This is a genomic window from Streptomyces sp. NPDC057486 (assembly GCF_042802415.1).
Lineage (GTDB): Bacteria > Actinomycetota > Actinomycetes > Streptomycetales > Streptomycetaceae > Streptomyces > Streptomyces yanii.
The window spans coordinates 1-55,267 of the sequence record NZ_JBHVEE010000028.1 but is presented as its reverse complement, the minus strand read 5'-3'; the positions used below and the strand labels follow the sequence as shown (position 1 = coordinate 55,267).

Genomic DNA, 55,267 nt, shown 5'->3' with positions numbered 1-55,267 from the left:
CCTGCCCAACACGGGTCACCAGCCTTCCCCGCGGCCACGGGGAGCTCGTGCTCGCGTACCTGGCCGTGCGTGAGCAGGACACGCTCCACGTGGCTCCAGCAGGCCGCGCGGGTCACGGATGGTGCGGTCAAAGAGCGAGCACAGCCCGCCGATGTCGGTCTTCGACCCGCGCCGGCAGCGTTGCTGCAACCCGAACAGCAGCTGGGCGACGACCAGGCCCTCCAGGCCCCGGAAGCTGATCTCGGAGCCGCTGCACCCCGACGGCACGGTCCGCAGCCATAGCAACTCGTCGATGTCCGCGTCCTGTTCGACAATCCCGCGTAGCGGGCCTCGTAGTTGTCAGCGACAGTGGTGTCGGCGGGGCGACCCGCTCATCACCCAGGGCCGCTCCCCCGACGTCATGGCGACCCGGGTGGCGTCCCACCCCATCGGCAGGACCGGCGAGCTCGAAGAGATCGCCGACGCCGTCCTTTGGCTGTGCTCCCGGTCTCCAGTTTCGTCACTGGAACCGCTCTGCCCGTCGACGGCGGATTCACCGCTCACTGACCGCCCGGAGGCGATCCCACCACACCCGTGCGTTCCTTCCACCACGTCGGTCTCTCCGTCGCCGACCTCGACCGCCAATCTCGTTTCACCGCAGGCGTTGGGGTTCGTCGAGGAGTAGTGGACCGAAATACCCGAGGCCGACATCCGGATCGCGCTGCTCAGCGGCCCCGGCGGCGCCCGGATGCAGATCTTGACCAGCCGGGAAGCGCTTGGTGATGAACTTACTCCAGGTGCGGCCCGTGGAGCTGGTGGAAGGCGGTGTGTTCGATGGCCAGGAGAGCGGCGTCGTCGGTGGGTACCTCGCCGACATGGGCGAGCAGGTCGGCGTGGATGTGACGCAGCAGGGCATCGGGGCTGGAGGTGGGGAAGGAGGCGACGCGCTCGGCGAGCGGGTAGAAGGCTCCGGTCGGTGAGCGGGCTTCGATGACGCCGTCGGTGTAAAGCAGGAGGATGTCGCCGGTTTCGAAGGGGAACGGGTCGGTGCGGTGGCTTGAGGCGGGCAATGCGGCGGGCAGTGCGCACATGCCCAGCGGGGGTGCGGGGCGGCGCGAGTGCAGGGTCGTCACCTGGTGATCGTGTACCAGCAGGGGCGGTGGATGGCCGCAGTTGATCATCTGGGCCTGTGAGTCGTGGTCGGGAATGTCGAGTATGAGGGCGGTGATGAAGTGCTCTCCGGGGTCGTGCTTGGTATCGGCCACCTCCTCGACGTTCAGGCAGAAGCTCTCCTCGAGTGCCGCGGTGAGCTCGGGCAGCGTGGCGTACCGGTGAGCACCCTCACGGAATGCGCCCAGCACCACCGATGCCTCGCCGATGGCGGCCATGCCCTTGCCCCGGACATCACCGATGATCACTCGTGTGCCCGGGTGGGCGGCGCGGGCGATCGCAAACAGGTCGCCGCCGATCTGGGTCTCGTCCTCGGCGGCCAGATACAGCCAGGACACACGCAACGGCCCGATCCGGCGGGGAGGAGGCCGCAGCAGAGCTCGCTGTGCCGTCTCGGCCACCGATCGTGCCCGGCTCAGCTGACGGCCGCGCCGCTCCCGCACATAGCAGACGAAAACCACCAAGGCGGAGAGCACGGTCAGGGCGCTGATCTGCGAAATGTGGTTGGCCGTGGCCAGCCCGCCGTGCAGAACAGCGATGAATACCTGAGCGACCACAGCCAGAACGCCGATCGCCGCAGTCAGCCATGGGCCGACGAAGGAGGCAGCGAGTGCGGGCGCAACGACCAGAAACGGCCCCAGATGGACATCGGCCGGAGAGTGCAGGTCCACCACAGTGATCACGATGATCAGCGCGAGCGGTATGGCCACCATTCCACGGCCCGACGGCTGCTCAAGGAGGCGGTCCACCGAGGCGCGCTGGACACCCATACACCTCATTGTGTACCTCGCCCGAGGTGACGCATGTTCCCGGGCTGTTGGCTACGGATGAGGCCGGGGCGCGGGCCCCCACCTGTTACCGGTGTACTGCTTGACCACCCCTGCTCAGGGGTTCCCCAGACCTGCTCACCTTGGCTCCCCACCCACAGGCCGCTGACCTGCGAACGGACACCACACAGGAGGGGCCGCCCGATAGCCAGCCAGGATCGGCGCGAAACGGGGCGGGTCGTCCAGGGTGAGCGCGGCTCACCGCGGAGCGACGCCGCAGGCGCTCTTGACGAGCCGTCACCGGGTGTGAGTGGTTGAGGTGCCGGGGACTGACGGGCCGCACCGGCCCGGCCGCTTTCGGGCAGTCCCGGGCGTGTGACGCAGGGACCGCAGCACTCAGTTCAGTCTAGTCGTCGAGCATGTCGGTGTTGTACTGGTCGTGCCTGACCCGGAAGGCTTTCAACTCTTCGCGGCTGCGCTGTGAGTATTCCACCGCCTTCTCGAAGTACTCCTCCCTGGGAGCTCCCGGTGTGAAGAGCAGCAGCAGCGACACCGGGTCGTCGCTGTCGTTCTGGAAGGCGTGGAGCCCGCCGGCCGGTACGTAGAGGAAGTCTCCCTCGCCTCCTGTGACCCAGCGTTCGCCGTTGTAGAGCCGGACCTCGCCGGACAGGACGTAGCAGGACTCGGAGATCGTACGGTGGAAGTGTTCCGTGGCTCCCATGGTCTTCGGCCCCATGTCGATCTTGTACAGGCCGAACTCGCCGTTGGTGTTCTCCTGCTTGGCCACGTAGCTGATGGCGGCGCCGCTGAAGCCGGTGTCGGGCTGCGGGGATGCAGGTCGGAACAGTGCGCTGACCTGGCCCCTTTCGCCGAAATAGCGGGGCTCTGGGTAGGACATGGCGACTTCCTTTCGGGTCGGCGGTGGAGCACCGCACAGGAGGGGCCTGGGCAGGCGTCGTGCAGCACCCCGCTGAGCCGGCCCCGATCGAATCGACCACGCACCGGACCGCGGAGTCCGCCGGAGGCTGCGTGTTCCTTCAGCAGACCTTCTTTTTCTGAAGATCGCTCTGCTCTCGGCATGGCGCAGGGCGCCGACGTCGTCCCCGCCGCGGTCCGGAAGATGGGCGAGGGCAATCCCACCGGCCGGATCGCCGACCCCCGCGAGATGGGCAAGGCCGCAGCCTTCCTCTCCAGCAACGCGTCCACCTTCATCACCGGCATCGAGCTCTTCGCCGACGGCGGCATGGCACAGGTCTGAAGCCCCCCGCGGACCGGTTACGGCCCTTTCCGGCGCGGCGCGGTGCGGGCACGGCCTAGCTAGGGGCCCCACCGGCCGACCGCTCGCCCACCGCCACGCCCCCGGGCGTCTATCCGCGCCGGGGCGCGATAGCGGCCTGAGGCACGCACGAGTAGTCGCACGTTCCGGGGTGCCGCTTCCGCTTGGCGTGAGTAGCCACGCCGTCTCTCCCGCCTTCGGCCTACCCGGAGCGGCAACCATGCCCTCGGCGCCCGCGTTCTGAGGCGGACCCCACACCGCTCAGGTGCGGTCGCGGTGGTAGGCAGCGAGAAGGAAGAGCCAGATCTCACTGACGGTCGGGAAGCAGGCGATGGCGTGCCTGAGCCGTTTGAGCGGGACCTCGCCGGCGACCGCGACGGTCGCTGAGTGCAGCAGTTCGCTGACTCCCGGTCCGACGAAAGTCACCCCGAGCAGTACTTCCCGGTCGAGGTCGACCACCATCCGCGCGTGGCCCTGGTAGTTGTCGGCGTAGAGATCGGCGCCCTGCGCGACGTCGAAATCGAGGTCGACGACCTTGACGCGGTGGCCGGCCCGGGCCGCCTGCTCGGCGGTCAGGCCCACGGCGGCCGCCTCGGGATCGGTGAAGAAAACCTGAGGCACGGCGCACTGATCGGCGGTGGTGGCATGGTCTCCCCACGGGCCGTCTTCCACGGGCAGGCCCGCGGCGCGGGCGCCGATGGCGTCGCCGACGGTCCGCGCCTGATACTTGCCCTGGTGGGTGAGCAGAGCGCGGTGGTTGACGTCGCCGACGGCGTACAGCCATGCGCCGTCGACCCCGCGGACCAGGCACGTGGTGTCCACCTCCAGCCACGTGCCGGGGGTGAGGCCGACCGTGTCCAGGCCGATGTCGTCGGTGCCGGGGGTCCGGCCGGTGGCGACCATGACCTCGTCGGTCTGGAGTTCGCTGCCGTCGTCGAGGGTGAGGGTGACGGGGCCGGTTGGGTCCGGACGGCGCAGGGCGGTGACCTGGGTGCCGATCCGCACATCCACGCCCGCCTCGGTGAGGCCGCGTGCGACAAGCTCGCCCGCGAAGGGTTCCATGCGGGGGATCAGACCGCGGCGGGCAAGCAAGATGACCTGCGAGCCCAGGCCCTGCCAGAGGGTTGCCATCTCGATGCCGACCCCGCCGCCTCCGACGATGGCGAGCCGGGCGGGCACGGCACTGGAGTCGGTGCCCTGCCGGTTCGTCCAGGGCCGGGCCTCCTGAAGGCCCGGAATGTCGGGCAGCAGTGGTCGGCTGCCGGTGGCGATGGCCACCGCGTGCCGGGCGGTGAGGGTGAAGCGTGCGCCGTCGTCCCTGGTGACCGTGGTACGCCGGGGGCCGTCGATGCGGCCGTGGCCGCGGAAGAGGTCGGCGCCGATGGACTTCACCCACTCGGCCTGTCCGCTGTCGTCCCAGTCGCTGACGTAGTGGTCCCGCCGGGCGAAGACTCGGTCGGTGTCGAGCCTGCCGGTGACGGCCTGCCGGGCACCGTCCACCCGGCGGGCGTCGGCAACCGCGATGACTGGCCTCAACAGGGCCTTGCTGGGGACGCAAGCCCAGTAGGAGCATTCGCCTCCGACCAGCTCACGTTCCACCACGGCCACAGTGAGGCCGGCGGCGCGGGCGCGGTCGGCGACGTTCTGGCCGACCGGGCCCGCCCCCAGCACGACCACGTCGTAAGCACCGTCTTCCTGGTTCTCGCGTGCTTCGCTCATTGCTCCCTCGCGTCCGATCGGGGCTGACAAAACCACACCCCCCGGCTCATATAACCGCCCGGTGCGCGCACGACGTCATACCTTGGCCGTAGGAGTCACCGACAACGGCCATCCGTGCGCCCCTTGCGGCCGCACGCACACCGTCCGGCCCTCATGCCGCTCCCGGAAAGGTTCACCGGCTCGCGGCACCCGGCACGACACCTCGCCGCGTTGTCGCATCACCCGAGTCCAGCACGAGGGCGATCCTCCGCCTCGCGACGCACCGCACCGGACGCCACGAGCTTCCCGGCAAACCTTCCCAGCCACAGCACCAGACAGCGCCTCCCGCGAAGACCACGACTGATGCTCCTCTTACTCGTCAGGCGTTCTGAGGCACGAGGCGCAGGGTACTTTCGCTGCATATCGAGTTGGTCTTCGACGAGATCAAGACCCATCAACGCGGCCGACCGGTCCTCAGGGCTCAGAAACCGGACGCCGTGCGGAGTGCTGCGTGCGTGGCTGCACGACGCGCTGCGTCGCCACAGGGAGAATGTGTGGCGGCGGGGCGCGGTCCGCTGTCGGGGCAAGGACGCCGCGGATCAGTGTGAGTGCGGATGGTTGCCATCGTGACGGTGGTCATGGCCCTCGGGACGTTGCGCCAGGGCCTTCGTGCGTGCGGTGACCTCGTCCGCACACAGGGCGCGCAGGTCGACGAGCACGTCCTCCAGGGCACCCAGCCAGAGCAGATAGTAGTTGTAGGGCTCCTCCCGCGCCGACGCGCTCTCCCAGGCAGCGATCCGGTCGATCAACGCGGCCTGGAATTGCGGCCAGGTGAACGCGCCGGCTTCGTACAAACTGACGGCCATGCCGAAGGCACGGCTCTCCCACGGCTCGGCGAACACCAACTCACCGTTGGAGCGGGGCGGTGCGGCCGGGCCCTCGATGTCCAACGGCGCGTTCATGGGGCCTCGGCCTTCGCCACGCCCACCATCGCGTCCCTCGTCACCAGCGGCACGAGCTCTTCCTCGGACAGGTGAGCGGTGCCGGCCGGACGTTCGGGCAGCACCAGCCAGCGCACCTCGCTGGTGGAGTCGCGGACGGTGATCCGCACGTCGTCGGGGAGTTCGAGTCCCATCTCGGCCAGCACCGTACGCGGCTCCCTGACGATCCGCGCGCGGTAGGCGGGGTCCTTGTACCAGCTCGGCGGCAGGCCGAGCACCGGCCACGGGTAGCACGAGCACAGCGTGCAGACCACCACGTTGTGGGTGCTCGCGGTGTTCTCCACGACGACGATGTGCTCGCCCTGCTGCCCCGAGAAGCCCAGCTCCTTGATGGCGGCGGTGCCGTCTTCGAGCAGCCGCCGCCGGTACTCCGGGTCGGTCCACGCCTTGGCGACGACCTTGGCTCCGTTGAGCGGTCCCACGCCGGTCTCGTAGGTGGTGATGATTTCGTTCATCACCTTCGGGTCGATCAGGCCGCGCTCGGTGAGCAGTTGCTCGAGCGCCTCGGTGCGCAGGGCCGCGGGAAGCCTCTCGCCCGGTCCGCCGGTGGTGGTCATGCGGTTGTCTCCAGGTAGCTCTCGTACAGCTCTGCGGTGAGCGCGAAGGGTTCGGCGTCGGCGCCCCACAGCTCGTGCGAGTCGAACCGTACCGAGTAGACGTGCTGCGGATTCTCGCCCAGGAAGTGCGCGTTGGTGTCCGGCAGCACCGCGGCGGGCTGGATGAGCTCGACGATGCCGGTGTGGCCCCGCACGTAGCCCGGCAGTCGAGTGTGTCCGGGCGGCGACATGTCCTTGGCGCGCACACGCTCGCCGACGGCGAAGACCGGAGCGGCGTCCACGGTGCGCAGCGAACCCTCGGCGGCCGGTGCGTAGTCGGGCCGGGCGGGCTCCGGGACGGGCGGTTCCTCGACGTGTTCACCACGCAGGTTTAAGGCGCGGGCGTTGATCGCGCCCGGCGCCAGGACGGCGCTGTCGGTGAGCATCAGCTCCCCGGCGTTGAGCCAGCGCCCGTAGTAGCCGTCGTCCAGGTAGGCGGCTAGGTCCAGGCGCTCCAACGCGTGCCGGAAGGCGTCCGTGTTGATACCACCGCACGCAACGCGGCTGGAGAGGATCGCAAGCGCGAATGCCCGGCCCTGCCAGGGCTCCTCGAAAACAGGTTCATCGCGTCTCGGCGGATGGACGGGGCCCCATCCCGGGGTTCCCCCCATATCGGCAATACCATCCATCACACGATCCCTCATATGCCTGCAAGAGTGGACATATTCGCTCGAATAGTAGACGGGTGGTGCCCTCGGCGTCACAGCATCGGCCGCATGTGAACCCGCCGTCCGCTCCCCCACCCTGACGAGATGCGCAAGGCCCTGACTCGATGGTCCGGCGAGGCGGACCGCAAAGGGCACCAACGGGCATTCCGGCTCTGTTGATCTTTGACTTCGTCCCGTCCTGCACGTAATTTCCAGATATGCGATCGGTCGCCTAGAACTCGAAGAACCTCAATCTCATTTCGGAGAAGGTAATCATGAGCTCTCAAGGCCAGAAGGTTGCAGTCATCACCGGCGCGTCGCAGGGCATCGGCGCCGGTCTGGTCGATGCCTACCGACAACTCGGATATGCCGTCGTCGCCACCTCGCGCTCGATCGCCCCCGCCGACGACGCAAGTATCGTGACCGTGCAGGGCGACATCGCCGACTCCGCCACCGCCGATCGCGTGATCGCTGCGGGTATCGAACGATTCGGCCGTATCGACACCCTGGTCAACAACGCGGGACTCTTCGTCGCCAAGCCGTTCACCGACTACACCCAGGACGATTTCGCCTCAGCGACCGGCGTGAACCTGACCGGGTTCTTCCGTATTACCCAGCTGGCCATCCCGCACATGCTCGCCCAGGGCGGCGGCCACATCGTCAACATCACCACCAGCCTGGTCGACAACGCCGACTCCAACGTCCCCTCGGTGCTAGCTTCGCTGACCAAGGGCGGCCTGCAATCCGCCACCAAGTCCCTTGCCATCGAGTACGCCACCCGTGGCATCCGCACCAACGCCGTCTCCCCGGGGACCATCAAGACCCCCATGCACCCTGCGGAGACACACCAGGCTCTCGCCGTACTACACCCGGTCGGCCGGATGGGCGAGGTGAGCGACATCGTCGACGCGGTGATCTACCTGGAGAATGCCCCGTTCGTCACCGGCGAGATCCTCCACGTCGACGGCGGTATGAGCGCCGGCCACTGACGCCATGGGCAGCAGGGAGGTGTGGTGCGGGTGCGGGTGGTACCAATAGGTGCCGGCTCGCAGGGTGTTGGGGAACTGGAAGGAGTAGTGGAACGTCTGGCCTGGATCGATGCGGATGAAGATGTTGTCGGCGTTGCCGCTCGGTGACACGTGGAGTCCGTGGACATGCAGGTTGGTGACCTCGTTCAGCGTATTCTTCAGGTCCAGCTTGTCCCCCGGCCGGATCCGCAGCGTGGGCGGCATGTAACCACCGTTGTAGGTGAGAGCCCAGGACTTGTGGCCGCCCAGGTCCACCCGCCGTCTCTCCACAGCGATTTCCGCCCTCAGCAGCCCGTTGTGGCTGACCATCTGCGCCGGTTCCTTGAGCGGGGAACCTTCCTCGACCGAGGGCGCCGGCGACGACGACTGGGACGGGTCGCCGGCGCAGCCGCTCATCAGGGCGCCGATGGCCAGGATCAGGAGCACGGCAACATGGAACGGGATCGCATGACGCCTCCACTGACGGACATCCACATCACGCGTAGCTGACCACCGGCAAGCACCCGAGCGAAGCCGTGCGCGCGCCGACTGGACCGTACGAGCGACGAGCTACACCCCGATGCCACTGCCCGGCTCACGCACCTGCTCACCATCTCCTATGTGCCGCGCTCCCGGGCGTTCCACGCCGACGTGCTGGGCGGAACGGTGATGCTGGACGAGAATCCCTGCATCAGCCAGGTCACCAACGGCCGGATCATCCTGAACCCCGGCGGCGGCCCCACCGATGACAAGCCCCACGTCGTACTGCGCACACCGGACGACTCCCGCACCGCCTCCAGCTTCCTGAACGTGCGGGTGGCCGACATTCACCGCTTTTACGACGCGGCGGTCGTGAAGGGAGCAGAGTTCCTCACCCCGCCCGTCGACCGTCGCGCCGATTTGCGCTGCTACATGCGCGATCCGGGCGGCTATCGGCAACATCCACGGCGAGGCCGACACCTGGAACAACCTCGGACGCGTACTCCAGGAACTGCGGCACTTCGAGGAAGCCCTCGACGCCCAGCAACCCGCCCGCGAACTGTTCCAACACACCGACCACACCCGCAACGTGGCCGCCGCCTGGAACGTCTCGAGCGCTTCGAGGAGGCCGTCGCGGCCGGGCAGCGGGCTGCCGGGATGCTGGCCGCGGCAGAGGACTGGTTCCGTACCGGCCAGGCATGGAGCGAGCTGGCCACCACCCTCACCTCAGCCCATGCCGAAAGTCCGGGTTCATTGGACACCCGTGGCGCCTGTCGTTATTCGTTTGCCGACAGGCGGCGGAGCCCCTTCGCGTGGAGGAAGGGGCCGCTGCGGCTCTGTCGGACGGAGTCTCAGGCCGTGGAGCATCCAATGCCAGAGCAGCGGGTTCATCTTCGTGCTCCTGGGCCGCGATGGATGGTTGGCGTCAGTGGCCGGCAGGGGCGAGCGAGATCTGCTGCATGAGGCTGAGCAGGTCGGGAGCGACCCACTCCTCGGCGATCTTGTCGCCCTCCATGCGGTAGACCTCGATGCTGCGGAAGCTGACCTGCTTGCCGGTGGCCTCGAACTGCTGGAACGCGCCCTGGTGCCTCCCTTCGAAGTGGACCAGTACGGTCACCTTGTCCCCCGTCCCGAAGATGTCCAGGACGTTGATCTTGAGGTCGGGGAACGCCTCCTTCATCCCCTGGGCGCCCAGGAGCCAGGTCTCGCGCCCGACGAGGGGCTCGGGGGTGCTGGGAACGTTGGCGATGAAGTTCTCCGTGATCATCCCGGCGGCTGCGTCCAGGTCGCCGTTCTCCAGCGCCTGGTACAGGGAGCCCACGCCGACGTCCTCGTGCCCCTCGACCAGATCGCCTCCATCCGGCGCGAGACGCTGTTCACCCACGAGAAGAAGGACGGCGAACTCAACCTCGCCATCGGCTCACAGACCTCCCTCACCCTGCACCTGACCGAACCGGTCAACGCACCGAAGTTCCTCGGCGCACCCCATCACGTCACCGTGATCCGGATGCACGCAGACGACCCGAAAGCCCTCTACGACGCCATCACATGGGCACGCAAAGCCCTCCCGGCCTGAGACCGGCCGGGCCGCCCTCGCCCACGTCGGCGATGCTCCACAAGCTCGTCACCACCCTGGCCGACTACCTCTAGTCCTGGTCGCCCCCGTCGTCGTCCTCGTCCAGCTCCGGCGCCTCCGGGTCGCGCAGCGGACGCAGGGCGCAGGCTGCCGGGGTAGAAGCGGTGAAGCTGTAGCGGCCGAGCAGGTTCAGGTTCTTGTGCTTGAGCGGGGAGAGCCGGGCGATGTCCTCCTCGCGGATCTCGTGGCCCTCGGCCCGAAGCTGGGCGACGGCGGCATCGATGTACCGGTTAGTCCAGAGCACGATGGCGTTGAGGACCAGGCCGAGCGCGCCGAGCTGGTCCTCCATGCCGTCGCGGTACGCCTGGTGGATGGTGCCGCGCTTGCCGTGGCACACGTCCCGGGCCAGCTTGTGGCGGGAGTCCTCCACGGTGAGCTGCGGGTTCATCTGCCGACGGTAGGTGTCGTCGACCGGGTCGACCACCCGCAGCAGGTGCTCGGTCCCGGCGACCCGCCGATACTCTGCGAACGCTGCACCTAGCGGAGTCGGGCGCCCCTTGCGTCCGAACATGCGCAGCAGGTCGTAGCAATTCTTTGACTGTCCTGTTCGCGGCTCCTTACCGTCAAGACCCGCCCACCCGGAAGGACAGCCGCCGTGCACATCGCCATCCTCACCTTCGAGGGCTACAACGAGCTCGACTCCCTGATCGCGCTCGGTGTGCTCAACCGCATCAAGACCGACGACTGGCGCGTCACCATCGCCACCCCCAGTCCCAAGGTGACGTCGATGAACGGGGTGGTCATCGAGCAGATGTCCACTCTTGAGGAGGCGTGCGCCGCTGACGCCGTCATTGTCGGCAGTGGCATCGCCACCCGCGAGGTCGTCGAAGACCCGGCGATCATGAACATCCTGCGCAACCTGGACCCCTCGCGCCAGCTCATCGCGGCGCAGTGCTCCGGCGCGCTCGTGCTGGCCAAGCTCGGCCTGCTCGACGACATCCCCGCCTGCACCGACCTGACCACCAAGCCGTGGGTCATCGCCGCCGGCGTCGAGGTGCTCAACCAGCCCTTCTACGCCAAGGACAACATCGCCACCGCCGGCGGATGCCTGGCCTCGCACTACCTCGCCGCCTGGATCATCGCCCGCCTTGAGGGCAACGAGGCCGCCGACGGTGCACTGCACTATGTCGCCCCGGTCGGCGAGAAGGAGGAATACATCGAGCGCGCCTGGCGCAACATCACTCCCTACCTGCCCGCTCCCGCACGGGCGCTCGTCTGAACACCAGTCCCAAGCGGCGACCGGCCGGAAAGCTCCCTCGGCAGCCTGGCCGGCCGTTCGCGGCCCGACACCTACCGGACCCTTGGACAGGAAGGTCTCGAAGCGATGAACGACGCGGGGAAAGACGCGGCGCACGGCGGTGCACAACCGGCGCCGAGCGACCACCGACCGGGCATGAATCGCGACGAGGCAACGACTGCGATCGTCTCCAGCAGACTGGCCAAGGGCTTCACGTGGCAGCAGCTGGCTCACGCGATCGGCCGGCCTCTTAGTTCAGAGAAGGTCGGTGTAGAGCTTGGTCGTCAGCTGGCCGCCGCAGCCGCCGAGCAGCAGCTCACACCAGAACGTGTCGTCACCGCACCGCCGACGGAAGGCGTCCAGCTCGATCGCCTCCAGCGGCAGCGTCAGCGGCTCCCGCCGCATCCTTTCGGGCCAGCACGCCAGCGCATCGGTCAACCTCCGCGTCAAGTACGGCACCGGCGGCTTCCCAGTGTGGGGCGAAGGCCAGCTCCCGATAGCGTCGTACTCGTCCGCTGCCTGCCTGGCCGCCCGAGCACCGCCGTGTGCCATGGCCCGCCGCACCACCTCTGGCAACTCGGAACCAGCGAGGCCGTTCAGCGGCCGCCTGACGCGCAACGCCTCCAATTCGTCTAGGACGCGTCCGGGCGGGGTGCGCCGGACCCGCTCCAACTCCTCCTCGATGATCGGTGAGGGGCCGGTAGGAAACGGGCTGAGGAAGTCGGGCACGTATCCCTGCCCGCCGAGCGCTAGTTCCGACAACAACGGCAACCGGGCCCGACGTAGCGCGCACCGTGCGCGAGCAACCCATGGATCGGCATCGAGGGCCGGCTGTAGACCCCGGGGCAGCAGCGTCGCGACGACCTCGTGCAACGGCGAGACGGCGAAGCGGGTCGGCGCACGGCACCGTGAATCAGGTCCACTGCGTGCCGCCATATCTCCGGTGTACGCCCGCTCCCCTGGCCTTCCGCTCGCGGCAGATCAGCGCTCAATCTTCGGTGAGAACGCTCAGCCTTCGCTGCGACAGGTCACCGGTAGTGAGAGTGGAGCTGCCTCTATGCCTCCCAGCCGGGCATGGGCTCGGCCGACCACGGGAGGGTCTGGGCCGCCAGAGGGCAGGCATGGGCGCATCTGGCTGGCCCAGGTGCGCGGGTCCCGGTCCGGCGTAAGGATCGGTGTACGGGTGGTGGCCCAGATGTCTCTCCCAGCCGCGGCTGGACCGCCACCCGATGCTGCGCCATTCAGGTGACAGTGCTGTCGGCTACGGGGTCGGTGACGCGACCCGTCGGACAGGCCCTACCCTCCTTGCGGATCTTGCGCTTCCTTCCCACGCATGCAGACCAAGCCTTCGATGAAGAGCGGCTGCTCCGGAGGCTTGCCGCTAGACATGCCGGGGGCGTATGGGCGGTGTACGGTCGCAATACGGCGTAGGCGTGTGGACTTCACAGCCGACGGACAGGCCGGTGGCGACACACGCCCCAGGAGTGCCTATGTCTCAGCAAACAAACATCGCCGCACAGACTGCTTTCGCAGAGGCCGTCGTCACCGGCAACCTCGATGCCCTCGACGAGATCGTCGCACCCAATTCGATCGACCATGATCCCGCCCCAGGACAGGCGCCAGGCCCCGAAGGATTCAAGGCCATGTTCGGCGAGTTGCGAGCAGCCTTTCCCGACTTGCACGTCGAGGTGGAGCATCTGGTGGCTACCGACGACGAGTTGGCTTTCGCCTACACCATCACCGGGACGCAGCTGGGGCCGCTGATGGGGCAACCGGCGACCGGCAAGAACGTGAGCTACCGAGGCATGCAGATCAGCCGCTTCGACAGCGACGGCAAACTCGTCGAACGTTGGGGCAGCAGCGACGAACTCGGCATGTTGCATCAACTTGGCCTCGCTGAGGTGTGACCCCGTGAGCGGGCGGTGTGGTCGTGTCCGAGAGTGACGAGAATCGAACTCGCGCTCTCAGCTTGGGAATCACCGGGCCTTGTGCCCCCATCAGCGAGCTGACCAGCGGGAATGGGCGCCACGGGGAACCCCGGAGCTCGCCTTCGCGCCCGTAGTTGACCGTGGTTCCCCGACCTGTCGGGCACGGATCGGGCACGGACAGCTTCTGATCCGTGGCTCTAGGACTTGTCCGGCCGATGTCGAAGATGGGGCTAATACGGATGATCTCGCCTGATTCCGTCCGCATCCGGAACGATCAGCGTAACTGCATTTAGGCCATCGTCATCACGCCCGGGAAATGACCCGTAATAGACCTTCGACAAATTGCCCAACGTCTGTTCGTACACGTCAAGTTCCGCCGGACCCCCGATGAAATCGACTTCGATGGAAAATTGATCCACCCCGCGCACCCCAACGACACAGTCATGTTCTTCCGCCGCAATCCTGATGATGGACTCGCGTACGGATTCATCGTACCTATGCCACGCAATCCGACCGTCCAGGTAGACACTTACACAGCTACCCGGGAGAAATCTCCTGGTCAATTCCGAGAAATCCACGGAAATTCGACAACTGAACCAGTTGGTCCGACCGGCAGCCCTAGCCACTCTCTCCAGGGCGATCGCCTCATGTTCGGAACTGTCAATCAAATTTCCAATTACTTCATAATCCACTGCCGTCTCCTAGTGTCCCGCGTGAGAATCTCGGACAATTTCAGCGCGTGAACGTGATGCCCCGCCCGTTCTGGTGCGTCTGGTACGCATCGTGTGCGGATCGGTCCGGGTTACGTCGCCCGATCAGCGCCACATCTCCCATGGCGGAACCCCCTCTGCACTGAACGTACCTGCACGCCATGTCGGGCATCACGGCTTTAGGAGCGAGGTGGGGCGAGTTGGGGTCTGACCTGCAGGATGCCGACTTTGGCGTCTGCTGGCTGTGACCTCCGTCGGCAGCCGCAGTTCCCCGTGAGTCCCCGTCCGTTCTGGCGCGGTTGTGGCACGGGGAACTTCTACTAACCTCGCTGTTTCGCTTGGGGTGACGAGGTGACGCTGTGGGGTCGATCAAGGCGGCATTGGACGGTGGGCATGGTGGGGACCCGGCGCGGTGGTCGGGTTCTCCAAGGTCTTTCGTGTCGTAGGTGGCCGGGTCGGCCGGTCAGTTGGCGGGGCGGGGTAGGGCGGCCAGACGGTGGAAGGCGGCGGTGAGTTGGTGTCGCCAGGGCCAGGTTGCTGCGATCCGCAGGTGGAGGCGACGGCCGCCGCGGGTGAGACGGGCAGCGACGTGCAGGATCCGGTAGCGGAGTTTCTTGGGTTCGGCGGTAGCCAGCTCGCCGTCCAGCAGCAGGACGCGGGTCCAGGCCAGAAGGTCGATGGCCGCGAGGCTGAGTTCGAGCCGGGCGGCGTTGCTGCTGGCAGCACTCGCAACAGCGGTGCCGGCCTTCTCATCGCTCAGCGATTCGGTGTAGGCGAGTCGGCTGTACCCATCGACGGACGAGTGCAGGTAGGCGTATCCGGCTCGCTGGCCCTTCCGCTTCCGACGCTCGGCAGCCTTGGCTTGATCGCTCCCTCGGCCATGGGCTCGCCAACCGCCGCCGTCCGGGATCCGCCCGACCTTCTTCACGTCGATGTGGACCATGTGTCCGGGCCGGCGGGCCGTGATCCGCCGTGGCTCGCGGTTGGATTCTCCGTTCGGGTCGAGGAACCGGCGATGGTTCAGCCCGAGCGTGTGCAGGTACCTCCTCGAGACGGTGCGGCGGCTGATCTGCCAGCCGTCTCCTTGAAGCTCAAAGGCGATTCGGGAGGCGGACCACTTGTTCCTGCGTCGCAGGGCTTCGATCTGCGCCACGACGTCTGCGTTGATTGCGGTCGGCTGGCGGGATGGAGTCGAGGATCGGTCGAGCAATCCGAGGTCCCCGTGTTGGCGATAGCGGTTGACCCACTTCGAGGCGCACGCCCGGGAGATACCCATCTCGGCGGCGACATGCGCGATCGGCGGGGTGCGGCAGCGTTCGATCAGGCGACGGCGGCCTTCGACGGACAGTGGCGCATTGCGGTAAACCATCCGTGTCAGCTGGCGTCGGGGCGCATCGCGGCCGCGGTGTCCGTTGCGACGGTGAGCGGGTCGGTGAGTGGTCGGCCGAGGAGTTGGGCGAGGTCGGGGCTGGTGGTGCTGAGGAACCCGTGGCGGACACTGGTTGCGATCGAGGCGAGCATCGGCGGCTGGAACGGCAGTAGCGTGTCGTCAGCGAGGAGTCGGGCCCGGTACTTCCCGAGCCCAATGGTCCGGTGCGCGACTCCGAGGGATTCGGCGATGCCGACGGCGGTGATCGGTTCGCCGACCAGGTCATAGGTCTTGCCGGCGTGCGCGGTCGGATTGCTGGCCACGACGGCTGCGACGGCGGCCAGGTCCGCCCGCGCCACAGCGGCGAGCGCCCCGTCGCCGAACGCGGATTCCACGCCGTCGGCGGTCCAGGTCAGCAGCGCCCCGAAGAGTTCGGCATAGAGCCCGTTGCGCAGGACCGTCCATCCGAGTCCACTGGCCTTGATCAGCTGCTCGGTGGCCCGGTGCGCGAGGGCGAAGCCGAGATGGTCACCGTCGACGGTCAGGCTGGTGTACACCACGTGGCTCACGCCATCGCGCACCGCAGCGTCCAGAGCTGCCCGGTGCCGGGTAATGACCTGGTCGTCCTCGGCGTACCCCGCCGAGACGAGGACCAGCGTCGTAACACCGGTGAGGTCGAGGCTCGTGGGGTCGTCGAAGTCGAGTCGCCGCTGCCCTTCCGCAGGTGATCGAGTGCCGCCCAGGGCGGGCACGCGGCGTCCGGCCAGCTCCTGAAGCGTGAGAGAGGCGAGCTGTCCGTTCGCGCCAGTCACCATGATCATTTCGGTTCTGTCTCCTACCGTGGTTCTCTTCAGTAACTACGGTGAGATCTTCAACCAGCCGAGGCCGGCCCACAAGGAGGCAGTTTCGTGTCAGTGACGCACACCGAGGTAACCGCTGGACCCGCTGAACTCGAACCCTGCGGACAGCAGGACCACCCCGACTGCGGAATCCGCGACGTCCTCGACCGGGTCGGTGACAAATGGTCGGTCCTCGTCATCGTCGAGCTCGCCAACGGCCCGCGGCGCTTCCGGCAACTACAGCGCGCCATCGACGGGATCTCCCAGCGCATGCTGACCCTTACGGTGCGCCGGCTGGAGCGAGACGGCCTGGTCCTGCGGACCGTGTACCCGACCGTGCCGGCTCAGGTCGACTACCGGCTCACCGAGACGGGCGCGAGCCTGACCCACCTTGTCAAGGCGCTCGCCGACTGGTCACTGGAACACCGGGCCCATATCGCCCGCGCCCGTGAGACCTACGACAGCGAGCACCCCGGCAACGAGATCCGCTGATCAGCGAAACGTCATCAACCTCCTGACCCGCAACAACTAACCGTTCGCCAGCGACTACTCGATCAGGCAGCAGCCAAGCCCCGTGAAGCCTCCGCTGAATGAGGCGCGATGAGGTCACTGGGCGGCAGCCTGACCGGTCGAACCGGTCAGGCTGCTGCCTGGGCCACATCGAGCAATGCTCAAGACCTGTGGATCGGCCTCGGGTTGGGACGTGAAAGGGCGGTCTGAATCATCCACTCGCCGGCTCCGGTGCCGATTGACGTCGTTGGCTAATGGCAATAGCCTCTGGGCTATGGTTACTAAGAGGTCGCTGACGCCGGCTGCCGTGGTCGATGTGGCGCTCGGCATCGTGGACGAGCGCGGGCCGGACGGCCTCACGCTCGCCGCCGTGGCGCACGGCTGCGGGGTCGCCACGCCGTCGCTCTACAAGCACGTGGCGAGCCTCGGCGAACTGAAGACGCTCGTCGGAGTGCGGGTGCTGGAGGATATGACCGACCGGTTCACGACGACCGTCTTGGGCACCAGTGGCAACGAGGCGGTCACTGAGTTGATGCACGCCTACCGCGCGTACGTCGCCGCGCACCCGAAGCGGTACGCCGCGCTGCCGATGGACCCGCTGCACGACCCGATCCAGGAGGCGGCCGGCGCGAAGCTCGTCGGCGTCATGTACGCCACGCTGCGCGGCTACGGACTCGAGGGCTCGGCGGCCGTGCACGCGACCCGGCGCCTGCGGGTGCTCGTGCACGGCTTCGCGTCCATCGAATCCGCGGGCGGCTTCGGCCTGCCGGAAGACCTCGACGACACCTACGACCAGCTCATCCAGATGTATCTCGCCAGCCTGAGGAGCGAACCATGAGGATCCCGCTGTCCGTCGCAGGCATACTGTTCCTGCTCTACCCCGCCCTCCGCCCATGGGAGGACGAGTCCACCACCTCGGGTGCCGCCGCCGCCATGGGCTCCACCGCGTGGATCGTCGCGCACCTGTGCGCGATGATCGGGTTCATCCTGGTCGCGATTGCGCTGCTGCCGATCAACCGCGTGGCGGCGATCGTGTTCTGGATCGGCACCGGCCTGACGCTGCCGTACTACGGCGCCGAGGACTTCGGCCTGCATGCGATGGCCAACCAGTCGAACATCCTCGACCTGGCCGAGGACGTGCGCTACAACCCGTTCGCGATGACGATGTTCGGGCTCGGGCTGCTGACCATGGCAGCGGGCGCGATCCTCGTCGCAGCCCGGATGCGCACGGTGCCGGCGATCCTGTTCGCGGTCGGGTTCGGGCTGTTCCTGCCGCAGTTCTTCGGTCCGCCCGCGCTGCGGATCGCGCACGGCGTACTGCTCGCGGCCGCCTGCGTGTGGCTGGCCTGGGACGCGAAGCGGATCCAGCCCGCGCCGGTGCCGGCCTGACTTAAGGTCGTTGCTTCCTCCATCTGCGAACGATCCCACGCAGGTGGCGCTGCGAGTGCGGCGCGCGGCAGCGCACCGTGGCAGGGACTTTGAAGCTCGTGGACAGCGACGCCGACAGTCATCACGCGCTCCACCTCGCCATCCGCGACCAGGACCCCGACGCCGCGTACGCAGCAACGCTGAAGGTGATCTAGGAGGTCAGGAGGGTGATGGAAGGGTGAAGGGTGGACGTTCCGTCAATCGAACGGCAATGGCGCCCGGCGGCTGAAGAGCCGCACGTGTTCCGGTCCGAGTCCGGCGATGGACGTCACTCCGAGGAGCTGCATGGTCCGTTCCACTTCGGTGCGGAGGATGTGGGCCGCCCGGTCCACGCCGGCCTCGCCACCGGCCATGAGGCCGTAGAGATAGGCCCGTCCAAGGAGGACGAAGCGAGCGCCCGAGGCGATCGCCGCGACGACATCTGCCCCGGTACGCACACCGGAGTCGATCATCACTTCCGTGTCCGCCCCGACGTCGCGGACCACGCACGGAAGCAGATGCAGCGGCGGAGCCGTACGGTCCAGCTGACGGCCCCCGTGGTTGGACAGCACGATCCCGTCGGCCCCCGCATCGACGGCGCGGCGGGCGTCGGACAGCGTCTGGATCCCCTTGATCACCAGGGGCCCGTCCCACGCTGCACGCACCCAGGCGAGGTCCTCGAACGTCGTCGTGTTGTCGTTGAACCCGGACACCTGCAGCTCGGACCGCGGCCGGCCCGGTTCTTCGTAGGTGAAGGTGTACGGCTCTGTGGTGAGGAGATTCATCCACCACTCGACCCGGTAGGACGCGTCGAGGAATGTCTTGAGGGTGAGCTGCGGTGGATAGGACATCCCGGTCCGCAGGTCCCTCAGGCGATTGCCAGAGACCGGCACGTCCACCGTGACGATCAGCGCGTCGTAGCCGTGCGCCTTCGCCTCGGCGATCATCCGGAGTGAGAGTTCGCGGTCCTTCAGCAGGTATGTCTGGAACCAGCGCCGTGCGCCCGGCTCCGCCGCCGCCAGATCCGCGATGGAGGTGGTGCCCACGGACGAGAGCGCGTACGGGATGCCTGCGCGCGACGCCGCCCGCAGCACCGCACGCTCCCCCGCGGCGTGCATCATGCGGGTGCCGCCCGTCGGGCCGAAGCCGAACGGCAGCGCGCTGGGACCGCCCAGCACGGTGGTGGTCATGTCCACGGCTTGCACATCGCAGAGGATGCCGGGCCGGAATTCCAGCTCGCGGAACGCCTCCCGCGCCCGGTCCATGCTGATCTCCTCCTCAGCCCCGCCGTCCACGTAATGGAACGGCCCGGACGGGGTGCGCACCTTCGCGATGCGGCGCAGGTCCTCGATCGTGTGCGCGGCGGACAGCCGCCGCTGCACACGATCTAGACCCTTGCTCCCCCTCAGTGCCAGGAACGGCCTGAGGTCACCCGGCCGTGGAATGCGGCGGTCCAGCCGCGGGTACTCCGGCATCCGGTCAGGATCCTTCCTTGTCAGCGGGCGATGAAGAGGGCGTCGACAAGGGTGACCTCGCCGGTCCCTTCCCTGATGAAGGCCGGGTTGAGGTCGGCTTCGACGATGAGGTCGCCCAGCTCCGCGGCCAGCACGCTGAAGCGCACGATCACTTCGGCCAGCGGCCCGACGTCGGTCGGCTGGGCGAGCCTGCGGTACCCGGACAGCAGCCGGCCGAGGTGGGTCTGGGCGATCATGTCGAGGGCACCCTGCGGCGACACGGGCGCCAGGTCCACGGCCCGGTCGCCCACCAGCTCCGCCAGGGACCCGCCGGATCCGACAACAACCAGGGAGCCCAGCGGCTCCTCCCGCGTGAATCCGAGGATCCCTTCGATGCTGCCGGTGACGGCCGCCTGGACCTCATATCCGTCCACCTCGGCATGCGGGAGCGCCCGCATGCGTTCGCGGATCCCGCGGACCGCCGCACGCAGCGCATCTTCATCCTCGATGCCGACCACCACGCCGCCGACGTCCACGCGGTGCGGGACGTCCTTCGACGCGATCTTCACCACCACCGGGAACCCGAGGTCATGCGCGAACGTGACCGCCTCGTCCTCGTCCCGCGCCAACCGGGACCGGACGTACGGCAGGCCGTAGGCGGAGACGATCCGCTGGAGGAGCGAGTACGGGAGCGGCCCGTGATGCACGGCGATCTCCTCCCGAAGCTCCGCGAGCAGAGCGGCGGGAACCGTCGGCCCGGTGTCCTCAGCCGCGGACCGCGGCACCGTGCCCAGCGTGTTCGTTGCGGCCAGGGCGGGTTCCAGGCCACGCAGGATCGTCACGTTCGTGCCGGCCGTCAGTTCCGCGAGGAGCGGATGGACCGGGGACGCCGTGCTGGACACCAGCACCACGGGCTTCGCGGACAGCCTCGCACCGTCCACGATCTGCCGCATGTGCTCCAGATAGTCGTGCCGTGGGGTGAGCGGCAGCTTCTCCTGGGCGTCCTGCACGACGACGATGGCGTCGACGGCGGGGTCCTCACCGACCGCTTCGACCGCCAGCGCCGTCCGGCGGGCCTCCTCGTCGATGCTGGCGCCGATGTCGACGGGGTTCTCCCCGGTGGTCCCCGGAAGCGCGGCCCTGACGCGCTCCACGGTGGCCGGGGCGAAATCGGCGATCGTCGCGCCCACCTCGGTGGCGATGTCGCACGCGAGCGCGCTCTGCCCGCCCGAGATGGACATGACCGCGAGCCGGTTGCCGCCCACGGGCCGCGAGCCGAGGCCCGAGTACAGCTGCAGGGTGGTCACCAGTTCGTCGTAGTCGCGGACCAGCGGCACACCGAGCTGCCGGAAGAGGGCCCGGTACGCGTCGTACCCGGTGACCAGGGCGCCGGTGTGCGCCTGGGTCGCCCGGCCGCCGGCCGACGTGCGCCCGACCTTGACGGCCACGATCCGCTTGCCCGCGGCCTGCACCCGCCGCACCGCCGCCCGGAACTTCTCCGGCTCCTTCAGCGACTCGAGCACCAGGCCCACGGCCGCCGTCTCGTCGTCGTCCGCCAGCCAGGAGAGGTAGTCGGCGGCGGACAGGGAGAGCTCGTTCCCGCTGGAGATCACGCGGGAGAACCCGAGGTCCGAGGTGGTGGTCACCGAGATCGCAGCGGATCCGGACTGTGTCACGAGGGCGACGTTCCCGGTGTGGAAGTCGCCCCGGATGTGGGCGGTCCACAGTGGGGCGGCGTCGGCGGCGCTCAGCGTGCCGAGGCAATTGGGGCCGTTGACCACGATCTGCAGCTCCTCCAGGACCGACCGCAGCCCGGCGAGCTCCTCCTCGGAGAACCCGGCGGCCGGCAGCACGGCGGCGGGACAGCCGCGGGCCGCAAGCTCGCGGAGCACCCCCGCGGCGCGGGAGGCGCGCACACTGACCACCGCGACGTCGACGTCGTTGGGCAGCTGCGCGACAGTCGGCACCGCCGGATACCCCTCGAGCACGTCGGCGCGCGGATGCACGGGGATGACCATGCCCGCGAAGCCGAAGGTGCGGAGGTTCCGCAGCACCTGGTTGCCCAGGGTGTGACGCTCCGGCGAGGCGCCGATCACGGCGATGGTCTTCGGCCGCAGCAGCCCGGTGATGCCGCGGGTGATCTTCGCAGCGGCATCCTTCTCGAAATCCACGGTGGCGGTCATTCGGTCCCCAGCACCCGGCAGGCGTTGCTGTACAGCCACTTCTCTTTGACCGACTCCTTGAGGGGCAGCGCCAGGTATTCGTCGATGATGTCCTCCATGGACATGCCGAGCAGGCCCCAGGACAGCCCCACCATGACCTTGTCCTGGATCAGGGTGTTGCCGAATTGCATGAACTGCTCCCAGCCGGACCCGGGCTGGCCGAGGTACTTGGGCCGGTGCGCGGCGGTGTCGCAGAACAGGTTCGGGTGGCGACGCAGCAGGCCCACCATGTCGTTGATCCACGGCCAGCCGCTGAGGCCCGCGATGATGGTCAGCTCGGGGAAGTCCATGGCGATCGTGTCGAGGTGACGGGGGTGGGCCAGGTCGTAGGGCCGGTCGTTGGCGTAGGGCATGGAGGTGTAGATGCGCACCGGGATCCCTAGTTCCACGGCCTTCGCATACAGGGGGTAGTACCGGCGGTCGCTCGGCGAGACGACGTCGTACAGGGCCGCCACGGAGAGGCCGCCGATGCCCTCCTCGCGGACCAGCCGCTCGAGCTCGCGGACTGCCCGCATGCCGTCGTAGGGGCTCAGGTGGGCGAAGCCGATGAACCGGTTCGGGAACGCCTGGACCACTTCGGCGGTGACCGCGTTGGACGCCGCCGCCACCACGCTCTTGACCACGCCGGCCTGGTCCATGAGTTTCACCAGATCAGCGGCCCGTTCGGCCGGCGGGCGGGTGTCACTCACGGCGTTCACGGCCGGTGCGTCCGGGGTGTCCGAGCGAGTGAAGACGGTGTCGTAGTTGGACCAGCCGTACCCCTGCGGGTTCGGCAGGCGGTCCGGTCCGGCGGGGCCCCTCTGCCCGGTTCCCGGGTGCTCCCCGTCTCCACCGGGGAGCACGGTTTCAAGGTCGATGACACGCATGTGGGTTTTCCCTACTGGTTCGGTGGTGTTCAGGCGGCCGGTGCGGGTGCCGGCGCGGTGAAGACGATCTTGAGCTGGCCGGGTCTCGGGTTGACGGCTCGTTCGTAGGCGCCGTTGATGTCGTCCGGCCCGACGACGTCGGTGACGTAGGCGGAGGCCAGCCGCGGGTGCCGGGCGAGGTATTCGCCGGCTGCGGCGAGCCAGCGGCGGCGGTCTCGCGTGAGGCCGGAGCGCAGGGTGAGGTCCTTGGCGAGGAAGCGGTCCATGTTGAGCGGGTAGATCTGCTCGTCGGGGATGCCGAAGTAGTAGATCTGCCCGCCGTGAGCCACCGCCTCGACGGCGTCGTTGAGGGTGGCGGTCTGGTGCCCGATCGCCTCGACCACGATGTCCGGGCGCTCCTCCTCGGTGAGGGCGCGGGCCCACCGGTCGGCGGACGCCCACTCCATCTCATCGACCCCGAAGTCGGCGGCGGCGTCCCGGCGGTCCACCCGGTCCACGCCGATGACCCGCGCCGCTCCGGCGGTCTTGAGCACGTGGCTGAACAGGACCCCGATCGGTCCCTGGCCCATGACTGCGGCGGAGCGGCCCGTGACGGCGCCCAGCCGGTCCACCGCGGCGAGCACGCACGCGAGGGGCTGCAGCATGATGGCCTCCTCGGCCGCCAGGCTCCCGTCGAAACCCGTCAGGCCCTCGCCGCGGGTGACGACGTACTCGGCGATCGCGTCGTAGTTGGTCGCCCAGCCGACCACGGTCTCGCCGGGGCGCACGTCCTGGTGTTCGGAGGCGACCACCACTCCCACCACCTCGTGCCCGGGGAATCCCGCCGGGCCGGGGAGATGGGTGTGCTGTGGGGCGTCGATCTGTCGCATACCTCGGAAGAACTGAAGATCGCTCCCGCAGATCCCGCCCACAAGAGTCCGGAGCAGCACGTCACCGGGCCCGAGATCCGCCTGGTCGGGCTCCGGTGCGTCGTACGGCGCGAAGCGTTGCGGCGCCACCAAGCGCATCGCCCACATTCAGATCATCCCGTCCGGGCTGATCCGGATGTCAATGAGCAGTGGACCGCTCCGTTCGGCGATGGCGCTCTTGATGCCGTGCAGCTCGTGCAGGGTGGTGACGGTGACGCCGGTGCCGCCTAGCGCCGTCGCCACGCCTTCGAAGCCGGGCCAGTCGAAGAGGGTCAGGTCCCGGTTCTTCCCCAGGTCCCGGAACTGGACCTCCTCCGCGCCGTAGCAGCCGTCGTTGAGGACCACGCAGATCAGGTCCCTGCCGTAGCGGACGGCCGTGTTGAACTCGGTGAGCCCGGTCATCATGAAGCCACCGTCGCCGCAGATGAGCAGCGCGGGCCGCTCGGGACGGGCGAAGCTCGCACCGATGGCGGTTCCCATGCCGATGCCCACGGCACCGTAGCTGGCGCCGTAGATGTAGGAGCGGGCGTCGGGCGCGTGGACCCGACGGACGGTCTCCTCCATGAACCGCCCCACATCCACGGCGAGCGTGCGGTCCACAGGCACCGCTTCGTCGATGACGGACAGGGCGGTGCGGAGGTCGACGACGCCGTCGCCACTGCTGTCGCGGTATCCGTCGTTGCGGAGTCCGGCAAGGAGGCCGGCGGCCTCTTCGTGGAAGCGGGTGGGGGCGATCTCGGCGAGGTCGAGGAAGCCCACAATCGCCTGGGCCACGTCCGCGGCGTCACCGGCGATCACGGCGTCGACGTCCAGGTTCGCGCCGAGGCGGGCCGGGTCGGCGTCGCATTCGATGACGGCCTTGCCGCGGAAGAGCGCGCCGCGCTCGGTGGTGAGCTTGGACAGGCTCGCGCCGAGGGCGATGATGCAGTCCGCGCGGTCGATGACCGTGGAGCCTTCGGGGCTGGCGAGGCCGCCGCAGATGCCGATGGAGCGAGGGTCTCCGCGGAACAGTTCCTTGGCGCGGAGGGTGGTCGCGACGGGTGCGCCGATGCGGTCCGCGAGCGCGAGGATGCTGTCCCCGGCGCCGCTGAGCACCGCGCCGTGGCCGGCCAGGATGAGCGGTCGGCTGGCGGCGCTGATGATGCCGAGTGCCACGTCCATCTCATCCTCGTCGAGGACGGCGGGTGGCACCTCGGCCGCGCCTTCCGGTATGCGGTACAGGACGTCGTCGTGCTGGATCTCCACCGGGATATTGAGGACGATGGGGCGCCGCTCACGGCGCGCACGGTGGAGCGCGTTCGCGACGTCGTGGAGCACGGAGTGGCGGGATTCGACGGCGATGAAGCCGGCGCCGGTGGGCGCGATGTACTCCGCCTGTTCGATGTACTGCTTGTTCTCCGCGTCCCGGGTGTCGCCGGCGAGGAGGACCAGGGGCGTCCCGGCGCTGACGGCGTCGCGGAGGGCGGTGATGGTGTTGGTCAGACCTGGGCCCTGGGTGACGGTGGCGACGCCGACTCCCCCGCCGGCCTGGGCGTAGCCGTTCGCCATGGTGACGGCTCCGAATTCGTTCGCCGTGGCCACGTAGTTCAGGCCGAGCTCGTGGACGAAGTGGTCGATGATCAGGAGGTTCCCCTCCCCCATCAGCCCGAAGATCGTGTCCACGCCGTGGTCGGCGAAGGCCTTCGCCACGGCTGCGCTGAGTTTCACGCTGATGCCCTTCTCTCACTCATCGCGCGGGCCAGGAACGCCCTGGTGCGTTCTTCCTTGGGGTTGGACAGGACCTCGGACGCCGGGCCTTGTTCCACGACTTTCCCATCGCTCATGAACGTCACCGTGTCCGCGACGTCCTGGGCGAAGCCCATCTCATGGGTGACCACCACCATGGTCATGCCGTCCCGGGCCAGCTGTTTCATGACGGAGAGGACCTCGCCCACCAGTTCAGGGTCCAGGGCGGAGGTGGGCTCGTCGAAGAGCATCAGCTTGGGGTCCATGGCGAGGGCCCGGGCGATGGCGATGCGCTGCTTCTGGCCGCCGGAGAGCTGGGCCGGGTACGCCCACACCTTGTCGCTGAGGCCCACCCGTTCCAGCAGCTCGTAGGCGCGGGCCTTCGCCTGCGCCGCCGGGACTTTCCGGACGCCGCGGGGCGCTTCGATGATGTTCTCCAGGACGTTCTTGTGCGGGAACAGGTTGAAGTTCTGGAACACCATGCCGATCTGCTCGCGATTGCGGCAGACCTCGGCGTCGCGGAGTTCGTGGAGGCGCCCGTCCACCTCCCGGTAGCCGACGATCTTGCCATCCACATAGATGCGGCCGGCGTTGATCTTCTCCAGGTGGTTGATACAGCGCAGGAAGGTGGTCTTGCCGGAGCCGGAGGGTCCGATGATCACGGAGACCTCGCCGCGCTGCACTTCGAAATCGACGCCGCGGATGATCTCCAGGGGGCCGTACCGCTTGTAGACGCCGGCGGCTTTGACCATGGGGCCGTCGTGGCGCTCTGTGGAGGGGGCTGTGGCAGTGTGCGTGCGGAACATCATGGGGCCCTCTCTCAGGCCTTCGGCGGGAGCCGGTGCATGCCGGGGTGGAAGTCGCCGAGCATCCGGCGGAGCCGCTGGAGCGGGGTGAGGGGTTGATTCCGCACGGAGCCGCGCGAGTAGCGGCGTTCCACGTAGTACTGACCCACGGTCAGGATGGACGTGACCACCAGATACCAGAGGCTCGCGACGATCAGCAGCGGGATGGTGTCGTAGGTGGAGGCGTAGATCAGCTGGACGGAGTGCAGGAGTTCGACGACAGTGATGACGCTGGCCAGGGAGGACATCTTGAGCATGCCGATGGTCTGGCTGCCGGTGGGCGGGATGATGACCTTCATGGCCTGGGGCAGGATGATGCGGAACATGGCGCGACGGCGCGTCATGCCCAGGGACTGGGCGGCTTCCTCCTGGCCTTCGTCCACGGAGAGGATGCCGGCCCGGACGATCTCGCACATGTACGCGGCCTCGTGGAGGCCCAGGCCGAGCAGGGCCGCCAGGAACGGGGTGATGAAGGTGTTGGCGTCCAGGGAGACGAAGACCGGGCCGAACGGGATACCGATGGCGATCTGCGGGAACATGTAGCTGAGGTTGTACCAGAACAGGAGCTGGACCAGCACGGGGGTTCCGCGGAAAAACCAGATGTAGAGGGCGCTGGCGCCGGAGAGCATCACGTTGCTGGAGAGGCGCATGACGGCGAGGATGACACCGCCGATGATGCCGATGGCCATGGCGGCCACGGTGAGCTCCAGGGTCATGAGCAGGCCGTTGAAGATGTTCGGGGACAGGAAGTACTGGCCCACCACCTCCCAGCCGAAGCGGGTCTGCATCAGATCGCCGCGCTGGATCTTCTCGAATCCCAGCGTGTACACGCCCCAGGCGGCGATGAGGGTGAGCACCACCACCGCCACCCACCGCCCGGGGCGGGGAACCGGGACCGGCTTCTCATCGATGAAGGTGGGCCCGGCGACAGGCCGGGTCTTCTCCTGGGGATCCATCATGGTCCCGGCTCCTTCCGGCATCTTCTACTCCTGTTCAGTCAGCGTGAGTCAGCTGCGTTGGTCCCGGATCAGCTGGCGGATCCCGTGTCGTTGATGGCCGGCTGCTTGATCATGATGGGTGAGACGCCCCAGTCGTCGAAGATCTTGGCGTAGGAGCCGTCGGCCATCATCTCCTCCAGGGCCTTCTGGATGGCCTTGTCCAGGCCGGAGCCCTTCGGAACGGCGATGCTGCTGGGGATGTTGGCGGCGATGGTGGAGCCGGTGAGCTTGAACTGGCCATTGGTCTGCTTGATCAGGTAGTTGATGGTCTCCTGGCTGTCGAAGCCGACGTCGGCGCGGCCGCTGCCGACGGCGAGGGTCTCTTCGCTGCCGTTGCCGAAGGTGAGGACCTTGACGGCGGGTTTGCCGTCGGCTGTGCACTTCTTGGACTGGTCCTCCAGCATGGTCTGCAGAGTGGTGCCGAGCTGGACTGCGACGCCGGCACCGCAGAGGCTGTCCAGCCCGTCGTAGCTCTTGGAGGACTTGTTGCTGGTGAAGAGGGTGGAGCCGATCTTGGCGTAGGAGACGAAGTCGGCCTTCTCCAGGCGTTCCTTTTTGGCGTACATGCCGGCCTGGCCCACGTCGATCCGGCCGGAGGCGAGGCCGGGGATGATGGTGTCGAAGCCGGCGTTCTCCAGTTCCAGGGTGATGCCGAGCTTCTGGCCGATGCCCTTGATGAGGTCCGCCTGGTAGCCCAGGATCGTCTTGCCGTCCTTGTCGATGTACTCGCCGGGAGGGGTGGAGGCGTCCAGGCCGATCACCAGCTTGCCCTTGTCCTTGTACTTCTGCGGGAGCAACTCGGCGGCCTTGCCGGCCTTGGAGGGATCGGCGGGTGAGATGTTGCCGTTGGCGGAGGCGCCGGCGGTGGAACCACCCGAGGCGGCGCCGGAGGCGGAGGGGCTGCTGGTGGCGCTGGAGCCGCAGGCGCTCAGCGTGAGTGCGACGGCGATCCCGGCGGCGCCGCGTACGGCGGCTCGCAGCCTGGTCGGGTGAACGGGTGGGGTGTCCTGGGTCTTGAACAGCATGCGATGAACTCCTTCGGTCGCGCACGTGGCTGAGAGGTGACGGTGTGGTGGTGTGAGGCCGCGGCTGGCGACGGGTCTGACGAGGTCCACCGAGGATCCGATTTCTCATCGCTTGATCACCTGGGCGGAGATCGGATTGTCCATGAGGCCAGGCTCGGCGCGACTGGCGTTCGCTTGGCGCAGCCAATTGGCCTGCAACTACGTATGAGCGCTGCCGGTGCTGAACACACCCATGCAGTTCGGACCGACGACGCGCATGCCCAGTTCGTTGCACCGGGCGACCATGTCCTGCTGGATCCTGGCACCGTCGTCGCTCATCTCGGCGAAGCCCGCCGTGAACACGATGCCGACCTTGACCCCCGCGGCCGCGGCCTCGGTCATGGCGCCTGCGGCGTCGCCTGCATTCCGACGGCGCCGAAGACGAGATCGGGCACCTCGGGAAGGTCCTTCACCGAGGGGTAGATCGGCTCGCCGGCGACCGTGCCGCCGTTGCGCCCCACGGCGTACACGCGGCCTTCGAAGCCGTATCCGCGTACCTTGTCGAAGAACTCGTTCCCACTCCGCGTCGATGTTGCGGAGACACCAATGATCGCGATGCTTTTCGGGGCGAAGAGTGCCCTGAGGTAGTGGTCCACCTGGATTCCTCCTGTCCTCACTGACTCACGTGGCTGACCTGGTTCTTCAGTCGCGGCCTGCGTCCGCGGGAAGTTGGAGCGACTGCGGTTCGAGGTACTCGGCCATGCCGTGCACGCCGAGTTCGCGGCCGTAGCCGGAGTGCTTGAACCCTCCGAAGGGGGCGGCGGGGTTGAAGGAGCCGCCGTTGACGTCGACCTGTCCGGTGCGGATGCGCCGGGCGACCCGTACGGCGTGGTCCGTGTCGTGTGCCCAGACCGACCCACCGAGTCCGTACCGTGTGCCGTTCGCGATCTCGATGGCCTCGGCTTCGTCCCGGTAGCCAATAATGGACAGGACAGGGCCGAAGATTTCGTCCTGCGCGATGGTGGACGCCGGATCGACGTCGGTGAAGATCGTGGGTCGTACGAAGTAGCCGCCGTCGCATCCGTCGGGAGGCGTTTCCCCGCCCGCGAGGATTCGGGCTCCGTTGCTGAGGCCCGCGCGGATGAACGCTCTTACGCGTTCCCGCTGCTGGTCACTGATCACGGGGCCCATCCGGGTCTTGTCGTCCGTCGGATCGCCCACGGTGTGCTTCTCGGCGGCCGCCCGTGCCAGTTCGTTGACGTGTTCCAGCTGGTCAGCCGGCACGAGCAGGCGGGTCCACGCGTTGCACGCCTGGCCGGAGTTGAAGAACGCGTTGGCGACGCTGACCTTCACGGCGGTGGGGATGTCGGCGTCGGGCAGGACGAGACTCGCGGACTTGCCGCCGAGCTCCAGCGTCACGCGCTTGACGGTGCGTGACGCGGCGGCGGCCACGGATCGTCCGACGTCGACCGATCCGGTGAACGAGACCAGGTCCACGTCGTCGTGGTCGACCAGTGTCCGGCCCGCGGCCGGTCCTCCGGTGACGACGTTGAGCACACCCTCGGGCAGGCCGGCCTCCGTCAGGATCTCGGCGAGCAGCAAGGCCGACAGCGGGGCCAGCTCACTGGGCTTGAGCACCACCGACGCACCGGCCGCCAAGGCCGGGATGACCTTGCTGGTCACCTGATGCAGGGGGAAGTTCCACGGAGTTATGGCGGCGACGACGCCCACGGGCTGACGGACGATCAGCGAGTTCCCGATCCGCTCGTCGAAGGAGTAGGCCGAAAGCAGGTCGGCCGTCGTCGCCGTGACGGTGATGGGCAGTTGGGCGTGCACGGAGCGGGCGATCCGGATCGGAGCACCCAGCTCGGCCGTCACCACCTGGGCGATCTCTTCCCGGCGGTCCTCGAGCAGCTTCGCGGCGCGGCGCAGTACAGCCGTCCGATCCGCAACGGGCGTGGCAGCCCACGTCCCGAGCGCCTTGCGCGCCGACCGGACCGCGTCGTCGACGTCACGGGGTCCTCCGTCGGCAACGGTCGCGATGACGCGCCGCGTCGCCGGATTCTCCACCTCGATACGCGCTTCGCCGGCCGGTGACTGTCGGCGTACACCGTCAATGAACTGGCCATAGTGGGGCGTTGGCACGAATCCCTCCTTCCAGGGCACGGCCGTTCCACCGCGTGATCGTTCGCGGGGTGTTTACGAAGCTAAAACTAAACAGTCATTTAGACAAGAGTCGTGCACGACGACTATCTCCAGTGTTCACTTGGGTATCGACCTAAACGATCGCTCAGAACTGAGTAATGACGGAGGCAACCCATGATGAGTGACACCAAACCGGTGGACCTGCGGGTGGAGGACGGCGTCGCGACGGTGACGCTGAATCGACCGGATCGGCTCAATGCCATGACCGCGGAACTGCTCCACCTGGCAACCAGCACGTTCGAGACCGTCGCCGCCGATCCCGCGATCCGCGTGCTGGTGCTCACGGGAGCCGGCCGCGCGTTCTGCGCCGGCGGTGACCTCTCCCAGGGAGCCGGCGGAGCGGTCACCGCGGGCGTCGGCCCCGAGTCGCGAGCCAAGCTGCTGCGGCAGTTCATGGAGACGTCGAAGCTGCTGCACGAGATGCCAGCCGTGACCATCGCGGCCGTCAACGGGGCGTGCGCCGGCGCCGGGTTGTCGTGGGCGTGCGCCTGCGATCTCCGCTATGCCTCGGCGACGGCGAAGTTCAACGCGGCCTTCCTCAACGCCGGACTCTCGGGCGACTTCGGCGGAACATGGACGCTGCCCCGCATCATCGGGCAGGGCCGCGCGCGCGAGAAGTACCTGGTGTCCCAGCCGTTCGACGCCGTCGAGGCGGAGCGGATCGGCCTGGTCTCGCGCGTCTTCGATGCGGAGCAACTGCTGCCGGAGGTGACCGCCATCGCCCACCGGATCGCGGCCTCCGCGCCCCTCGCGGTCTCACGTATCAAGCAGAACCTCGCCGACAGCGCGACCGTGGACTTCGGACGCGCACTCGACCTCGAGGCACAACGGCACACCGAGTGTGTGGAGTCCGAGGACGGGAGGGAGGCGGCACTGGCGTTCATCGAGAAGCGTGTGCCGCGCTTCACCGGGCGGTGACAGGCTCTGCGCCCGCACCGGTGTGACGGGCGGCTTCGCTGCGGTGAGTGGATCGGCTCGGCGACGGGCCGGTCCACCCGCAGCGATCAAGCCTCTCTATAGGTGGGTGGCTCGAACTGCGGTGCCCGCGACGCCCCCACGAGGGAGAGAGCCATGTGCCCGTAGCGCCAGGCGATCTCCTCGGGGCTGAGCGGCCCGGATTCCCGGTACCAACGAGCCACGAACGTGCACATCACGACGACCGCCCGGCTTGCCTCCCGCGGCCATGGCGCCGTGAACACACCCTTGTCGCATCCGTCTTCCACACACTCGTCGAAGAGACGCTGCAGCCTGTCCCGCTGAGCGACGTTCCGCTCGCGGTTTTCGGGCTCAAGGCTTCTGATCTCGCTGTTGACGATGAAGCTGGAGGCGACATCGGACGCGTTCCACAGGACATGTGACTGCGCGGCGGCGAAGAGTCGTGCCGCCGGATCCGGACCGGCCCGTCGCAGCGCCGCCTCGGTCCTGTCGATGGAGTTGTCCATGAACCTCGTGATGATCTCCATCAGAAGGTCCTGCTTGGACGCGTAGTAGTGGTACAGCGCCGCTGGGGTCACTCCTGCCTCCTGAGTGATGTCCCTGACCGACGAACCGTCGTACCCGTGCTTGTAGAAGCAGCGAACCGCGGCATCGATAATCACCTGCCGGCCCGGCCGGTGCGCACCCGAGCTCGCGTTGCCACGTGTCACAGCCAGAGATGTCCCTTGCTAGTCACGGCCCTTGTCAACCCTTCGTTCCCCACGCGCGGCAGCCTACTCGCCCAGAGGGTCGCCACCGTACCGAGCGCCCCAGAGAACTCCGGCGCTCCGCGCCTCCGCGCTCAGCAGCTGCGTCTCGAAGCCGACGCAGACCTCGCGCGTGATCGTCTTCGCACCGTTTCAGCATGTCGTCATCGAAGACATCCTGCCGGTAGTTCGTGATGAACGCCAAGTGTGCGTGGAGGCTGTGGGCGACGTGACGACCGGTGCGGATACCGGGGTTTGGTTTGCAGCGTGGTGGCATACGCCCAGCGCGGTAGGTTCGTCGAAACCGGGCTGGAAGGGGGTGGGCCGGATGATTCGTCCGCCGGAGGCTGCGCGTTGATCACGTGAGGGTGCCTTCGTTTGCCGACAGGCGGCGGAGCCCCTTCGCGTGGCGGAAGGGGCCGCTGCGGCTCTGTCGGACGGAGTGCGGCAGGAAGCCGCTCCTCTCACGCGTTCGTCGTGGTCATGCGCGTCCCTGGCGTCGCACATGATCAGCCGAGGGTCGCCCAGGCGTCCAGGGATTCCCGGCCCAGCAGAGCAAGTTCGAGGGACCATTCGATCAGGAACGCAGTTTCACAACCGACTGCCTCAGCCTGCAAAGGGGGCCTCAGGTGAAGACACGCCACAAGAGCCGCGGCACACCCGAGCCGCAGGCTCCTTGGAACGAGATCGTGCCGGGGCTGTGGATGGGCGGCCACTACTGGATGGATGGCCTGGGCGAGGTCCATCAAGCCGTCGTGGACCGCGAATTTGAGTTGGTTATCAGTCTGTTCACCTGTCCCGATCATGGTCCTGCCCCAGACGTCGACCATCAGGTCGCCGAGATCCCCGATGACCTCCTCACCTCCGCACAGCTCAGCACCGTCCAACAGTTGGCCCGGTACGCAGCGCGCTCCGTCGGCGACGGGCATCGGACATTGGTCCGGTGCAACGCGGGCTTCAACCGCTCGGGCTTGCTCGTGGGACAGGCCCTCATCGAGCTGGGCTACGAACCGACCACGGCGATCGACCTCATCCGGCAGCGGCGGTCTCCTTGGGCCCTCAACAACCGGATCTTCGAGGAGTACCTCGCAACCGGCCTCGACGTCGCCTGTCTCCTGACCAGTCTGGACACGCCTTCCTGACCGGAACAAGGTTAAAGGACAAGCTGGATGCATGGTCTTGATCCCAGGTGCTGAGTCCGCGCTTGTAACACCCTGCATCCAGCGCCGGCTGCCCGGCGCAGGGGGCCGGCTGGCTCAGCTGCTCAGGGGATGGCGTGCGGCAGGGCGCGTGAATTGATCAACCATCTGCGTATCATATGCCTGGCTTTACATGAATTCACGATGATTTGCCCCATGCTGAGGAAGCCGCGAGACAAGATCACGGAAGGGTTCGGCCCATGACTACTACGGTGCGGGACATCATCACCACCAAGCTCGAACGCCAATTCGATGCCTTCGATGCCAACCATGACGGCTATCTGGACTGGACGGACTACCAGAAGCTCGCCGACCGCTACATCCAGGCCTACCGGCTCGACAAGAGCGACCGCCGAGCCAGGGCGCTCCAGACCTTCTGCCAGATCCACTGGCTGGAACTGCTGCGCCACGCGGGCGTAGACGGGGACAGGCTCACGAAGGACCAGTACGTCACCGCCAACCGTCTCGCGGTCATCGACACCAGCCGGCTCAACGTGACCGAGGGCGGCGGCCACGCGATCTTCGACGTCATCGACGTCAACGGCGACAACGAGATCAGCAAGGACGAGTTCGCCCGCTTCCTGAAGGACGTGTGGAAGAGCGACGCGCCCGACGCAATGGACATGTTCGCCAGGCTGGACACCGACGGGGACGGCGCGATCTCGCGCCACGAGTTCATCCGCGCGATCCGTGAGTACTACTTCTCAAACGACCCGGACGCACCGGGCAGCCTGTTCTTCGGGCAGATCTGACCCACCCGCTTCCAGGCGTTCGCCGCGCTCTGGAGCCTCTCACGGCCGCCCCTGGACACCGGGACCAGCGGGCGGCCGTCGCCAGCTTGCTCACGGAGTTCAGGAAGACGAACCAAGACCCCAGCAGCCCATACGTCTTCGCCTCCCATACTCCGGTGAAGGTGATCGCCGACGCCATCAAGGCAGCCGAATAGCTGAACGCCCGGCTGGCCGCCGCACACGAGCCATACGACTTCCCCCTCGGCCGAGCGACCAACGGCTGCCTGCGGCTCAGCCGCGGTAAGCCTGGTGGACACGCGCGGCAGCGGCTGTCACCGCACGGTAGGCCTGGCGCCGTTCTTCCTGAGCTGCCTGCTGAGCGGTGAAGTCCACGGTCCGGGCCATGGGGTCGAACACGGGCTGGGCCGCGGCCCACTGCCGGCGGGCGTCGGGGTGCAGCACCTTCCACAGCGCATCGGTGTAGGCCGTCAGTCGCTCTGCGGACCTGGCGAAATGGTTGCCGCTCAGTGCCTTGCGTGCCTTGAGGCTGGCACCGGGCCCCAGAAGCTGGAAGGCGCCGAGCAGCACGGCTGGACCCGGGAGTGGGTCGTGTGCGCCGAGCAGTTCGGTCGCGCAGGCTCGCAGGGGGGTGTGGTCGTCGGTCAGGTTGGCTGCGGCCGCCTGGGCGAGGCCGGCGGCTGCCCAGTCGCCTCCGCCCTGGGCGTGGATGGTGCCGGGGCCGAGGCGGCGGCGATGCCACTCGGCGGCGCCGAGGGTTTCGCGGCCGGCTATCCGCGTGCGGGCTGTCTCGTCCAGAGGGGTGGTGACCGGGGTGGGGGTGAAGCGGCGGGCAGGGGCTGTGAAGGTGGCCCGGGTGCGCAGGTGTTGCCACAGGCGGGCGTGCAGGCGTGCGTCGTCGCGCGGATCGTGATCGCCCCGTCCACGGGTCATGCCGAAGGGGCCGTTGCCGTGTTCGGCCCGCCGTACCCGCAGGGTGTGCCAGGACAGTTCGCTGAGCCCAACGCCGGTGGTCCACTGTCCGCCGCGTGCTTCGTGTAACTCCACCAGGGTGTCCACACACCGGTCGACGAGCGCGTCGGGCAGGGGCGTGATCATGGCCACTGCGCGCAGATCGCCCTGCAGCAGCCCGTGGCCCACGACCAGGTCGGCCTGTTCCAGAGCCGTCAGGGTCTGCGGCGCGGCATACGGGCCGTCAATGAGTTCGTCCCTGATCCAGGTCAGTGAGCGGTCATCGGCACGTGCCCAGACGATGCCGATGCGTTCGACCAGCCAGCTCTCCGGGCCTTTCGTGTGCTGATGGCGGGTCACGCGGCCGCCCTTGGCGAAGTCGGCGTCGATGAAAGCCACCAGACGGCGGGCGGGACGGGACCGGTGCTTCTTTCTGCTGGCCATGGTGGCACCGTAGCGAGCACCACTGACAACCTCTGCGTACTCAACGACGGTTCGCCGGATCTGGCTACCGCCGGATCCGGCCGCCAGCGGTCACCTCGATCTGCCAGTGCTCTATCGTCCGGCCCCGGTGGGCGCCGTGGCCCAGCTTCCCCGTCGTCGTCGCGAAGCTGCTGTACGGCAACTACCGCGACAGCATCGACCACGCATGGTGCAACGACATCCCTGCAGCCGTGGCGGTGCCGATGAACGCGAAGTCCCCGTACGCCTGCGAGATCGTCTTCAAGGGCAAGGAGCCGGGCGGCTTCGCCAGTCCCGTGCGGGCCACCGAGGCGGGGCAGCGAGTGAACCGTGGCTCCTGCCTGGATGTGCAGGTGCCCGGGCGATGAAGGCGGGGCCCGCGCGCCTGTGCCGGTCGCTGCGACGTGCGCAAGCGGGCCGGACGCCGCCGAGGCGGTGCGCGCCGCGCTCGCCGGACTCGGCCAAGAGTGCCCTTCGAGCGTCAGGTGGTGGTGGGCCAGGTCCGCAGCAGCGTGGCGATCCTCGCAGCGGTGCAGGCGGAATCGAGGAGAAGGTCTTTGAGAGCGATGGCGTCGTCGCGAGTGGGCTTCACGGAGATACCGGCGGCTTCGAGATACATGACGCCGGTGGCGGCGGCAACGGCCATGTTGGAGCGCTCGAGCCAGCGGCACCGGCCGAGGTTGTGCACGAGTGCTGCGGCTTTGGCGTAGGGGCCGTCGTAGACGGGCTGCTCGAAGAGTTCGGCCCGGTGGCGGGCGACAGCCGCGACGGGGACACCGTAGTCGTCGGGGGCGGGATCGTCCGCACCGGCCGCCTCGGCGACCTGCAGGATCCAGGGAACGTCGATGTGCAGTTCCATCACGCGGCGCGCACTCCCGGAGGCGTCTGCTGGGCATCCTCGGCGTCGTCGAAGACCGCCTGGTGCTCGGACAGGAAGCGGGCGGCAGCGTCCACCGCGCGGGCGCGCAGGCCGCTGGCGTCATCCTGCACGAGGCGGGCGAGGTAGTCCCCGATGCTCAGTCCGAGGTCGGCGGCGCGCTTCCTCGCGAGTTCCGCGACGTCCTCATTCACACGTGCGCCCAGCTGTGTCTTGGCCATACCCCACATGGTAACAGCTGTTACCAGTCTGTCCAGGCAACTGCGGAAGCGGTGGTTTCGTCCGCCCAATCCCCCGTCGAAGAGAACCGCGACCAGCCGCTCCTGCTCGCAGAGCAGCCGATGGGACCACAGGTGAGCTCGATGCACTGCGGGGCCGCCCGCAGAACCACAGGTTCACGTGTCCTCGGGCATCAAGGCACGCGGCGGGCATGCGCAGGGGCGGGAAACGGGTGCGGCCGACAGCAGCACCGAGGACTGTGGGGCGCGGGAACATCTGATGGGCGTCGTGGGCGAAAGTCTCGGCCACGCAGCGGCGGCCGCGGCCACCCGGCCGATCCCGAGATCGGCGGGCGCGCAGGTGCGGTTCCTGGTGAAACGGCTGAAGGGCACCAGGCCGGTGGCTTCGTTGGTGAGAGCGGAGAGCGAATGTCGATGGGGCCTGATATCGGTTCTTGATCGAGATCTCCGGAAGTGTTGATGAGAACTGGCTGCGCCCAGAGGCTCGGGTCGGGAGTGTCGGCGCGGACGGACATAATTCGGCTGTGGACCTGAGACCGGAGTTGTTGCCCCCGCCTGTGAGTCGGCAGCGGCTGGAAGAGCTGTGCGCCGAGGTGGTGCGGATCGCTGACCTGTTGGCTGCCCGCCCGGAGGCGGCGGGCGAGGCGATTGCGGCCTTCAACGCGATGACCGGGCACGACTACGAGGCTCTCGACTTCGCTGAGTACGACGGCAGCAGGAGCCTGGAGGAATTCGTGAAAGAGGCGGCTCGGCCAGCTCGCCCAATGGTTGCGAACGTCACCCGGGACGAGCTCGTTGAGATCGTTCGCAGACTCCTGATGGCTGCCCCGGAGAGCGACTACTATCTGCGTCTCCTGGAGGCGAACGTGTCGCATCCTCGGGTGAGTGACCTGGTCTTCCACCCCTCGGACGACCTTCAGGGCGCGTCTGCGGAGCAGATTGTCGATGAGGCTCTGAAGTACCGACCGATCGCGCTCTGAGCTGCGTGGGAGGTCAGTTGCCGTGGCCTGTTGTTCGGCGCGGGCGCGGGTGGTGGCGAGGCGGTAGGGGTCGGTTCCGGTCTCGATGATGTTGCCGCCGAAGGTGAGGCGGTCGACGATGGCCGCGCAGAGACGCGGATGGTGAACGTCTTGGTCCAGCCGGAGAACGACTCGTTCGAGGCGATGGCCACGCTGTTCTTTTCCTCCCGCTCGGTCAGAACCTGGAAATCGACGTCGAAGGCATCCGCCGCGACCCCGGCGAGAAGGGCTTCAAGGTCATCCCGCGACGCTGGGTCGTCGAGCGGACCTTCGGCCGGCCCATGCACCACCGACGCCTGGCCCGCGACTACGAAACCCTGCCCACCCGCTCCGAAGCCATGATCCGCCGAGCGATGATCGACCTGATGAGGCGTCGCCTCATCCATGAAGCCACGCTGAACTGGCGCGGTACATGGCTCGCCCGGACGGGCCTCAACGAAAAGGCGTCAGCCCTCGTCAAAGCCCCGGAAGGTCCCTGATCCATCAGCGGCGTCGGCGAATTCCGCAAAGTCCATGTTGGCGATGCTGAGGTTGGCCGAGATGCCAGGAAACCACCGAGCGGGGACCCTGAACGTCCGCCCGGGCTCGTCCGAGAGGTCCACGGCCAGGAGCGGGTGCCCCGGATCCTTCATCGTGGCTGCGTCCGCCAGAAACATGTAGACGATCTGGTCGTCTTCGTCCGCAGCAGCCTCTTCAGCCATCAAGGCCTGGACCCCCACGTCGGCAAAGCGAAGCTCGCTGACATACGTGGCAAGGGGGTACTCACCAGCCGCGTCGAGCGCGGCTCGAACCGCGTCCCAGGCTCCCTCGTCACCGAAGTCGGTACGCAGGACCAGCGAGGTCAGATCATCGGGCTGAGGCAGAGGCATCTCGTGATCCTCTCACCAGACACTGACATCGCCTGTCACCAGACCATGCACCCACCGCACCGGCGGAACGCCTCAAGCAACCCGGCAATACCGAACACCCTCGCCAGGACGAAACGCTCTTCAAGCCGTCAAGTCGTGGGCCCTTTGCCGGCCCATCGTCCCCACAGAGTCCGGGCCCAGTCGTCCGCTTCCAGACCCGGTTCTTCCAGCTTCGGCACCGGGCCGGGGGCCGTCTCGATGAGGTGCACGAGCGTCCAGGCGACTCCGTAGCAGTCGTCGGGGCCGAAGCACGTGGCCAACGCTGCGGCCTCCTCGGATGTGACGGGTCGGGAGATCGCTGCCAGCTGGTGATGGCGCCTGTCTACTGCTTCCTCGCTCGCGTCCCAGTCGGGAAGCGGTCCGTCAGCAACGAACCTCTGCACTTCGGGTCTCATGGCCGAATGATCGTCTCCCCTGCCGTTCTGGACAAGCGGCCCCGTTCCGTCACCGGGCGGCTGTTCCTGCTGGCAACGGGTCTGTGGGGAAGGCGATGGATGCTGCCGCGGGACCTCCAGGCGGAAGAGCTGCTGCAGTCGTTCAGCGTCCGTCGCGATGACCCCTGCGGCAGTCGGCTCGCCGGAGCAAGGCGGTCAACTTCCACAACTGCAGCTTGCCGCCAGGGCAGGGGCGGTGGCACCGGCGACGCTGGCGTCATCGGTTCGCCTTCAGCGACGTCGGCGGCTTCGTCGCGTTCGCGACGTCGGCGCAGAGCGGCCTCTGATTTGCAGCGAGGGGTGCAGTAGGTGTGCCGAGCCGCCGCATTGCGGTTGACCTGGAATGACGTCCAGCAGATCGGGCACTCCCGGAATTCAACCAGCACGTCCGGTCACTCCTTTGCGGAGGTTGTCGGCGTGGGGCTGGTGAGATCGGAGTCGGTAGGGCGGTCCGTCGATGCCGACCACGGCGGCGCGGTGAAGGAGCCGGTCGAGCATGGCCGCGGCGACGGTCGCGTCGCCGAAGGCGCCGGCCCAGTCAGCAATACCGACATTGGTCGTGAGGATCGTGCTCGACTTCAGATACCTCTGGTTGATCACCGGCCTCGGGGATCATCGGCACAAGGGTTATCGGTGAGAACGATCATGGTCGGCGTGAGCGCGCTGACCCGGTTCTCGTACTCGCGGCGGGCCTTGCGCTGGGCCGGCACCGCCTGAGAGGCCCGGGCGACGTCGAGCGGCTGGCAGCGGGCGAGGAGCCGGCGGTGCACGGAGGGGACGGCGCTGACGCGCAGGGTGTAGCCCTGGCCGCGCCATACGGTCACGCCTCGGTCGAGCGCGGCGCGCTCGACGGACTCCAGGTCGACCGAGCGGAGGAAGTCGGCGACCTTGCCCGGCATGTATGAGGACGACCGACAGTTCTGGAGCCGGGGCGTCATGGTCGACGACGGTGTGCTCAGACAGGAGGTCGGCGACAGCGGTACGGATGGCTCCGCGACTGACGTGGTGGTCGCGGGCGAGGCTGGCGATCGACTGGCCGCCCAGGAACGCGGCACGTACGACGGCGGCCTTCTCAGGCTGCCCCTAGCCCACCACTCACCCCAGCTCCCATCCCGTCTGCCGTCGGTCCACAAACCGTGGACGCCAACAAAGCCAAGTGCTGATCTCTCGCTCGGCTCAGGGCTGCGCAATGCAGCTGACCGCGGGACGTCGGCCACTGTCCCCGGAGCCCCCGCGGCCGCCCCACCCGACGCAGTGGGTCCTGTACGCACTCATCGGAATCGTCCTGACTGCCGTAGGGGCCCTCATCGGCGTCGTAACGCTCTACCTGATCTGGCAGCACCCCGGCCTCGCCGCACCCATCGCCGCAGCGGGCGTCGTCAGCGGTCTCTTCATCACCATCGTCAGCTTCTTCGTCACGATCGCCCTCGCACGCCGATAACACCGCACCTCAACCATCGACCGGCATATCGCCGTGCCCCCGCACTCCTTGTGAGCGGGGCCATTCACCTCACGGTGGCTCGTAGGCCGGAACCGGGTCGTCGCCAGAACCCCCAGGGCGCACCGTTCGCCGGCGCTTCGATGCATTCCTGCCTCGCGACAGAGAATCGTGCGGTTCCGGGAACTCCCACGAAGTAGACAGCGTCTCCAATGATCATGAGGGAACGCATTGAAGCGCTGAGTGGTACCGGGGTAGCCCTGGCCGGTGGATTCGTCGGGCTGCTGGGATGGGCCGCAAATGCCGAACTCCGGGCGCGCGCCGGATTCGAAGCAGGGCCGGACTGGAGCGTGCTGTACGCGGAGCTTCCGCTGACCGTTCTCATCGGAGTGGTAGCCGCTTTGTCAGCGTGGCTGCTGCCCCGGCGATGGATGATCAGGCCGTCCGTTGCCGCGTACGCAGGTCGCGTCGCGCTCGTCGCCATAGTGCTGGCCGGATTCTCGCTGGCCGTCCAGGGCTGGTACGCAGGACTGCCCGAGTCAGTGCCGGACCACAAACCCTAGAACGGTGGAACGCCATCACCCGAGATCGGCACAGGTGTGCACTCACTCTCTCCTGGATACTCGACAACGTCGACGGGTTCACCCGGCACATCGGCATCGACACCGGGTCGGCCGGCGACCCCGCCGCGGCGGAGCGGGACGGCACGCTGCTGTTCGCCGTACTGATGGCTGTGCCCGAGGAGGAACTCGCCGAGGTCGACGCCTGGTATGCCACCGAGCACACCCCGATGCTGATGCGCTGTCCGCAACGGCTCGCCGTACGCCGGTTCGCCATCCACGGCGAACTCGGACGCCCGTATGGCGCTGGAGTTCGCGACGCGAGCGCAGGCGGGGCGAGTGGTCAGTGAGTGATTGTGTGGTTAGCGTTCGTGGTGTGGCGCACATCGTGATCGTGGAGGACGACGCCTCTATCGGAGCCAAACTTGCCGCCTCTATGCGCAATGTCGGACATAACAGCGACTGGTGCCAGAACGGCGCGGCAGCTCTGGCCAGGGCCGCCGATGGCGGCGTCGACCTGCTGCTGCTGGACCTGGGGCTGCCGGACGTAGACGGCTTCGAGCTGTGCCAGCGGCTGCGGGATCGGCTGCCGGGCGCGGTGCTGGTGGTGCTGACGGCCCGCACCGGGGAATTGGACGTCATCCAGGCGCTGGAGTCGGGCGCCGACGACTACCTCACCAAGCCGTTCCGACTCGCCGAGCTCGTGGCGCGCGTGACGGCGCACCTGCGACGGGCGGCGGACAGCGGTGACACGGCGGAAGCGGCGAGCCTCGTGCATGGGCGGCTGGTGATCGACCGCGCGGCGCGGCGGTGCCTGACGCCCGGGGGTGAGGTGGAACTGCGGCCGAAGGAGTTCGACCTGCTGGCCGTGCTGGCGGCGGCACCGGGACAGGCGGTAAGCAGGGAGGAACTGATGAGCCGGGTCTGGGACGAGAACTGGTTCGGTTCTACCAAGACCCTGGACGTGCACGTCGCGGCGCTGCGCCGCAAGCTGGGGGACCTGGTGCACATCACCACGCTGCGGCACTTCGGGTACCGCCTAGAGCCCCCGTCGGACGCCTGAGGTGCGCCACCGCATCCTGCGGGCCACGGTCGTCGCGGTGCTGTGCGCGCTGTTGCTGTTCGCCGTGCCGCTGGCCGTGGCGGTGCTGCGCCTGTACCGACAGGACGAGATCCGTGAGCTGGAACGGGCTGCCGACCGTGCCGCGCTGACCCTCCCCACGCAGGTTCGGGAGCTCAACCCGCGCGAGCTGCCGCGTCCGCGGTCCGGCACACGGCTGGCGGTGTACGACACCAGAGCGCGTCTGGTGACCGGATCGGGGCCGGCGAGTGGTGATGCCGCTGTACGGGCTGCCCTGGCGGGCTCCGTGCAGTCCCGCCAGGTCGGCGGGAACCTGGTCGTGGCGGTGCCGGTGGGGTCCGCCGAGCGTGTGCGCGGTGCGGTTCAGGTCAGCCGTAGCGCCGCGTGGGCATGGCGCCGTTCGGCGCTCACCTGGCTTGCCATGGGAGGGCTCGGAGCCTTGGCCGTCAGCGCCGCGGCCTTGGTGTCCGTATGGTCCAGCAGAAGACTGGCGCAGCCGTTCGAGGCGCTGGCGGCGACCGCGCGGCGACTGGAGAACGGTGAACTGACCGCGCGGGCCGCCACCTGCGGGCTGCCGGAGGCCGACGCGGTTGCCATCGCTTTGAACCGTGCCGCCGACCGGCTTGACCGGCTGCTGCAGCGGGAGCGGGCCTTCAGCGCCGACGCATCCCACCAGTTGCGCACCGCGCTGGCCCGTACGCGCCTGGAGCTGGAGAGCGAACTCACCATCAGTCCACCCTCCGACCCGCACGCAGCGATGCACGCAGCGCTGGAGTCGCTGGATCATATGGTGACGATCGTGGACGACCTGCTGGCCCTGGCGCGCGACGTACCGGAGCGTACCGTGCTGGATGTGGCGGCTCTGCTCACGGAGGCCCGAAGGCAATGGTGGGACGATCTCGCGGCGGCGGGCCGTCAGCTGCGGGTGGTGGTCGAGGACGACCTGCCGCCGGCCGTCGGTTCCCGGCAAGCCGCTTGCCAGGTACTCGATGTACTGATCGCCAACGCCGCGTCCCACGGCCGGGGAGAAGTGACCGTGCGGGCCAGGGATGCCGGCGACGTCCTGGCCGTCGATGTCGAAGACCAGGGCCCGGGGCTGCCCGAAGGGCAGGACGTATTCGCCCGCCGCCCGGCGGGGGAAGAGCACGGCATCGGGCTGACGCTCGCCCGATCCCTGGTGGAGGCCGAAGGGGGGCGTCTGTTTGTCTCCCGCCGGGCCCCACGTCCCTGCTTCACCTGGCTCATTTCCCGGCCGAACCCGCAGAACTCAGGCCCTGACCTGGACTGACGCAGGCATCCGCGCTTGGCAGGCGGCGCTTGTCGATGATTGCGACCTCGCCGACGTTGAAGGGCGGACGCTCGCACGGCCACGCTTTACCGTGGGCTAACCCTCCCCGCAGCGGACGTTAACCAGGTGCTCGATAGCGTGATTGATGGCGGAGTCCTGGATCGCGGATCGGCGATCGCCAGGTCGCGGTCTTACCGGCCAGCAACCCGGGAGCGGTTCGCTGCAGAGGGAGACGGTAGCGATGACAGGACAGATGGAACTGCCACCGCCCGACGAGGCCTGTGCCGCCGTACACGAAGGGCTCCCAGAGGGGAGTAATCAGTTCTGGTCCGGTGTGCGACTTCTGAACGAGTGCTTCGAGCGCGCATGCGACAGGGACCCGGAGCGCACCGCCGTGGAGTGCGGTGCGGAACGGCTCTCCTACGCCGAACTCGACCGGCAGGCGAATCGGCTGGCCCGGTTGCTCCTGGCGCGAGGGGTGGAGCCGGGCGACGGCGTGGGCATCCTGCTCGACCGGTCCCTGGACTCCTATGTGGCACTGCTCGGCGTCATCAAGTCGGGGGCGAGCTATGTGCCACTGGATCCGGCGTTCCCGGCCGACCGGCTGGAGTTCATCGTTCGGGACGCGGGGCTGCGCGACTTCGTGACGTCGTCATCCTTGTCCGACCGCACCCTGCACCTACAGTGCGCGGTGCTGAAGGTGGACCGCGTGGTGGATCGGCTGGCCGCGCTGTCGGCCGGGCGGCCCGGTGTCGAGATCACTCCCTCCTCTCCGTGCTACGTCATCTACACATCGGGCACCACCGGACGGCCCAAGGGTGTGGCGGTCTCGCACGCGAGCATCGTGAACTTCCTGCGGGTGGTCACGCCGTTCTACCGCGTGACCGGTCAGGACCGGGTCTATCAGGGCCTGTCGATCGCCTTCGACTTCGCGTTGGAGGAGATCTGGCCGGCTTGGATCGCGGGGGCGACGCTGGTCGCGGGGCCGGCTGGAGGCCGGATCGCGGGCCCGGACCTCACCGCGTTTCTGGCCGAGCGCGGCATCACCGTGCTGTGCTGCGTGCCCACGCTGCTGGCCACCCTCGAACCGGAGCTGCCGCGGCTGCGCACCTTGCTCCTGAGCGGCGAGGCGTGCCCCGCCGACCTGGTGCGCCGCTGGTGGCGCCCCGACGTACGCATTCTCAACGCGTACGGTCCGACCGAGACGACGGTGACTGCTACCTGCAGCGAACCGGTGCCGCACCGGCCGGTCACCATCGGCACCCCGCTGCCCACGTACCGGCTCTATATCCTGGACGAATCGCTTCGCACCGTTCCGGCAGGGGAGCCCGGGGAAATCTGCATCGGAGGTCCGGGCGTTGCGATCGGCTACGTCAACCGGCCCGCCCTCACCGCAGAGCGGTTCGTCCCCAACCCGATGGCCCGGGACCGCGCGGCCGCTCCGCGGGTCTACCGCACCGGGGACCGTGGACGGCGCACCACGACCGGCGAGATCGAATACTTGGGCCGGGTCGACACGCAGGTGAAGATCCGCGGCTACCGCATCGAACTGGCGGAGATCGAGGAAGTGCTGCGCGAGGACGATGCGGTGGAGAACGCGGTCGTCACACCGCTGGAGCGCGACGGCTCCGCTCAGGACCTCGTCGGTTACGTCGCCCTCGCCGCCAAGCCAAACACAGTCTCGGAGACAGACCTGCGGGAGCGTCTGCGAATCCGGCTGCAGGGCAGACTGCCGGGGTACATGGTGCCTGCACACCTGGAGGTACTTTCCGCGTTCCCTCTGCTGGCCGCGGACAAGGTCGACCGCGCCGCGCTTCCCGCCCCGGTCTCGCCCCCGCTGGGTCGGCGTTCGCGACCGCGCGTCGACCCCACGACACCGCTGGAACAGCGGCTGGCCGGATTGTGGGCCGACGTGCTCGGGTGCGACGCGATCTCGGTGGAGGAGGACTTCTTCTGCGACCTGGGCGGGCACTCCATGACCGCTGCCCGCCTGGTCTCGCGGATGCGGCAGGATCCGCGACTGCGGGACGTGGCCATGGGGGACCTGTACGCCCACCCCACGCTCAGGGGCCTGGCATCCTTCATCGAGGCCCTCGCCGCGGAGTCGCAAGCCGGGCCGCCGACCCCTACCGAGGCTCCCCCGGACCGCTGCACGACCCGGGTGATGGTCTGCGGCGTGGCCCAGCTCGCCGGACTGTACGCGTGGCTGTTCCTGCCCGCACTCGCGATGACCGTCTTGTTCTACCGGCTGTTCCGGTCCGGGTACAACCGGGTACCGGTGCCCACCGCCGGAGTCCTGGACCACCTCGTCCGGTTGCCGGTCCCGGCGATCACGCTCCTGGAGATCGGATGGCTCGCGATCACCTTGCTGGTGCTGCCGCTGCCGGTGAGCCGACTACTGATGGCCAAAGTCGGCCCGGGGAGTTATCCGCTGTGGGGCGTGACGTACTGGCGGTTCTGGATGCAGAGCAAGGTCCTCGCGCTGACGCCGCTGCGGCTGCTGGCCGGCTCTCCGGTGCTCGCCGCGTGCCTGCGCCTGCTCGGCGCGCGGATCGGCAGCCACTGCCATGTGCAGGCGATGGTGGCTCCACCGTCGCTGCTGCGGATCGGCGCGGGGACGAGCATCGGCTACGGGGCCCGGCTGCAGACCTACACCGTCGAGTCCGGGCGCCTGCGCCTGGGGACGATCCGGATCGGGTCGGGGTGCTTCGTGGGGACCAACAGCGTGGTGCTGCCGGGGGCCGTGATCGGCGATGGCGCCAGCGTGGGCGAGCAGTCGCTCGTGCCGGAGGACTGCGTCGTGCCGCGCGGTGAGCACTGGGCCGGCTCCCCGGCCACCCGGCAGGACACCGCGCCGGCACTGCTGCGGGACCTGGAAGCCCGAGCCGACGACGAACCCTGGCCCGCGTGGGTGCTCGCCGGGTACGGCGCGGGGGCGCTACTGCTCGTGCTGGGCCCGATGGTGATCTTCGGTTCCGCCTCGGCGCTGGTGGAATTCACCGCCTGGCGGTACGGCTTGGTATGGGCCCTGGCGGCAGTGGCAGCGGCCGGTCCGCTGGTTCCCCTGGCCACCTGCCTCTTCGCCCTCGTCACCAAACGCGTCGTGATGCCCTCCGCACATGCCGGGATCCACTCCGAACGCAGCGCTTTCGGGGTGCGCAAGTGGATCAGCGACGGCCTGATGCTGGTCAGCCTGACCATGACTCAGGCCCTGTACTCAACCCTCTATCTCGTGCCGTTCCTGCGGGCGATGGGCGCACGGACGGGGCGCTGGGCCGAGGTCGCCACCGTGAACTTCGTCGATCCCGACATGCTCGTTGTCGGCGAAGGCAGTTTCCTGGCCGACGTCAGCGTCGTGGGCCCGGCGATCTTCCACCGGGGCCGTATTGCCCTGGCCCCGGCGCAGATCGGACGGCGAAGCTTCGTCGGTAACGGCGCGCTGGTGCCCGGCTCCTGCCGGCTCGGCGACAACAGCCTCCTCGGGGTTCACTCGCTCGCGCCGACCAGGCCCATGGACCCGGAGACGACCTGGCTGGGTTCACCGGCGATCTTCCTGCCCCGCCGCGAGGCGAGCCAGGCCTTCCCCGCGAAACTGACCTACACACCGAGCCGCGGCCTTGTAGCGGCGCGCCTGGCCATCGAGTACTTCCGGGTCACCCTGCCAGCGACCGTCAGCGCCCTGAGCGTCCTCGGCGTCCTGTTCGCCGCACTGCACATGGTGGGTTCCCTCTCGCCCGCGGTGGTGGTGCTGCTCGGACCCGCCCTGCTCCTGGGCGCCGGTCTCGGCTGCACGGTGGTCGCCGTGGCAGTCAAGTGGGCGGTCGTGGGAAGGTACCGGCCACGTGTGGAGCCCCTGTGGAGCGTCTGGGTGCGGCGCACGGAACTGGTCACCGGCCTGTACGAGAACCTTGTGGTGCCGGTCCTGGTGAGCCTGCTCACCGGCACGCCGTGGATGGGCACGGTGATGCGCATGTTCGGCGCCCGCATCGGACGCCGGGTCTGGATGGCCACGACCTTCATGACCGAGTTCGACCTGGTCCACGTCGGTGACGACGCCGCCGTCGGCGAATTCACCTCGCTGCAGACCCACCTGTTCGAGGACCGTGTCATGAAGATGGACCGGGTCACCGTTGATGACGGCGCCTCGGTCGGACTCCGTTCTGTCGTCCTGTACGACGCACGCGTCGGTGCCGGTGCCGGTCTGGACGCGCTGTCCCTGGTGATGAAGGGCGAATGCCTGCCGGACGGCACCCGCTGGCGGGGCATCCCCGCCGCGCCCCGCCACGACCGCGCATCCACAACCAGTACGGCGCAGAACCGCGATCCCGGTCCCGGTCTTCCTTCTCAGCCATCCGCCTTCTCCAAGGGAGGCCCGTCATGATCACGCCACTGCACACAGGAACCCGCGAACCGGTATGGCCACACGTGGCCGGCGAGTTGCCCGGCCCCCGTTCGGCAGCACTGCTGGCTCGTCAGGAACAGTGGGAGTCACGGGCCCGTACCTACCCCCGTCACCTGCCGATCGCGCTGGCCGAAGGGGCAGGGAGCTTCGTCCGCGATGTCGACGGGAACCTCTTCATCGACTTCCTCGCCGGCGCGGGCGTCCTCTCTCTGGGCCACAACCACCCGGAGATCGTCCGCAGCGTGGCCCGGCAACTCAGCGCCCTCACCCACGGCCTGGACTTCCCCACCCCCATCAAGGACGCCTTCACCCAGGCCCAGCTCTCCATGTTGCCGCCGCGCCTGCGCGCCCGGATGAAAGTGCACTTCTGCGGACCCACCGGAGCCAACGCCGTCGAGGCAGCCCTCAAGCTCTGCAAGACCGCCACCGGTCGCGGGGGCGTCATCGCCTTCCGCGGCGGCTTCCACGGCAGCACGCACGGCGCCATGGCCGTCAGCGGCCTGGTCGCGCAGAAGACGCCTGTCCACGACGGGATGCCCGGTGTCCACTTCCTCCCCTACGGCTCCGTCGGCCCGTACCCAGCGGGACCAGCGAGCCGCCTCGGCCCCCAGGAGTGCGCCGACCAACTGGAGCAGACACTCACCGACAGCCTCGGCGGCGTCCCGCTGCCCGCTGCCGTCATCCTGGAAGTGGTGCAAGGCGAGGGCGGCGTGGTCATCGCGCACCCCGACTTCCTGCGACGCGTGCGGGTGATCACCCGCGCCCTGCACATCCCTTTGATCGTCGACGAGGTGCAGACCGGCTGCGGGCGCACCGGCACCTGGTTCGCGTTCGAGCAGTACGGCATCGAACCCGACGTGATCGTGTTGTCCAAGGCCCTCACCGGCATCGGCATCCCGGTCTCGCTCATCCTCTACGACGCCGCCCTCGACACCTGGGCGCCCGGCGCCCACATCGGCACCTTCCGCGGCAACCAACTCGCCTTCGCCGCAGGCGTGGAGACCATTCGCATCATCCGCCGGGACGACGTCCTGGGGAACGTACAGCGCAGGAGCGAGCAGATCGCGAACGCGCTCGGCGAACTCGTCGCCGCCCCCTGGGTCCGCGACGTACGCGGCCGCGGCCTGATGTGGGGCATCGAACTGGCCTGCCCCGACGACGGACGGCCCGCCCCGCGGCTCGCGGCAGCCGTGCAGACGCACGCGCTGCGGCGCGGCCTCATCGTCGAACGCGGCGGGCGCGAGGACGCCGTCATCCGTATCCTGCCCCCGCTCAACGTCACCGACGACGTGATCGACACCGCCACCACGATCCTCGTCGACGTCGTCCAAGCCTGCACATCGAAAGCGTTCGCCGGCTCCACCGAAGGAGGAGTCTGACGTCATGGCTCTGCTCGTCCAGAAGTACGGCGGATCCTCCATCCCGAGCCTGGAAAGGATCAAGGCCGTCGCCCAGCGCATCGCGGCCGCCCACCATGCGGGACACGACATCGTCGTGGTGATGTCCGCCATGGGCGGCACCACGAACCAGCTCCTGACGGACGCACAGAACATCACCGCCGCTCCTCCCCCACGGGAACTCGACGCCCTCCTGGCCACGGGCGAACAGGCCTGCACGGCATTGACCGCCATGGCACTCGACGCCCTCGGCGCCGAGGCCTGTTCCTTCACCGGCTGGCAGGCCGGCATCCTCACCTCGCACACCCACGGCAGCGCCGACATCATCGATGTCCATCCATACCGGGTCCGCAACGCACTCGCCCGCGGCGTCATCCCACTGGTAGCCGGCTTCCAGGGACTGATCTGCGGCAGCGCCGACGTCACCACACTCGGCCGCGGCGGCTCCGACACCACCGCGGTCGCCCTCGCCGCCACACTCAAGGCTGACGCCTGCGAGATCTACACCGACGTGTCCGGGGTCTACACCGCAGACCCCAAAGTCGTCCCCGAAGCCCGGCCACTGGCCTGCCTCACTCACCAGCACATGCGCGAAATGGCAGCCAGCGGCGCAAAGGTACTAGCTCTGTCCAGCGTGGAATACGCCCAAGAGCACGGCGTAACCCTCCACGTCCGCTCGTCCTACAACCACTGCCCCGGAACCATCGTGTCCGACGAGTTCTTCGACGTCACTTACGCGCAGCAGAGCCCGACCGTCATCGCCATAACCCACAACCCCCACAGCACCAAGATCACTCTGCCCGGCCGCCCCGAACCGGCACCAACCCTGCGCCTCCACGCAACCACATCCACCGGCGCCGGACGGTCCACCCCGCGCTCGTGCCCCTCGCACACCGGACACGGGGACGTCCCCTACGACGAGTACATCGCTACCGCCTCACTGATCGGGTCCGGCCTGTGCGCCCACCCCGAAACACTTGCGACACTCCGCAGAACCCTGACACGCGTCGGGATCCCCTTCACACCCTTGACCATGACGGACACACGAATCACCCTCATGTGCCCTCCCCCCTACCTTGCCGACACCGTTCGCGCGCTACACAAGGCGTTCCTCACCCACACGCCACAACCACCGGTCCCACGGCACAACCGCCAACTGACCCTGCAGCCATGATCCAGAAGTGCGGCACCGCCACGGTGGCGGATGGCGTGGGAGGATCCACGGGTTGATCATGGTGGAGGGGATCGTCGGTGAGGAGCGCGTCGCCGTCGTACAACCGTTGGACGACGGGGGCGGGGATCACGGCGGGGCGATCGGGACCGCCTCCGCCGGTGACGGGCTTGTACTCCACACGCCTCACCTCTCATTCCTCGTAGCGATCGGAACGCTAACCGCCAGTTGGCTTGCCTTCGTTCACAGGACACCCAAGACGTCGCGGAGCTGGTGGCGGCTACTGACGCCGAGTTTCGGATACACCTGGTAGAGATGCGAGCCGATCGTGCGGGGGGACAGCTTGAGCTTCTCTCCGATCTCCTTGTTGCCCAGGCCCTGCGCCGCCAGCCGTACGATCTGCTGCTGCTGGGCGGTCAGTTCCGACAGCGGATCGGGCCGGTCGGATGGCGTGGCGACGCCGCTCGCCCGAAGTTCGGCCCGCGCCTCGTCGGCCAGGGCGGCGGCACCGAGCCGGGAGAAAGCCTCCATTGCCGAGACCAGGAGTGGGCGGGCGTCCAGCGAGCGCCGTCGTCTGCGCAGCCACTGGGCGTAGTGAAGCCGGGCCTGCGCACGGGCGAGCGGCCACTGGTCACCGGCCGGGTTGACCAGGGCCAGGCGAAAGTGGTGCTCTGCCTGCGTCGGGCCGCCGACCAGCGCGGTGGCGTGGTGCAGGAGCAGCGTCATTCGGGTTGTCGGACGCGGTCCCAGCGCCTTGCGTACCGCCGCGACGACAGGCTCGACCTCCTCCTGGCGTCCGGTCCGCTGGGCGACGGCGGCGAGGTCGGCGATGGAGCCGTGGGAGAGGAAGTAGTGCAGGGGGGTGCCGTCCTGGTGGAACAGCTGCCGGAAGTGGCGCAGTGCCCCGTCGTAGTCGCCGGCGCTTGCGGCGGCGGTTCCCGCCGCGCGCAGCAACCGTGCGTGGGTGGCTGTGTTCTCCTCCAGGTTGACAACTGTCCAGGCGGGGTCCGTCAAGATTCCGGCATCGGTGGAGCGGCCGCGCAGGGCTTGCAGTGTCACTCGTAGGGCCTCGATGTCGACTTCGATGTGCTTCATCTTCTGGACGGCCGCCAGGGTTGCTGCCTCTTCCAGCAGTTCGTCGGCCTCTGCCCACCGCCCGACATCGATCAGGGCTGAGCCCATTGCCGAGAGGGCGATTGCGCCCGTTCCGATGGCTCCGTATGAGCGGAGCATGGCGAACGCCTGCCGGAAGGTGTCCACGCACAGGTCGGACTCGTCGGCCCACCAGGCAACCGCGCCCAACGTCTGCAATCGGATCAGCTCTGCGATGCCGGTCAGCGGCTCCAGCAAGCTCGGCCGCCGGGTTCGGCTCAACAGGGCAGGGGCGTTCCTGATCGGATCCGCTTCGCAGAGGATGACTGCCCGCAACGCGTTGACGGCCTCGTCCGCAACCAGCTCGGAGTAGGGCGTACTGACGGCGCTGGTCTCGATTGATTCGAGGAGGGGAACCAGCGGGCGCCTGACCTCGGACAGGCCTGACTGGAAGGCGACCGCACCGATCACGGCGGTCACCGCGAGCGTTGTCCTGGCGTCCTGCGGCAGGTCCGGTTCCAGGGCGCCAATCAGGAGCTGGAACGCTTCCCGCTGATGGCCGGACATGGAAAGGGCCAGACCGGCCCCGTTCGCCGCGACGCCGAGCAGGTCGCGGTCCTTGGTCAGTGCGGTGACCTTGGCGTAAAGCTCACGCACCCAGAAGGTGTCGCCCGCGTTGTTGGCGGCTCTCAGCGCCTTGGCGTATCGGCGGGCCCGATCCTCCAGAGCGGGACTGCACTCGGCGGATCGCTCCAGGGCCCGTGCGGCCGCGTAGAATCCGCCACGCTGTTCGACGAGTTCTGCGGTGTCCTCCAGGGTCGCCGCCACTGATTCATCCTGGCCGATGCAGGCCGCGGCCAAGTGCCAGGCCTGGCGTGCTGGATCGTTCCGATGCACGGCCGCGAGGTCGATGTGCGCTCGCTGGCGCAGGTGCGCCGAGGCGCCCTGGTAAGCGCTCGCGCGCACGAGCGGGTGCCGGAAACCCACCTGGCGGCCGGCAATCGTGATCAGTCCAGCCTCCTCTGCCGACGCCCATACCGACAGGTCCGTGCCTACTCCCGCTGCGGACATAAGGGTTTCCAGGTCCTCTTGGTCCGAGGAAGCCGCTGCGTAGAGCACCATCCGTCGGGTGGTGACCGGCAGCGCGCGCAACTGGGCGGAGAACATCTCCTGGATCCGCTGGGTCTGGGGCAGTGCGCCGTCGGTCGGACCAAGCGGGCTGCCCGACCGCACGGAACGGCACAGTTCGATGATGGCCAGAGGATTGCCGTCAGCCTGGTCCAGAACATCACTCCGGGCCCTGCCGGTAGGAGACTCGGGTTGCGCGTCCAGGAGGCGGGCCGCCGCCTGGACCGTCAGCGGTCCCAGCGACAGGACTGGCAGGTGCGCGACAGCAGCGTCCGGAGGTGTCAGCCCCCTGGCTGCGAGGAGCACCGTCACCGGCTCGGCCGCGAAACGGCGCAGCACGAACCCCAGGACGTCGAGGGAGTCGCGGTCGAAGAGCTGGATGTCATCGCCGAGCAGCACGACAGGTCGATGGCTCGAAGCCCCGGCCAGCAGGGTGAGGACGGCGACGCGCAGCAGCATCGGATCGGCGGGTCTGGTGATCGGTGCGAGGCCGAACGAGGTCTCCAGAACCTCCCGCAGATGGCCGGGGAGATCAGCGGCGCCGGGCATGAGCGGAAGCAGCAGCTGGTGCAGGGCTGCGAACGACTGTTCCGACTCCCCGTCAAAGCCCTGAGCCCTCAGCACATACGCCCCGGTCACCCGCGCGTGCTCGGCAGCGACCTCCAGCAACGATGTCTTGCCGCTACCCGCCTCGCCGATGATGAGCAGCGCCTGCGGGGTGCTCCGACCGTGCTCGATCGCGTCCAGGATCCGGCCGACCTCCGATTCCCGGCCCGCCAGCCCAGTGACGGGCTCCGGCCGGCTCGTCGCGCTGCGCCTAGTGCCCATGCTGTGCCCCAGCCGAAAGCAGTCGGGGAAAGCGCACGCAGGAACGACCGGTCAGCTCGTTCATGGTGTGGATCCCTCGTCCCGTCAGCGTCCGAAATGCCATGCGCTCCCTGCCCTTGCCAGCCAGACGACAAAGCATACTATTGCGCCATTCAGGGCAACGAATGACGCCCCTTTCTGGGTTCTGGCTCAAGTTGTGCGGTCCGTGACTGTAGGTAACCACTCAGATCTCGAAGAGGGCTTCCTCTTGTGGCGGGATTGGAGGGTCAAGGACATCGCGAAGGCGGGTAATGCCCCGGCGCCACTTCGAGCCGTTCGCAGCTTCGGCCCACTGATCGGCGAGCTCAGACAGCTCGGAGACGACTTGGTCCAAGGCGTCGACGGCGAGCATTCGAAGGTCTGCGGGCAACTTCCGTAGCGGTTCTGATGGACCGCAGTTCGGACACGCAGGTTCGCCGTCAGGGTGCTGTGCGACGACCAGGGCGGCCGCGGCCACTGCTCGCTCGCCGTCGGAGGTATCCAGATGGTCCGCAGGGTCGGCGGCGCGCTTGAGTGCACCGCGGATCATAGATTTCGATTCGTCGCAGGGCTGGTGGTGCTGGAGGCCGGAGCCAATGGGGTCAGCAACAGCGCGAGATCAGCGGTTGACTTCCCGCGCCGCGTTGCGCCAGCCGCACAGAGGCAGATCCGGAGCCTGCGCGAAGCCCTCTCACGGCCTCACGCCTGACTACCACCACAATTCGGCTGACCGTCACAGCGGCAGCTTCGCCTCTGCGGCAGCGGGGTAGACCTGGCGGGAGAGGAAGGGAAGTTGCAATCCGCGCGAGGATGCGAGGAGTGGCAGTGCTCTGCCGGTGAAGAGCGGGAGCGTGTTCGCCCCTCTCTCAGGGAGAACCACGGGCGCACGCCGACAGCACGCGGGATCATAGGGCATGAATCCGGATGACTGGCACCTCACCGAAGACCTCGACGACTTTCTCGCCCGAGCCGGGGACTTCCTGCACTCGCGCCCCGCCCTGCACACCATCCCGCTGACGGTGACCGAGGCACTGCGTACGCGCGGGGCGGACGCGTACGGCACCGAGGCTCCCATCTTCGGCAGGCTGGAGCGGGCGGGCGAGGTCCGCGCGACCTTCTTCCGTACCCCGCCCCGTCGCCTGAACCTCACACCCCTCGCCCCCGAGGAGGCTGACACCCTCGCCGCCCACCTGTCCGGCCTCGGTTGCCCCCTCCCCGGCGTCAGTGCGGACCACGACACCGCCACCGCCTTCGCTGAGGCTTGGCAGCGGCACACGGGAGCGATGCCGACGCTCCATGTGCGACAGCGCCTGTACCGCCTCGGCACGCTGACGCCACCGCGGCCGTTTCCGGAGGGCCGGGGTCGAGTCGCGGGCCAAAAGGATCGCGAGCAACTCATGCTCTGGTACCGCGAGTTCGCCGCAGCCATCGGATCAGTCACCTCCGCGAACGCCGGCTCCTGGGCCGACACGCGCATCGCCGACAGACGCCTCACGTTCTGGGAGACCTTGGATGGCACCCCCGTCTCCATGGCCGGCGTGACCCCGATGGTCGCCGGCCAGATCCGGGTGACCCCTGTCTATACGCCGGCCCACCTGCGCGGCCGCGGTTACGCGGGCGCCGCGACGGCCGAGGTGAGCCTGGCCGCGCTAACCGCGGGCGCGGCGGAGGTCCTGCTGTTCGCAGACCTGGCCAACCCCACCAGCAACGGCCTCTACCAGCGGATGGGGTACCGCCCGGTCGCCGACTTCACGGTGTACGACTTCTAGTACTCCAGCCGTACTTTTCCATTACTGCTGGTCAACGGCTTGGGTGTGGGGATTGTAGCGGGGTGGGTTTGGGTGCGGGGCGGTCTTGGCG

Annotated in this window: 54 protein-coding genes and 6 pseudogenes; 25 read left to right on the top strand and 35 right to left on the bottom strand. The window is 68.2% G+C overall.

Annotated elements, in window-relative coordinates:
• Positions 1-767 precede the first annotated feature (767 nt).
• Positions 768-1,919, bottom strand: a complete 1,152-nt coding sequence (locus ACFU6I_RS15980; protein ID WP_384366267.1) for a PP2C family protein-serine/threonine phosphatase — start codon at positions 1,917-1,919, stop codon at positions 768-770.
• A gap of 403 nt (positions 1,920-2,322) precedes the next feature.
• Positions 2,323-2,814, bottom strand: a complete 492-nt coding sequence (locus ACFU6I_RS15975) for a cupin domain-containing protein (RefSeq protein ID WP_384366264.1) — start codon at positions 2,812-2,814, stop codon at positions 2,323-2,325.
• A 180-nt stretch (positions 2,815-2,994) separates the two neighbouring features.
• Between ACFU6I_RS15975 and ACFU6I_RS15970 the strand changes: the two genes are divergently transcribed.
• A complete protein-coding gene (locus ACFU6I_RS15970; protein ID WP_384366260.1) occupies positions 2,995-3,174 on the top strand; it encodes an SDR family oxidoreductase in 180 nt (59 codons plus the stop codon).
• Between the two features lie 279 nt (positions 3,175-3,453).
• On the opposite strand, the gene ACFU6I_RS15965 is transcribed toward ACFU6I_RS15970, so the two are convergent.
• The 4 genes from ACFU6I_RS15965 to nthB form a co-directional block, all read right to left on the bottom strand.
• A complete protein-coding gene (locus tag ACFU6I_RS15965; RefSeq protein ID WP_384366257.1) occupies positions 3,454-4,911 on the bottom strand; it encodes a dihydrolipoyl dehydrogenase family protein in 1,458 nt (485 codons plus the stop codon).
• A 578-nt stretch (positions 4,912-5,489) separates the two neighbouring features.
• Complete coding sequence (locus tag ACFU6I_RS15960) at positions 5,490-5,852, bottom strand: nitrile hydratase accessory protein (RefSeq protein ID WP_384366254.1); 363 nt, start codon at positions 5,850-5,852, stop codon at positions 5,490-5,492.
• Positions 5,849-6,448: a nitrile hydratase subunit alpha gene (gene nthA, locus ACFU6I_RS15955; protein WP_384366251.1), complete on the bottom strand. Its 600-nt coding sequence runs from the start codon at positions 6,446-6,448 to the stop codon at positions 5,849-5,851. Before nthA ends, ACFU6I_RS15960 begins: the two co-directional genes overlap by 4 nt.
• The gene (gene nthB / locus ACFU6I_RS15950) at positions 6,445-7,116 is read right to left on the bottom strand and encodes a nitrile hydratase subunit beta (RefSeq protein WP_384366248.1); all 672 of its coding nucleotides are present in this window, start codon (positions 7,114-7,116) and stop codon (positions 6,445-6,447) included. Before nthB ends, nthA begins: the two co-directional genes overlap by 4 nt.
• 293 nt (positions 7,117-7,409) lie before the next feature.
• On the opposite strand from nthB, the gene ACFU6I_RS15945 reads away from it, so the two are divergent.
• Positions 7,410-8,123 (top strand): SDR family NAD(P)-dependent oxidoreductase, encoded by a 714-nt coding sequence (locus tag ACFU6I_RS15945; protein WP_384366245.1) that lies wholly within the window; start codon positions 7,410-7,412, stop codon positions 8,121-8,123.
• A 36-nt stretch (positions 8,124-8,159) separates the two neighbouring features.
• On the opposite strand, the pseudogene ACFU6I_RS15940 reads toward ACFU6I_RS15945, so the two are convergent.
• A pseudogene (locus ACFU6I_RS15940) lies at positions 8,160-8,366 on the bottom strand (multicopper oxidase domain-containing protein); the annotation flags it as partial.
• 324 nt (positions 8,367-8,690) lie between these two features.
• Between ACFU6I_RS15940 and ACFU6I_RS15935 the strand changes: the two are divergent.
• Positions 8,691-9,074: pseudogene (locus ACFU6I_RS15935) on the top strand (VOC family protein); the annotation flags it as partial.
• Between the two features lie 472 nt (positions 9,075-9,546).
• On the opposite strand, the gene ACFU6I_RS15930 reads toward ACFU6I_RS15935, so the two are convergent.
• Positions 9,547-9,942 (bottom strand): ester cyclase, encoded by a 396-nt coding sequence (locus ACFU6I_RS15930; RefSeq protein WP_384366242.1) that lies wholly within the window; start codon positions 9,940-9,942, stop codon positions 9,547-9,549.
• 12 nt (positions 9,943-9,954) lie between these two features.
• On the opposite strand from ACFU6I_RS15930, the gene ACFU6I_RS15925 reads away from it, so the two are divergent.
• Positions 9,955-10,197 (top strand): hypothetical protein, encoded by a 243-nt coding sequence (locus ACFU6I_RS15925; protein WP_384366239.1) that lies wholly within the window; start codon positions 9,955-9,957, stop codon positions 10,195-10,197.
• Between the two features lie 70 nt (positions 10,198-10,267).
• On the opposite strand, the pseudogene ACFU6I_RS15920 reads toward ACFU6I_RS15925, so the two are convergent.
• Positions 10,268-10,783, bottom strand: a pseudogene (locus ACFU6I_RS15920) (Tn3 family transposase); the annotation flags it as partial.
• 69 nt (positions 10,784-10,852) lie between these two features.
• Between ACFU6I_RS15920 and ACFU6I_RS15915 the strand changes: the two are divergent.
• A complete protein-coding gene (locus ACFU6I_RS15915; RefSeq protein WP_384366236.1) occupies positions 10,853-11,476 on the top strand; it encodes a DJ-1/PfpI family protein in 624 nt (207 codons plus the stop codon).
• Positions 11,477-11,749: 273 nt separating this feature from the next.
• Here the strand turns inward: ACFU6I_RS15915 and ACFU6I_RS15910 are convergent, their stop codons facing one another.
• The gene (locus ACFU6I_RS15910) at positions 11,750-11,944 is read right to left on the bottom strand and encodes a hypothetical protein (protein ID WP_384366233.1); all 195 of its coding nucleotides are present in this window, start codon (positions 11,942-11,944) and stop codon (positions 11,750-11,752) included.
• A 1,040-nt stretch (positions 11,945-12,984) separates the two neighbouring features.
• Between ACFU6I_RS15910 and ACFU6I_RS15905 the strand changes: the two genes are divergently transcribed.
• Positions 12,985-13,401, top strand: coding sequence for an ester cyclase (locus ACFU6I_RS15905; RefSeq protein WP_384366230.1), 417 nt, complete (start codon positions 12,985-12,987; stop codon positions 13,399-13,401).
• Between the two features lie 251 nt (positions 13,402-13,652).
• On the opposite strand, the gene ACFU6I_RS15900 is transcribed toward ACFU6I_RS15905, so the two are convergent.
• From ACFU6I_RS15900 to ACFU6I_RS15890, 3 genes and pseudogenes are all read right to left on the bottom strand, one after another.
• Positions 13,653-14,114 carry a hypothetical protein gene (locus ACFU6I_RS15900; RefSeq protein WP_384366227.1) on the bottom strand — a complete coding sequence of 154 codons (462 nt, stop codon included), beginning with the start codon at positions 14,112-14,114 and terminating at the stop codon, positions 13,653-13,655.
• Between the two features lie 508 nt (positions 14,115-14,622).
• Positions 14,623-15,501, bottom strand: a pseudogene (locus tag ACFU6I_RS15895) (helix-turn-helix domain-containing protein); the annotation flags it as partial.
• Positions 15,502-15,506: 5 nt separating this feature from the next.
• Positions 15,507-16,322, bottom strand: coding sequence for an NAD(P)H-binding protein (locus tag ACFU6I_RS15890; protein ID WP_384366224.1), 816 nt, complete (start codon positions 16,320-16,322; stop codon positions 15,507-15,509).
• Between the two features lie 87 nt (positions 16,323-16,409).
• On the opposite strand from ACFU6I_RS15890, the gene ACFU6I_RS15885 reads away from it, so the two are divergent.
• The 3 genes from ACFU6I_RS15885 to ACFU6I_RS15875 all read left to right on the top strand — a co-directional run bounded on the left by ACFU6I_RS15885 (position 16,410) and on the right by ACFU6I_RS15875 (position 18,239).
• Entirely contained in the window at positions 16,410-16,832 is a 423-nt protein-coding gene (locus tag ACFU6I_RS15885; protein ID WP_384366221.1) for a winged helix-turn-helix transcriptional regulator, read from the top strand.
• A gap of 292 nt (positions 16,833-17,124) precedes the next feature.
• Positions 17,125-17,688 carry a TetR/AcrR family transcriptional regulator gene (locus ACFU6I_RS15880; protein ID WP_384366218.1) on the top strand — a complete coding sequence of 188 codons (564 nt, stop codon included), beginning with the start codon at positions 17,125-17,127 and terminating at the stop codon, positions 17,686-17,688.
• On the top strand, positions 17,685-18,239 hold the full coding sequence (locus ACFU6I_RS15875; protein WP_384366215.1) for a hypothetical protein: 555 nt from the start codon (positions 17,685-17,687) through the stop codon (positions 18,237-18,239). Before ACFU6I_RS15880 ends, ACFU6I_RS15875 begins: the two co-directional genes overlap by 4 nt.
• Positions 18,240-18,475: 236 nt before the next feature.
• On the opposite strand, the gene ACFU6I_RS15870 is transcribed toward ACFU6I_RS15875, so the two are convergent.
• The 11 genes from ACFU6I_RS15870 to ACFU6I_RS15820 form a co-directional block, all read right to left on the bottom strand.
• A complete protein-coding gene (locus tag ACFU6I_RS15870) occupies positions 18,476-19,732 on the bottom strand; it encodes an alpha-hydroxy acid oxidase (protein ID WP_384366211.1) in 1,257 nt (418 codons plus the stop codon).
• A gap of 20 nt (positions 19,733-19,752) precedes the next feature.
• On the bottom strand, positions 19,753-21,894 hold the full coding sequence (locus ACFU6I_RS15865; RefSeq protein WP_384366208.1) for an acetate--CoA ligase family protein: 2,142 nt from the start codon (positions 21,892-21,894) through the stop codon (positions 19,753-19,755).
• Complete coding sequence (locus tag ACFU6I_RS15860; protein ID WP_384366205.1) at positions 21,891-22,799, bottom strand: amidohydrolase family protein; 909 nt, start codon at positions 22,797-22,799, stop codon at positions 21,891-21,893. The genes ACFU6I_RS15865 and ACFU6I_RS15860 overlap by 4 nt, the downstream gene beginning before the upstream one ends.
• Before the next feature lie 29 nt (positions 22,800-22,828).
• Entirely contained in the window at positions 22,829-23,806 is a 978-nt protein-coding gene (locus tag ACFU6I_RS15855; protein WP_384366202.1) for a zinc-binding dehydrogenase, read from the bottom strand.
• A 9-nt stretch (positions 23,807-23,815) separates the two neighbouring features.
• Positions 23,816-25,414 (bottom strand): thiamine pyrophosphate-binding protein, encoded by a 1,599-nt coding sequence (locus ACFU6I_RS15850; protein WP_384366199.1) that lies wholly within the window; start codon positions 25,412-25,414, stop codon positions 23,816-23,818.
• Positions 25,411-26,184 (bottom strand): amino acid ABC transporter ATP-binding protein, encoded by a 774-nt coding sequence (locus ACFU6I_RS15845; RefSeq protein ID WP_384046302.1) that lies wholly within the window; start codon positions 26,182-26,184, stop codon positions 25,411-25,413. Before ACFU6I_RS15845 ends, ACFU6I_RS15850 begins: the two co-directional genes overlap by 4 nt.
• A 68-nt stretch (positions 26,185-26,252) precedes the next feature.
• Positions 26,253-27,236, bottom strand: a complete 984-nt coding sequence (locus tag ACFU6I_RS15840; RefSeq protein ID WP_384366196.1) for an amino acid ABC transporter permease — start codon at positions 27,234-27,236, stop codon at positions 26,253-26,255.
• A 68-nt stretch (positions 27,237-27,304) separates the two neighbouring features.
• Positions 27,305-28,300 carry an ABC transporter substrate-binding protein gene (locus ACFU6I_RS15835; protein ID WP_384366193.1) on the bottom strand — a complete coding sequence of 332 codons (996 nt, stop codon included), beginning with the start codon at positions 28,298-28,300 and terminating at the stop codon, positions 27,305-27,307.
• A 198-nt stretch (positions 28,301-28,498) separates the two neighbouring features.
• Positions 28,499-28,681 carry a hypothetical protein gene (locus tag ACFU6I_RS15830; RefSeq protein WP_384366189.1) on the bottom strand — a complete coding sequence of 61 codons (183 nt, stop codon included), beginning with the start codon at positions 28,679-28,681 and terminating at the stop codon, positions 28,499-28,501.
• Entirely contained in the window at positions 28,678-28,935 is a 258-nt protein-coding gene (locus ACFU6I_RS15825) for a CoA-binding protein (protein ID WP_384366186.1), read from the bottom strand. Before ACFU6I_RS15825 ends, ACFU6I_RS15830 begins: the two co-directional genes overlap by 4 nt.
• Positions 28,936-28,981: 46 nt before the next feature.
• Positions 28,982-30,424 (bottom strand): aldehyde dehydrogenase family protein, encoded by a 1,443-nt coding sequence (locus ACFU6I_RS15820; RefSeq protein WP_384366183.1) that lies wholly within the window; start codon positions 30,422-30,424, stop codon positions 28,982-28,984.
• A 174-nt stretch (positions 30,425-30,598) separates the two neighbouring features.
• On the opposite strand from ACFU6I_RS15820, the gene ACFU6I_RS15815 reads away from it, so the two are divergent.
• Positions 30,599-31,402 carry an enoyl-CoA hydratase/isomerase family protein gene (locus ACFU6I_RS15815; RefSeq protein WP_384366180.1) on the top strand — a complete coding sequence of 268 codons (804 nt, stop codon included), beginning with the start codon at positions 30,599-30,601 and terminating at the stop codon, positions 31,400-31,402.
• An 86-nt stretch (positions 31,403-31,488) separates the two neighbouring features.
• Here ACFU6I_RS15815 and ACFU6I_RS15810 read toward each other — a convergent pair whose 3' ends face one another.
• Positions 31,489-32,130 carry a TetR/AcrR family transcriptional regulator gene (locus tag ACFU6I_RS15810; RefSeq protein WP_384366177.1) on the bottom strand — a complete coding sequence of 214 codons (642 nt, stop codon included), beginning with the start codon at positions 32,128-32,130 and terminating at the stop codon, positions 31,489-31,491.
• A gap of 169 nt (positions 32,131-32,299) precedes the next feature.
• On the opposite strand from ACFU6I_RS15810, the gene ACFU6I_RS15805 reads away from it, so the two are divergent.
• The 3 genes from ACFU6I_RS15805 to ACFU6I_RS15795 all read left to right on the top strand — a co-directional run bounded on the left by ACFU6I_RS15805 (position 32,300) and on the right by ACFU6I_RS15795 (position 34,117).
• A complete protein-coding gene (locus ACFU6I_RS15805) occupies positions 32,300-32,524 on the top strand; it encodes a hypothetical protein (protein ID WP_384366174.1) in 225 nt (74 codons plus the stop codon).
• Between the two features lie 271 nt (positions 32,525-32,795).
• Complete coding sequence (locus ACFU6I_RS15800) at positions 32,796-33,308, top strand: protein phosphatase (RefSeq protein ID WP_384366171.1); 513 nt, start codon at positions 32,796-32,798, stop codon at positions 33,306-33,308.
• A gap of 257 nt (positions 33,309-33,565) precedes the next feature.
• Positions 33,566-34,117 (top strand): EF-hand domain-containing protein, encoded by a 552-nt coding sequence (locus ACFU6I_RS15795; protein ID WP_384366168.1) that lies wholly within the window; start codon positions 33,566-33,568, stop codon positions 34,115-34,117.
• 270 nt (positions 34,118-34,387) lie between these two features.
• Here ACFU6I_RS15795 and ACFU6I_RS15790 read toward each other — a convergent pair whose 3' ends face one another.
• On the bottom strand, positions 34,388-35,509 hold the full coding sequence (locus ACFU6I_RS15790; protein ID WP_384366165.1) for a hypothetical protein: 1,122 nt from the start codon (positions 35,507-35,509) through the stop codon (positions 34,388-34,390).
• Between the two features lie 242 nt (positions 35,510-35,751).
• Between ACFU6I_RS15790 and ACFU6I_RS15785 the strand changes: the two genes are divergently transcribed.
• Entirely contained in the window at positions 35,752-35,895 is a 144-nt protein-coding gene (locus ACFU6I_RS15785) for a hypothetical protein (RefSeq protein WP_384366162.1), read from the top strand.
• Between the two features lie 113 nt (positions 35,896-36,008).
• On the opposite strand, the gene ACFU6I_RS15780 is transcribed toward ACFU6I_RS15785, so the two are convergent.
• Positions 36,009-36,386: a fic family toxin-antitoxin system, toxin component gene (locus ACFU6I_RS15780; RefSeq protein WP_384366364.1), complete on the bottom strand. Its 378-nt coding sequence runs from the start codon at positions 36,384-36,386 to the stop codon at positions 36,009-36,011.
• Positions 36,386-36,625 carry a hypothetical protein gene (locus ACFU6I_RS15775; protein WP_384366159.1) on the bottom strand — a complete coding sequence of 80 codons (240 nt, stop codon included), beginning with the start codon at positions 36,623-36,625 and terminating at the stop codon, positions 36,386-36,388. Before ACFU6I_RS15775 ends, ACFU6I_RS15780 begins: the two co-directional genes overlap by 1 nt.
• Before the next feature lie 452 nt (positions 36,626-37,077).
• Here ACFU6I_RS15775 and ACFU6I_RS15770 point away from each other — a divergent pair, with 452 nt between their 5' ends.
• Entirely contained in the window at positions 37,078-37,623 is a 546-nt protein-coding gene (locus ACFU6I_RS15770; RefSeq protein ID WP_384366156.1) for a hypothetical protein, read from the top strand.
• Between the two features lie 45 nt (positions 37,624-37,668).
• Here the strand turns inward: ACFU6I_RS15770 and ACFU6I_RS15765 are convergent.
• Positions 37,669-37,850 (bottom strand): annotated as a pseudogene (locus ACFU6I_RS15765) (ATP-binding protein); the annotation flags it as partial.
• Here ACFU6I_RS15765 and ACFU6I_RS15760 point away from each other — a divergent pair.
• Positions 37,842-38,141 (top strand): annotated as a pseudogene (locus ACFU6I_RS15760) (hypothetical protein); the annotation flags it as partial. The pseudogenes ACFU6I_RS15765 and ACFU6I_RS15760 overlap by 9 nt on opposite strands.
• Here ACFU6I_RS15760 and ACFU6I_RS15755 read toward each other — a convergent pair.
• From ACFU6I_RS15755 to ACFU6I_RS15740, 4 genes are all read right to left on the bottom strand, one after another.
• Positions 38,109-38,531 carry a DUF6924 domain-containing protein gene (locus ACFU6I_RS15755; RefSeq protein ID WP_384366153.1) on the bottom strand — a complete coding sequence of 141 codons (423 nt, stop codon included), beginning with the start codon at positions 38,529-38,531 and terminating at the stop codon, positions 38,109-38,111. The pseudogene ACFU6I_RS15760 and the gene ACFU6I_RS15755 overlap by 33 nt on opposite strands.
• A 128-nt stretch (positions 38,532-38,659) precedes the next feature.
• The gene (locus tag ACFU6I_RS15750; RefSeq protein WP_384366151.1) at positions 38,660-38,965 is read right to left on the bottom strand and encodes a hypothetical protein; all 306 of its coding nucleotides are present in this window, start codon (positions 38,963-38,965) and stop codon (positions 38,660-38,662) included.
• 414 nt (positions 38,966-39,379) lie between these two features.
• Entirely contained in the window at positions 39,380-39,604 is a 225-nt protein-coding gene (locus tag ACFU6I_RS15745) for an ATP-binding protein (protein WP_384366148.1), read from the bottom strand.
• Positions 39,601-39,942, bottom strand: coding sequence for a hypothetical protein (locus tag ACFU6I_RS15740; protein ID WP_384366146.1), 342 nt, complete (start codon positions 39,940-39,942; stop codon positions 39,601-39,603). The genes ACFU6I_RS15745 and ACFU6I_RS15740 overlap by 4 nt, the downstream gene beginning before the upstream one ends.
• A gap of 251 nt (positions 39,943-40,193) precedes the next feature.
• Between ACFU6I_RS15740 and ACFU6I_RS15735 the strand changes: the two genes are divergently transcribed.
• The 8 genes from ACFU6I_RS15735 (at position 40,194) to ACFU6I_RS15700 (ending at position 50,344) form a co-directional block, all read left to right on the top strand.
• On the top strand, positions 40,194-40,445 hold the full coding sequence (locus ACFU6I_RS15735; protein WP_384366143.1) for a hypothetical protein: 252 nt from the start codon (positions 40,194-40,196) through the stop codon (positions 40,443-40,445).
• Positions 40,446-40,660: 215 nt separating this feature from the next.
• Positions 40,661-41,005, top strand: coding sequence for a hypothetical protein (locus ACFU6I_RS15730; protein ID WP_384366140.1), 345 nt, complete (start codon positions 40,661-40,663; stop codon positions 41,003-41,005).
• Positions 41,006-41,169: 164 nt separating this feature from the next.
• Entirely contained in the window at positions 41,170-41,352 is a 183-nt protein-coding gene (locus ACFU6I_RS15725; RefSeq protein WP_384366137.1) for a hypothetical protein, read from the top strand.
• A gap of 26 nt (positions 41,353-41,378) precedes the next feature.
• A complete protein-coding gene (locus ACFU6I_RS15720) occupies positions 41,379-42,065 on the top strand; it encodes a response regulator transcription factor (RefSeq protein WP_384366134.1) in 687 nt (228 codons plus the stop codon).
• 1 nt (position 42,066) lies between these two features.
• Entirely contained in the window at positions 42,067-43,371 is a 1,305-nt protein-coding gene (locus ACFU6I_RS15715) for an ATP-binding protein (protein ID WP_384366130.1), read from the top strand.
• Between the two features lie 241 nt (positions 43,372-43,612).
• The gene (locus tag ACFU6I_RS15710; protein ID WP_384366126.1) at positions 43,613-47,752 is read left to right on the top strand and encodes a Pls/PosA family non-ribosomal peptide synthetase; all 4,140 of its coding nucleotides are present in this window, start codon (positions 43,613-43,615) and stop codon (positions 47,750-47,752) included.
• The gene (locus ACFU6I_RS15705) at positions 47,749-49,152 is read left to right on the top strand and encodes an aspartate aminotransferase family protein (protein ID WP_384366123.1); all 1,404 of its coding nucleotides are present in this window, start codon (positions 47,749-47,751) and stop codon (positions 49,150-49,152) included. Before ACFU6I_RS15710 ends, ACFU6I_RS15705 begins: the two co-directional genes overlap by 4 nt.
• Positions 49,153-49,156: 4 nt before the next feature.
• A complete protein-coding gene (locus ACFU6I_RS15700) occupies positions 49,157-50,344 on the top strand; it encodes an aspartate kinase (RefSeq protein ID WP_384366120.1) in 1,188 nt (395 codons plus the stop codon).
• A 240-nt stretch (positions 50,345-50,584) separates the two neighbouring features.
• On the opposite strand, the gene ACFU6I_RS15695 is transcribed toward ACFU6I_RS15700, so the two are convergent.
• Together ACFU6I_RS15695 and ACFU6I_RS15690 are read right to left on the bottom strand one after the other, a co-directional pair.
• On the bottom strand, positions 50,585-53,389 hold the full coding sequence (locus ACFU6I_RS15695; protein WP_384366117.1) for a helix-turn-helix transcriptional regulator: 2,805 nt from the start codon (positions 53,387-53,389) through the stop codon (positions 50,585-50,587).
• 223 nt (positions 53,390-53,612) lie between these two features.
• Positions 53,613-54,005: a DUF4259 domain-containing protein gene (locus tag ACFU6I_RS15690; protein WP_384366361.1), complete on the bottom strand. Its 393-nt coding sequence runs from the start codon at positions 54,003-54,005 to the stop codon at positions 53,613-53,615.
• A 316-nt stretch (positions 54,006-54,321) separates the two neighbouring features.
• Here ACFU6I_RS15690 and ACFU6I_RS15685 point away from each other — a divergent pair, with 316 nt between their 5' ends.
• On the top strand, positions 54,322-55,176 hold the full coding sequence (locus tag ACFU6I_RS15685) for a GNAT family N-acetyltransferase (RefSeq protein WP_384366114.1): 855 nt from the start codon (positions 54,322-54,324) through the stop codon (positions 55,174-55,176).
• Positions 55,177-55,267: the final 91 nt, after the last annotated feature.

Bases quoted from the DNA above. Each gene is read 5' to 3' on its own strand.
- ACFU6I_RS15965 (WP_384366257.1), bottom strand. From the start codon at position 4,911: ATGAGCGAAGCACGCGAGAACCAGGAAGACGGTGCTTACGACGTGGTC.
- ACFU6I_RS15830 (WP_384366189.1), bottom strand. From the start codon at position 28,681: ATGACCGAGGCCGCGGCCGCGGGGGTCAAGGTCGGCATCGTGTTCACG.
- ACFU6I_RS15790 (WP_384366165.1), bottom strand. From the start codon at position 35,509: ATGGCCAGCAGAAAGAAGCACCGGTCCCGTCCCGCCCGCCGTCTGGTG.
- ACFU6I_RS15835 (WP_384366193.1), bottom strand. From the start codon at position 28,300: ATGCTGTTCAAGACCCAGGACACCCCACCCGTTCACCCGACCAGGCTG.
- ACFU6I_RS15880 (WP_384366218.1), top strand. From the start codon at position 17,125: ATGGTTACTAAGAGGTCGCTGACGCCGGCTGCCGTGGTCGATGTGGCG.
- ACFU6I_RS15740 (WP_384366146.1), bottom strand. From the start codon at position 39,942: ATGACGCCCCGGCTCCAGAACTGTCGGTCGTCCTCATACATGCCGGGC.
- ACFU6I_RS15735 (WP_384366143.1), top strand. From the start codon at position 40,194: ATGCAGCTGACCGCGGGACGTCGGCCACTGTCCCCGGAGCCCCCGCGG.
- ACFU6I_RS15865 (WP_384366208.1), bottom strand. From the start codon at position 21,894: ATGACCGCCACCGTGGATTTCGAGAAGGATGCCGCTGCGAAGATCACC.
- ACFU6I_RS15840 (WP_384366196.1), bottom strand. From the start codon at position 27,236: ATGATGGATCCCCAGGAGAAGACCCGGCCTGTCGCCGGGCCCACCTTC.
- ACFU6I_RS15975 (WP_384366264.1), bottom strand. From the start codon at position 2,814: ATGTCCTACCCAGAGCCCCGCTATTTCGGCGAAAGGGGCCAGGTCAGC.
- ACFU6I_RS15980 (WP_384366267.1), bottom strand. From the start codon at position 1,919: ATGGGTGTCCAGCGCGCCTCGGTGGACCGCCTCCTTGAGCAGCCGTCG.
- ACFU6I_RS15685 (WP_384366114.1), top strand. From the start codon at position 54,322: ATGAATCCGGATGACTGGCACCTCACCGAAGACCTCGACGACTTTCTC.
- ACFU6I_RS15725 (WP_384366137.1), top strand. From the start codon at position 41,170: ATGGCTGTGCCCGAGGAGGAACTCGCCGAGGTCGACGCCTGGTATGCC.
- ACFU6I_RS15875 (WP_384366215.1), top strand. From the start codon at position 17,685: ATGAGGATCCCGCTGTCCGTCGCAGGCATACTGTTCCTGCTCTACCCC.
- ACFU6I_RS15815 (WP_384366180.1), top strand. From the start codon at position 30,599: ATGATGAGTGACACCAAACCGGTGGACCTGCGGGTGGAGGACGGCGTC.
- ACFU6I_RS15860 (WP_384366205.1), bottom strand. From the start codon at position 22,799: ATGCGTGTCATCGACCTTGAAACCGTGCTCCCCGGTGGAGACGGGGAG.
- ACFU6I_RS15750 (WP_384366151.1), bottom strand. From the start codon at position 38,965: ATGAGACCCGAAGTGCAGAGGTTCGTTGCTGACGGACCGCTTCCCGAC.
- ACFU6I_RS15870 (WP_384366211.1), bottom strand. From the start codon at position 19,732: ATGCCGGAGTACCCGCGGCTGGACCGCCGCATTCCACGGCCGGGTGAC.
- ACFU6I_RS15755 (WP_384366153.1), bottom strand. From the start codon at position 38,531: ATGCCTCTGCCTCAGCCCGATGATCTGACCTCGCTGGTCCTGCGTACC.
- nthA (WP_384366251.1), bottom strand. From the start codon at position 6,448: ATGACCACCACCGGCGGACCGGGCGAGAGGCTTCCCGCGGCCCTGCGC.
- ACFU6I_RS15700 (WP_384366120.1), top strand. From the start codon at position 49,157: ATGGCTCTGCTCGTCCAGAAGTACGGCGGATCCTCCATCCCGAGCCTG.
- ACFU6I_RS15795 (WP_384366168.1), top strand. From the start codon at position 33,566: ATGACTACTACGGTGCGGGACATCATCACCACCAAGCTCGAACGCCAA.
- ACFU6I_RS15710 (WP_384366126.1), top strand. From the start codon at position 43,613: ATGACAGGACAGATGGAACTGCCACCGCCCGACGAGGCCTGTGCCGCC.
- ACFU6I_RS15845 (WP_384046302.1), bottom strand. From the start codon at position 26,184: ATGGTCAAAGCCGCCGGCGTCTACAAGCGGTACGGCCCCCTGGAGATC.
- ACFU6I_RS15695 (WP_384366117.1), bottom strand. From the start codon at position 53,389: ATGGGCACTAGGCGCAGCGCGACGAGCCGGCCGGAGCCCGTCACTGGG.
- ACFU6I_RS15705 (WP_384366123.1), top strand. From the start codon at position 47,749: ATGATCACGCCACTGCACACAGGAACCCGCGAACCGGTATGGCCACAC.
- ACFU6I_RS15730 (WP_384366140.1), top strand. From the start codon at position 40,661: ATGAGGGAACGCATTGAAGCGCTGAGTGGTACCGGGGTAGCCCTGGCC.
- ACFU6I_RS15785 (WP_384366162.1), top strand. From the start codon at position 35,752: ATGAACGCGAAGTCCCCGTACGCCTGCGAGATCGTCTTCAAGGGCAAG.
- ACFU6I_RS15945 (WP_384366245.1), top strand. From the start codon at position 7,410: ATGAGCTCTCAAGGCCAGAAGGTTGCAGTCATCACCGGCGCGTCGCAG.
- ACFU6I_RS15855 (WP_384366202.1), bottom strand. From the start codon at position 23,806: ATGCGCTTGGTGGCGCCGCAACGCTTCGCGCCGTACGACGCACCGGAG.
- ACFU6I_RS15780 (WP_384366364.1), bottom strand. From the start codon at position 36,386: ATGGAACTGCACATCGACGTTCCCTGGATCCTGCAGGTCGCCGAGGCG.
- ACFU6I_RS15970 (WP_384366260.1), top strand. From the start codon at position 2,995: ATGGCGCAGGGCGCCGACGTCGTCCCCGCCGCGGTCCGGAAGATGGGC.
- nthB (WP_384366248.1), bottom strand. From the start codon at position 7,116: ATGGATGGTATTGCCGATATGGGGGGAACCCCGGGATGGGGCCCCGTC.
- ACFU6I_RS15905 (WP_384366230.1), top strand. From the start codon at position 12,985: ATGTCTCAGCAAACAAACATCGCCGCACAGACTGCTTTCGCAGAGGCC.
- ACFU6I_RS15960 (WP_384366254.1), bottom strand. From the start codon at position 5,852: ATGAACGCGCCGTTGGACATCGAGGGCCCGGCCGCACCGCCCCGCTCC.
- ACFU6I_RS15775 (WP_384366159.1), bottom strand. From the start codon at position 36,625: ATGGCCAAGACACAGCTGGGCGCACGTGTGAATGAGGACGTCGCGGAA.
- ACFU6I_RS15890 (WP_384366224.1), bottom strand. From the start codon at position 16,322: ATGATCATGGTGACTGGCGCGAACGGACAGCTCGCCTCTCTCACGCTT.